Consider the following 56,374-nt stretch of genomic DNA (forward strand, 5'->3'; position numbering starts at 1 on the left):
AGGATGGACCTGCTCGAGGTGAACGCAGGGATCGTCGGGGACGTGACCCGGGCCATCGCCGCCGGTTCTCCAGATGCGGTTCTCATCGTGGTCACCAACCCGCTGGACCAGATGACCACCCTCGCCGCCGAGGTCTCCGGATTCCCCAGGAGCCGCGTGATGGGGCAGGCGGGGAACCTGGACACGGCACGCTTCATCCACTTCATCGCCGAAGCGACCGGTGCCGACGTCCTCGAAGTCGAGGCGCTCACGCTCGGCAGCCATGGCGAGACCATGGTGCCGGTGCCATCGCAGTGCTTCGTCGCCGGGAAACCGCTCACCGAAGTGCTCGAAGCAGCAGCCATCGAAGCGCTGGTGGAGCGCACCAGGGATGGTGGCGCCGAGATCGTCGCCCTGCTCAAGACCGGTTCCGCCTACTACGCACCGTCTTCGGCCGCCGCCAAGATGGTCAAGGCGGTCCTCGGGGACACCGGCGAGCAGATGCCGGTGTGCGCCTGGACCGAGGGCCAGTACGGGATCTCTGGTGTGTACCTGGGGGTTCCTGCCCGGCTCGGTGCCGAGGGCGTCATGGAGATCGTCGAGCTCCCGCTCGAGCCCGACGAGCTCGCCGCCCTGCGAGCTGCGGCCGGAGCCGTTGCGGCGAAGGTCGCCGAGCTGGACCAGATAGGGAAGGGCTGACCCGGCTGTCCCGTTCGGATCGTCCGCGAACCGGCTACGCCGATGCCAGCTGCAGCTCCGACTCCCGGGCCGCCTCCTGCTGGCGGTGGGCCCGCTCCGAAGTGGCGATCTCGTCTCGGCGCTTCGCCCAGAGCCCCACGACCCCGACGAAGGCGAGCAACCCGCCGACCCAGGCGATCAGCACACCAGAGGTGATCTGAGCGTCCCCGAACTCGACGGCCACTCCGCTCGTCTCCGCCTGCCTTTGCAGGAGGTCTACGCGAAGTGCCGATGCCATGGTGATGGCCGTGATCCAGATGGACATCGTGGCGAGCATGAGCAGACGCCATCCGGCCAGGGCCGACGGGTGGCGCAAGATCGCCTGGGCGGCGAGGATCCCGAACAGCACCAGGAAGATCAGCCACACCGGACGCTCCTTGCCGCCGAAGATCGGGTTGAGCACGCCGAACAGCAGCAGGGCGAATGCCGCCAACCAGGCGCCGAAGCGGATCGCACCCTTGAAGGAGTTCCGGGCGCGTTCACCGATGCTGGAAGCAGCGAGGTTGGTGACCAGACCGGCCCCGATCATGGCGATCAACGCCATCCCGAGGAAGGAGAGCGTGCGATCCCCGGTGTCGGCCACCAGGGCGATGCCGACCGACCAGCCGACCAGGCCAGCCGCCACGATCATGGACCCGAAGCGGGTCCGTCCGATACGACCGAAGGCCAGCAGCAGGGTGATCACCAGCAGGACGGCGGCGGTGGCGGCGATCACCTTCCCCTGCATGGTCTCGTATCCGCGCAGCGACCAGGGCGACACGATGTAGCGGTAGTCGCGGCGTACCCGGACGTACTCCCAGGCGGCGGACGAGCCCAGGAGCAGCAGACCGAGGGTGGTCAGTGCCAGCGGACGGTTCTTGAGGAAGGCCCTCACGCTTCTCCAGGGGTCGACGGGGCGCCACTCTACACCAGCCGGGCGAGGGCGGGTCGCCCGCAAGATGCACGCCGGGGGCCGAAAATGGTTAGAGTTACAAGGATGTCATTCCCGGAGGAGGAGTGCAGATGAACAAGCGTGAGCTTGGAGATGCGGTAGCGGCATCGCTCGGTGGCAGCAAGGCCGCCGGAGGCACCGCGGTTGACGCCGTCTTCGACGCCATCACCGCCGCACTGGCGCGAGGCGAGAAGGTGTCGATCTCCGGATTCGGCAACTTCGAGGTTCGCACCCGTTCGGCGCGTGTGGGGCGCAATCCCCGCACCGGTGAAGCGGTGCAGATCGCTGCCAGCAAGGCTGCGGCCTTCAAGGCGGCGAAGGCACTCAAGGACGCCGTCAACTGATACGTCTCGACGAGAGATGAGAAGTAGGGGCACCCCGCGGGGTGCCCCTACTTCGTGGCGGTCGGACTGGAACGGATCCGGCTCAGTACTCCACCGGCATGTCCTTGGTGGCTGCTGCGAACTGGGTGAGCATCCCCTGGTTCATCATCAGCTTGGCCATGTTTCCGCTCACCTTCAGCTTGCCGGTCATGAAGGCCATCTGCGTGTTCAGCTCTCCCCGGCTGATGGCGCTGGCGGTGGCATAGTCGTTGGTGATGGTGGCGTCGGCGTCATCGGCCTCACCCGCCCGGGCTTGCGCCGTTCCGTCGGCGACCCTCATGTAGTAGGTGCTCTCGGCGCCCTCAGGGGCGTCGGTCACGACGAACTGGAGGGTCAGGTTCACGTTGGCGACCGCCCCGGTGAATCCCTCGTGGGCGTTCACGGTTGCGGTGAGCTCATCCAGCCACTCCTGGGAGAGGAACTTGGACACGGCTTTCGGCTCCTTCTGTCGAATCCGAGCCGAGGATAGCCCCGGTGCCCGGGGACTCTCGCGTGGCGATCAGGCCAGTGCCGCCTCGGTGAGTGCCTGATCGATGGCGGCGACCTGCTCCGGCGTCGGGGGACGCAGCGGACGACGGGGGAGCCCCGGTATCAGCCCGGTGCGCATGGCGGCGTGTTTCACCGCAGGGATGCCGAACCGTTCCACGGCGGTGGCAACCGTCGTGAGCGGCGTTCCATCGCCTGCGACCGCTCGCTCCACCAAGGCCGTGGCGTAGTTGGTGCTGGCGGTGATCGCCCCGTGGGCGCCTTGCTCCACGGAGGCGGCGACCGCCGCCGAGGCTCCGGCAAAGAAGAGGAACCCGGGTTCGCAGGCGGCGGCGAGCCGGCCCAGCCGGTCGGGATCCCCTCCCGAGTCCTTCATGCCGACGATGGCGGGCAGGCCTGCCAGTCGTTCCACCGACTCGGAGGCCAGCTCGAGAGCAGTGACCCGCGGCACCGAATAGAGGAAGATCGGGACCGGCGAGGCGGTCGCGACGTCTTCGAAGAAACCCTCGATCAGATCCGGGCGGTGGCGGACCAGGGTCGTGGGCGTCGACACCAGCACCGCGTCCGCCTCGGCGCGTACCGCCTCTTCGATGGCTGCTCGGGCCATACGCAGCGACTCGGCGGTGACACCGACCATGACGAACGAGTCGGGGGCGGCGTGCCGTGCGGTGATCGCCAGGGTGTAGCGCTCACCCGGCTCCAGGTAGGGACCTTCGCCGGTGGATCCGCCGATGAGGACGCCCTCGACGCCTCGATCCCACATGGTTGCCACGTTGTGATGGTGTGCGCCGCGGTCGATGTGGCTGGCGTCGTCGAAGGGTGTGATCAGTGCCGGCATGACTCTGGGTGGGGTACGCATCGCCCCGAGGCTAGGGGATCGTCGCCACCCTCCTCGCGATGCGCGAGAATGTCTCCGTGTCCACCGACACCGAAACCGAGAGCCGCCCCGGGCGCCGCCTGCCCTGGCCGCTCTCCTTCTATCGGTCGGCCGTCGGCAAGAAGTGGGTCATGGCGGTCACCGGGCTGGTTCTCATCGGCTACGTGGTGGCGCACCTGATCGGCAACCTGAAGGTGTACCTCGGTGCAGAGGAGATCGACGCCTACGCCGAGGCCCTGCGCGACCTGGGCGGTGACCTCTTCCCGCGCACCAGCCTTTTGTGGCTGATGCGAACAGGGCTGCTGGTGGCGTTCCTGCTCCATGTGCACGCCGCCTACTCGCTCACCTACACCAACTGGAAGGCTCGCTCCGGGCGTTACCGGGAGCGTGACTACCAAGTTGCCACCTACGCCTCGCGCACCATGCGGCTCACCGGGACGATCGTCCTGCTCTTCGTCGGATTCCACCTTGCCGATCTCACCTGGGGGGTGGCCCCGGCGGCCAGCGACCAGTTCGTGCGCGGAGAGGTGTACGCCAATCTGATCGCCTCCTTCGAGCGCCTGCCGGTGGCGGCCGTCTACGTGATGGCCAACCTCGCCCTCGGGTTTCACCTGTTCCATGGTGTGTGGTCCCTCTTTCAGAGCCTGGGGTGGAGCCATCCCAGCTTCAACCGCTGGCGGCGCTGGGCCGCCTACGCCGTCACCGGGCTGATCGTGGCCGGCAACCTGTCGTTTCCCCTCGCCGTGCAACTGGGGGTGCTCAAGCCGTGACCGTCGAACTCGACGCCCGAATCCCGGAAGGTCCGTTGGCCGAGAAGTGGGACGCCCACCGTTTCGAGATCCCGCTGGTGGCGCCACCCAACCGTCGGCGCTTCGAGGTGATCGTTGTGGGGACCGGTCTCGCAGGCGCCGCCGCCGCCGCCACCCTCGGGGAGCTCGGCTACCGGGTGAAGGTGTTCACCTATCACGACTCCAATCGAAGGGCACACAGCATTGCCGCCCAGGGGGGCATCAACGCCGCCAAGAACTACCGCAACGACGGCGACAGCGTGCAGAGGCTGTTCTACGACACCATCAAGGGGGGGGACTATCGGGCCCGTGAGGCCAACGTCCACCGCCTCGCCCAGATCAGCACCGAGATCATCGATCAGGCCACCGCTCAGGGTGTGCCGTTCGCCCGCGAGTACGGAGGGCTGCTCGCCAACCGGTCGTTCGGCGGAGTCCAGGTGTCCCGCACCTTCTACGCCCGCGGTCAGACCGGTCAACAGCTGCTCCTCGGCGCCTATCAGGCGCTCGCTCGCCAGATCGAAGCGGGCACGGTTCGCTCCTACACCCGCTGCGAGATGCTCGACGTCGTCATGGTCGAGGGCGAAGCGGCCGGGATCGTCGTACGAGACCTGGTGAGCGGTGAGGTGACTGCCCATTCGGCACACGCCGTGGTGCTGGCGACCGGCGGGTACAGCAACGTCTACTTCCTCTCGACCAATGCCAAGGCATGCAACGTGACCGCCATCTGGCGTGCCCACCGCAAGGGGGCGCTGTTCGCCAATCCGTGCTTCACCCAGATCCACCCCACGTGCATCCCGGCGAGCGACGAGTTCCAGTCGAAACTCACCCTCATGTCCGAGTCGCTGCGCAACGACGGGCGCATCTGGGTGCCTGCCGGGGATGGAGACGGGCGCCCCGCCGCCGACATCCCCGAGCACCAGCGCGACTACTTCCTCGAGCGCCGGTATCCGGCGTTCGGCAACCTGGTGCCCCGCGACGTCGCCTCGCGCGCCGCCAAGCGGGAGGTCGACGGCGGCAAGGGCGTCGGGCCGCTGCGCAACGGGGTGTACCTCGACTTCGCCGGAGCCGTCGGTCGCCTGGGGCGGGAGGCCATCGAGGAGCGGTACGGCAACCTGTTCGAGATGTACGAGCGCATAACCGGCGAGGACCCGTACTCGACTCCGATGAGGATCTACCCGGCCCCTCACTACACGATGGGCGGCCTGTGGGTCGATTACGACCTCATGACATCGGTGCCCGGCCTGTACGCCCTGGGCGAGGCGAATTTCTCGGATCACGGAGCCAACCGGCTCGGTGCCAGCGCACTGATGCAGGGCCTCGCCGATGGCTACTTCATCCTGCCGAACACGATCGCCGGTCATCTCGCCCCGCGCCTCGGGACGGCGGCACCGTCCACGGATCATCCCGCGTTCGCCGAGGCGATCGCCGGCGCCAGAGACCGCATCGGCCGCCTGATGGCGGTCAAGGGGAAGCGCACCGTCGACTGGTTCCACCGCGAGTTGGGAAAGATCGTGTGGGATCACTGCGGCATGGAGCGCAGCGCCGACGGCCTGCGTCGGGCTCTCACCGACCTCCCTGCGCTCGAGGAGGAGTTCTGGTCCGACGTCACGGTCCTCGGCGGCGACGACGGGCTCAACCAGACCCTGGAGAAGGCAGGGCGCGTCGCCGACTTCTTCGAGCTTGCGGCGCTCATGTGCCGCGATGCCCTGCATCGCGAGGAGTCGTGCGGTGGCCACTTCCGGGTGGAGCATCAGACGGCCGAGGGGGAGGCTCTCCGCGACGACGAGAACTTCGCCCATGTGGCCGCCTGGGGGTTTGCCGGCCCGGACGAGGAGCCCACGCTGGTGAAGGAGCCCCTGGAGTTTGAGGACGTCGAGGTGAAGACGAGGAGCTACAAGTAATGGACCTCACGCTTCGGGTATGGCGGCAGGAGGGCCCGGACCGGCCTGGTGGGTTCGAGGAGTATCGGGCACGCGACATCTCAGCCGACGCCTCCTTCCTCGAGATGCTCGACGTGGTCAACGACCGCCTCACCGTCGAGGGCCGCGAGCCGATCGCCTTCGAGCACGACTGCCGGGAAGGCATCTGCGGATCGTGCGGCGTGATGATCGATGGGCGGCCGCATGGTCCGCAGGGTGGGACCGCCACCTGCCAGCTCCACATGCGGCACTTCACCGACGGGGACGTGATCGTGGTCGAGCCCTGGCGGGCTGGTGGCTTTCCGGTGCTCAAGGATCTGGTCGTGGACAGGTCGGCACTCGACCGCATCATCGAGGCCGGTGGCTTCATATCGGTCGACACCGGCAGCGCTCCGGAGGCCAACCTGACGCCGGTCCCGAAAGCGGTCGCCGACCGCGCCATGGATGCCGCCGCCTGTATCGGTTGCGGTGCCTGCGTCGCCGCCTGTCCCAACAACGCGGCCCAACTCTTCACCGCCGCAAAGGTCGCCCATCTCAACCTGCTGCCCCAGGGTCAGCCGGAGCGCTTCATGAGGGTGCGGTCGATGGTGGAGACCATGGAGCGCTTCTTCGGGTCCTGCACCAACCACGGGGAGTGCGAGGCTGCCTGTCCCAAGTCGATCTCGATCGACTTCATCGCCCTGCTCAACAGGGACTTCGTTCGGTCGCAGTGGCGCGCCCCCACGACCACGGGTCGCTGAGCGGGTAACCGCCCTCGTGCGCGCGCTCCGCGCGAAGTGCCTTTCTAACTTGCAGCGCCAGTGGCGAAACCCGTTGTTGAATAAGCCCTTGCATGCGCGCGCTGCGCGCGCAATAATGACACTGGTGTAATTCCAAGGAGTTCCATGCTCGACGATCTCAGAGAAGTGATCGAGGTCGGGGATCTGTCGTGGCAGGCCGGTGCCAACTGCACCGGCGCCAACGCCGACCTGTTCTTCCCGGAACGAGGGGCGTCGACCCGGGTGGCGAAGTCGATCTGCCGGGAGTGCTCGGTCAAGGAGGCGTGCCTCGAGTTCGCCATCACGACCGGCGAGAAGTTCGGGATCTGGGGCGGCATGTCGGAGCGCGAGCGCCGGCGGGTGCGGCGCGAACGCCACATCGCCGCCCGCAGGGCCAGCTGAGGAGACCCCCGGCCTGCGGCGCCTGGCCGCCTTCTCCACCGCCGAGGGGTCGCTCCGGCTCCCGTACAATGCGGTGGAATCGAGCAAGGGAGTAGCAAGTGGCCGTCGTCATCGCCGTCGGGGTGCTCGCTGTGATCCTGGCGGCGACCCTGATCGTCCTGAATCGCCGCCGAGGCGGTTCCGGGGAAGCGGCCGCCGGCGTGGTCTCGGCCGACATGGGCCGCCCCCGTCCGACGGTGGCGGAGTTCCACGTGCAGGACGGAACCGCCCGGGTGCACTTCGAAGTCCCCCTCCCCGCGTCGGGTGCCGACGAGGTGCTGGCTGAGCTGCTCGGGCGTGAGGCGGTGGAGGTCGTGCGCGAGAAGCGACACAGCCTCCCCATCGGCGACGTGACCCGGGTGACCGCCCTGGGTAGGTTCGGGGCCGACTGGCTGGAGGTGACGAGCATCGGTCTCGACACGCCTGGCGAGCTCCCCCCGCCGATGCTTCCCGAGTTGCTCCCCCACGCCGGCCGTGGCGACTTCGACCCATTCGAGCACATCTCGGGGTTGCCCGAGCACGCTCCGGGACTGGCCGAGGGGCGCCGTGGCGAAGACCTGGAGCCGATGCGGCTCAGGCTCCCCGCCACGGCTTCCGCAGGGCTGCGCGCTCAGGGGGTCGATCCGGATGGCAGCGATGCCATCGACCTGGTGCTCGGCCTGATGCGCGCCGCCGGATACTCCATCTCCTCGACCGGTGACGACACCTTCATGGCGGTCCTCGGCGGTGGACGGACCATGTTGCGGGTGATCCCGCACGAGGCAGGGTCGCATCCCGAGGTGGACGAGACGGCGATCAGAAGGTTTGTGGTCGATTTCGGTGCTTCGGGTGCCGACCGTGGAATCCTGCTCAGCGAGAAGTGGTCGCCGTTCGAGATCTACGACCGGGAGCGCCGCGACCGGCGCATTCGTTTCGTGACCCGGGAGCGGCTGCAGGCGTTCGTCGACGCCCTGGCACTCGGTTGAGGCCGACAGCACTCCCTGTCCTTCTCCCGGAACCAGATCGCTCCGGGTTTCGTTACCGGTGATGGTGGATGCCTGAGCATCCAGCCCCGTCATGGGAAGAGGTGGCCCGGGTCCATGGGCGCAAGATCTACAACTTCGCCTACCGACTCTCGGGGAATGCCGACGACGCCCAGGACATCGCCCAGGAGGTGCTCCTCCGAGTGCGGCGTGGGCTGGAGCGTTACACGCCCGGGTCTTTCGACGGCTGGCTGTGGCGGATCACCCGCAACGTCTTCCTCGACGAGGTGCGCCGCCACCGGCGTCGTCCCACGGTGCCCCTTCCCGACGACGAGCGTCCCTTCGGAGAGGCCGCCGCTCCGCCCGACGAGGTACTGGAGTCGACCACGCTCTCGGACGAGGTCCAGGCTGCCCTCCTCGACCTCCCATTCGAGTTTCGTGAAGCGGTCGTGCTCTGCGACGTGGTCGGTCTGGCGTACCACGAGATCGCCGAAGTGGTCGGGGTACCGGTGGGCACCGTCCGCAGCCGGATCCACAGGGGGCGCAAGATGCTGAAGGGGCAACTGTCGTGAGCCACCTCGCCGAGGTCATCTCCGCTCTTCTCGACGGGGAGCTGGAAGCGCCCGAGGCCGCCGCCGCCGAGCAGCACCTGGCCGATTGCGCTGCCTGCCGTATCGAGTACGAGGAGGTGCGAGCCGGGCGTGAGGCGGTTCGCTCTCTCCCCGAGAGGGAACCGGCGGCTCCGTTGATCCCCGGGTCCACCGTGGGGAGGCGGCCCCGCTGGGCCTGGGCGTCGGCGGCTGCGGTCGGCCTGGTTCTGGGCTCGGGGCTGCTCATCGGTCCCGGGGAGCCGGGTGTGGCCTTCGACACCGCTGCGCTCGCCGGGCAGCACACGGCCGCCTTGACGCCGTCGGGCGCTGCAGATCCCGACGCCCCCTCCACGGTGACCGGCGGGTCCTCCCTCGACCCCGGCGCCAGGGGTCGGCTGCCCGAAGCCGTGGCCGGGTACGCTCGGAGAGACGCTCGCCTCACCCCCGGAGGCGTCTCGCACGGGGTCTACACCGACGGTGCCGCCACCTTCTCGGTGTTCGAGGCCGATCGAGGTGCCACTCCCGAACCGTTTCCAGCCGCCGACCGTTGGAGTTTCGATGGGCACGAGTACCTGGCGGTGGGATCGGCGGCAGAGGTACTGATCCATTGGAACGCTCCGGACAGCAGCTTCCTGGTGGTGGGCCCCCTAACCCGTGACCAGGCGCGTCTCGTGCTGGCCGACCTTCCCCGCCCTGGTGATCGCAGCCTGCTGGTGCGGATCTGGCGGCGCCTGTTTGGCTGAACGGAGTAGGAGCCGCCCGGCACCTACCCTTTCGGGGATCACCACGACCGGGAGGAGCCCTGATGGCCGTCGAGATCGGATCACCTGCTCCGGAGTTCTCGCTTCGCGACACCGAGGGAGACCTCGTGACCCTGGATGCCCTGAAGGGACGCAAGAGCTTGGTCGTCTTCATTCCCTTCCCGTTCACCGGGACCTGCGAGGGCGAGCTGTGCGCCATTCGTGACCGGCTCTCCGAGCTGAACGACATCGATGCCGGCGTGGTGGCCATCACCTGTGACACACTCTTCGCCAACAAGGAGTGGGCGAAGCAGAACGGATTCGGCTTCCCCGTCCTCTCCGACTTCTGGCCGCACGGAGCGGTGACCGACGCCTTCGGCGCATTCGACGCGGAGGTCGGGGCCGCCAATCGGTGGACCTTCGTGCTCGACGCCGATGGCGTGGTTCGCTCGATTGTGTCCACCGAGAGCCGCAGGTTCGCGCGCCAGTTCGACGACTACGTGGCCGCCCTGGCCGCCATCGACTGATCCGACCGAAGTCAGGGCCTGCGAGCCCGAGTGTCGGTCATCCGCTGATGCGGTACCCGACGCCCCTCACGGTCTCGATCGTCGGCGCCGAGGGGTGTTCCTCGAGCCGCCGCCGCAGCCGGCGGATGTGCTGATCGAGGGTTCGGGTGTCGCCGAACCAGGTGTACCCCCAGACCTTGTCCAGGAACTCCTCTCTCGGCACGACTCGCTCCGGCTGTTCCATGAGGAGGGCGAGGACCTCGAACTCCTTGCGCGGAAGGTCGATGCTCTCGTCTCCGATGTGCAGCCGGTAGGCATCGCGGTCCAGCGTGGCCGCGCCGACGGCCAAGGCCGGCCCCGATGTGGCTCCAAGGCGGCGGGTCGCCGCCCGCACCCGAGCCAGCAGCTCGCGGATCGAGTAGGGCTTGGTGACGTAGTCGTCGGCTCCGAGCTCCAGGGCGGCCACGACGTCGGCCTCGGCATCCTTCGCCGAGACGACGATGATCGGCACGTCGGAGTCCTGACGAACCGCCCGCAGCACGTCGAGACCACCGATGCCGGGGAGCATCAGGTCGAGCAGCACCAGGTCGGGCCGCACCTCGCGGAAGCGGTCGAGGCCCGCTCGGCCGTCGGGCGCCGCATCGACGGTGTAACCCTCGCGCTCAAAGGAGAGCCGGATCGCTTCGACGAAGGAGGCCTCGTCCTCGATCACCAGGATTCGGGTCACGGCCGGCTCCAGACGGGCAGGCTGATCCTGAAGGTGGACCCTTCACCCTCGACGCTGCTCACGGTGACGTCGCCGCGATGGTTGCGAGCGATGTGACGGGCGATCGACAGGCCGAGCCCGGTTCCGCCGGTCTCCCGACTCCGGGCCCGGTCGACCCGGTAGAACCGTTCGAATATCCGATCGAGGTGGCCTTCGGGGATCCCTATCCCCTGATCCGACACTTCGATCGTCACCCATCCGTTGGCGACCGCGGTTTCGATCGTCACCCTGGGCGGCGGCTCGCCCGGCTCGGGGAACGAGTACTTGACGGCGTTCTCGACCAGGTTGGAGATCATCGACCGCAGCTGGCGGGAGTCGCCGACGACGCGCGCCTCGGGCGGTGTCGGCGAGAACTCGATCGTCACTCCTCGCCCCCGAGCGATCTCCGCCATCTCGGCGGCCACCGCCTCCAGCACGTGGGGTATCGACACCGGTTCATCGTGCCCCGAGAGGGCCTCCGCCTGGGAGAGGTCGAGGATGTCACCCACCAGTCGGGCGAGGCGGCCGGCTTCGTGTCGCAGCCGTTCGGCGAGCCCGGAGGCGGCGGGGTCGTCGGTGACCGCTCCGGCCAGGGCCTCGGCCAATGCCGCCAGCGCCGCCAGGGGAGTCTTCAGCTCGTGGCTGACGTTGGCGATGAAGTCGCGCCTCATGGCGGCAACCCGCCTGCTCTCGGTGACGTCCTCGATGAACGCCACCGCTCCGATGCTCTCGATCCCGAAGTCGAGCGGGATCGCCGACACCTCGAGCACCGCTCTCACCGGGGTGTAGAGCTCGATCTCCGCTCCCACCGAGTTGCGGTCGAGGACCGCCTTCTCGATGGCTTCCCTGATCCGTACCTGTGCCACCGCCTCGCCGAGGCGTGTTCCTAGATGGCGTTCCGCTGCAGGGTTCACGGAGAGCACGACGCCGCGATCATCGGTGAGCAGGATGCCGAGGGGAGCGGCCTGCATGGCGCCGGCGAGGCGGGAGCGCTCTCGCTGGGCCTGTGCCGAGGATCTCTCCAGGCGCTGCAGTGCGGCGTCGAGGGCAGCCACGCGATGACGCCCGCTCGAGGGCACTCCACCACCGATCCGTTCCAGGGCTGCGTCCACTGCACGGGCATGGCGCCGGTTTCGCCACCAGAAGAAGACCGCAACCAGTGCGAAGGCGGCAGCGACCGAGGCCGTGACCAGGGTTGGGTCCACGGGGCGAGCATAGGTGCCCGCCATTCACTTACCGGGGTGCATGGTCGAGTTCACACCGGGTTCAAGTTGGGGCCGCGTGCGATTCATGCGGCCTCCGTACGGTCCCCTCGGCATGGACGGGCCCGTGTCCGCTCGTGCCGAACCTACAAGGAGGAAATCCGAATGATTCGCAAGACCGGGCGCCTAATGGCGACCCTGCTTGCCCTGTCGCTGGTGGTGGCGGCGTGCGGCGACGATGACGCCGCGACGACCACCACCGGGGGGACCACCGCCACCACGGCGGCTCCGTCCACGACGACACAGCCGAACACCGGTGTAGACCTGGGCTTGCCTGATGTCGATCCGTTGGATGTTCCCGCTGGGGACATCGCGATCGCTGGTTCGTCGACGGTGTTTCCGTTGTCGACGGCGGTGTTGACGCGTTGGATCGATGAGGGTGGTCCGGAGTACTCGATCGACTCGGTCGGTTCGGGTGGCGGTTTCGAGCGCTTCTGCGTCGAGGGTGTCTCTGACATCTCGAATGCGAGCCGTCCCATCAAGGACTCCGAGGTGGATGCGTGCCGTTCGATCGGGCGTGAGCCCATCGAGATCCGGGTCGGGACCGACGCCTTGTCGGTCGTGATCAGCAACGGCAACTACTTCGCCAAGACGATGACCCTCGAGGAGCTCAACACGCTGTTCTCTGCGCAGCCCGGTGACACCTGGGACATGGTGAACCCGTCGTTCCCGGCTCATCCCATCGCCTTGTACTCGCCTGGTGCCGACTCGGGCACCTTCGACTACTTCAACGAAGAGGTCCAGGGTGAGGCCGACCCGTCGCCGATCCTGGCCAATGGCCTGGCCGAGATCGTCGGTGAGGACGACAACCTCACGGTGCGTGGTGTCGCCGACGATGGCTGCACCGAGGGTGATCTGACTTCGACGTGTGCTGCGGGCTACTTCGGATATGCGTTCTTCCAGCAGAACGCCGGGGAGCTCCAGGTCGTCGACGTCGACGGTGTGACGCCGAACGACGATTCGGTCAACGCCGGGACCTACCCGCTGGCACGTCCGCTGTTCATGTACACCGATGCCGGTGTCATCGCCGACAAGCCACAGGTTGGTCTGTTCATCGCCTACTACCTCAACGTCGTCAACGAGGTCATCGGAGACGTCGGGTACTTCCCGGCACCGATGGCCGCCCTGCAGGAGGCAGCCGACGCCATCGCGGCGGCAGCAGGCTTCTAGGTCCCTCCCACCGCCGAGGAGCGGGTCCCGGCCGGTCCCGAGCCGGTCGGGACCCCACCTCGGGTAAGTTCCCTTCCGCAAGTCACCGAGAGGTAGCGCAAGTGATCGCAGGCACTCGATCGACCCCGCCCAGCCTCAAGGGTCGTCGTCGTCCAGTGGAGCGAGGCATCGTCGTCGCCCTCTTCCTGGCCGGGGCGGTTTCGATAGCGATAACCATCGGGATCCTCTGGGAGCTGGGCAAGGAGTCGCTCCTCTTCTTCCAGGACGAGCGGGTGTCGTTCTGGGACTTCATCACCAAGACCGAGTGGCTGCCGCAGGCCGGCTCCTTCGGGATCTGGCCCCTCGTGCTGGGCACGATGCTCATCACCATCATCGCCCTCTTCGTGGCGGTTCCGGTCGGTCTGGCGAGCGCCATCTACCTCTCCGAGTACGCCAGCCGCCGCACCCGCGGCATACTGAAACCGATCCTCGAGATCCTCGTGGGCATCCCGACCGTCGTCTTCGGGTTCTTCGCCGTCACCTTCATGACGCCGCTGCTGCGAACCATCTTCGGTGCCAGCAGGGTGGGCTTCTTCAACGTGCTCTCGGCAGGGATCGTCGTCGGTTTTCTCATCGTTCCCCTGATCAGTTCGCTCGCCGAGGACGCCATGGCCGCCGTTCCCGATTCGCTTCGCCAGGCCGCCTACGGGCTGGGGGCGTCCCGGTTGGAGGTGTCGCTGCGGGTGGTGTTCCCGGCGGCCCTCTCCGGCATCGCCGCCGGGGTGGTGGTCGCCATGTCGCGCGCGGTGGGCGAGACGATGGTTGTCACGCTGGCCGCCGGGGCCTCGCCGCGCAACTTCTCCTGGACCGATCCCGCCGCCATGTTCGACCCCTTCACCGGCGCCCAGACCATGACCGGCTATGTGGCCATCACCGCCAACGGCGACCTCTCCTACAACACGATCGACTACAACTCGATCTTCGCCATCGGGCTCACCCTCTTCGTCATCACGCTGGTCCTCAACTCGCTGAGCCGCAGGATCGTCCGGCGCTTCCGGCAGGAGTACGAATGAGCGACATCGCAGGGGAACGGTTGGGAGACGGGTTTCCGACCGACGCCGAGTACCGGGCGATGCTCGACAGGCGGACCAGGAGGGGGCGTTTCGCCCAAGCCGGGTTCCTGGCCTTGCTGATCTTCGCCGTGCTCGCCCTGGCCAGCCTTCTCATCACGATCATCGACGACTCTTTCGGCCTGGTGGCGGTCGTCAACCAGCAGGAACCCGAGGCGGTGGTCGCCTCGCTCGGGTACGACCCGGCCGAGGTGTCCCTGGACGATCTCTCGAAGGACGAGTTGTTCGGCATTCTCGAGGCGGCGATCAACACCAACGTGGGGCGGCGCCTGGAGAGGGATCAACGGTTCTTCGAGGACCGTCTCGTCTTCGAGTCTCAGGAGAAGTGGGACGAGCTGTGCTCATCGCAGGACGCCCCCACCGGATGCTCGCTCGAGGCGCGCGGCCGCCAGAACCTGATGCTCCTCGTCGAGGAGCGGGTCATCAAGCCCGACATCATCGCCTCGAACGGGTTCTTTTCGTCGGTGCTCGACGGGGACGGGTTCGAAGAGTCCATCACCAGGGCCTTCGTGGAGACCCCCGAGAGGTTCCCCGACTACACGATCGATCAGGTTCAGTTCGAGTGGCGGGCATGGCTCAACCGGTCCTTCCTCACCAGCCCGTCGAGTTCGATCCCGGAGCTTGCCGGTATCAGGACCGCCATCCTCGGTTCGGCCTGGCTGGTCCTGTTCACCGTTCTCTTCTCCGTCCCGGTGGGGGTCGCCGCCGCCATCTACCTGGAGGAGTTCGCCAAGAAGAACAGGATCAACGACCTGATCCAGACCAACATCAACAACCTCGCCGGCGTGCCGTCGATCGTCTGGGGAATGCTGGGCCTGGCCGTCTTCGTCCGCGTGTTCGAGCCGCTGACGCAGGGGAGGACGGTGATCTCGGCCGGGTTGACGCTGGGTCTGCTCACGCTTCCGGTGGTGATCATCTCGTCGCAGGAGGCCATCAGGGCGGTCCCCAACTCGCTGCGTCAGGCGGGCTTGGCCTTGGGTGCGACCAAGTGGCAGACGGTACGCAGCCAGATCCTGCCGGTGGCGATCCCGGGCATCCTCACCGGGACGATTCTCGCCATCGCCCGGGCGATCGGTGAGACGGCGCCCCTCATCCTGGTGGGGGCCGCCAGCTTCATCACCGTCGATCCTTCTGGCCCGTTCTCCAAGTTCACGGCCCTTCCCATCCAGATCTTCCAGTGGACGGCCCTGCCTCAGCCCGAGTTCCGCAACCTGGCGGCGGCCGCCAGCCTGGCGCTGCTCGTGATGCTGCTCGTGCTCAACGCTGCCGCAGTGATTCTTCGCAATCGATACTCCAGGAGGATGACGTGACGACACAGAACCGGCAGGTCCTGCGGGCCGCACCCGAGGTGGGAGGTCCGTTCCCCTCGACGACGACGGGTGAGGCAGTGCTCGAGACCAAGGGCATGAACGTCTATTACGGGGAGTTCAAGGCCGTCGCCGACGTTTCGATGCGCTTCGAAGCCAACCGGATCAGCGCCCTCATCGGACCTTCGGGCTGCGGCAAGTCGACCGTGCTGCGGTCGCTCAACCGGATGAACGACCTCATCCCGACCGCCAGGGTGGAGGGCGATGTCGAGTATCACGGGGCGAACATCTACGCCGACGGTGTGGACCCGGTCGAGATCAGGCGGCGGATCGGAATGGTGTTCCAGAAGCCGAACCCGTTTCCGAAATCCATATACGACAACGTCGCCTGGGGGGTCAAGATCAACGGGTTCAAGGGGGCGAAGTCGACCCTGGACGACATCGTGATGCGCGCCCTGGAGCAGGCTGCGCTGTGGGACGAGGTCAAGGACAAGCTGAGGGAGTCCGGCCTTTCGCTGTCGGGCGGCCAGCAGCAGCGCCTGTGCATCGCCCGGGCGATCGCCACCCAGCCCGATGTGATCCTCATGGACGAGCCCTGCTCGGCGCTGGACCCCATCGCTACGATGCGGATCGAGGAGTTGATGCTGCAGTTCAAGTCCGACTACTCGATCATCATCGTCACCCACAACATGCAGCAGGCGGCACGGGTGTCGGATCGGACGGCGTTCTTCAACGTCGAGCTGAACGAGAAGGGCCAGCGCACGGGGCGCCTCGTCGAGTTCAGCGACACCGCCATGCTGTTCACCAAACCGTCGCAACAGGCGACCGAGGACTACATCACCGGCCGATTCGGCTGAGAGAGGGACAAGAGATGCCGATTCCGCAGTCCGAATCCCGCCACAACTTCACCGAGAGCCTCGACGAGGTCCATCGTGGCATGACCGAGCTCGGCGCCCTGGTGTTGGAGAACAGCAGGCGGATGAGCGAGGCGATCCTGGAGAATCGCCTCGATCTGGCCCGTGCCGTCGTGGCTGGCGACGAGGAGATCGATCGGCGCTACTCCGCCCTGGAACATCGCGTGTTCGAGATCATGGCTCGCCAGCAGCCAGTGGCCGGCGACCTTCGCTTTCTGGTCTCGGCGACGAGGATCCTCTATGAGATCGAACGGTCCGGCGACCTTGCGGTGAACGCCGCCAAGGGCCTTCTCCGCCGCGACGGGTACACCTTGCCTCCGGGGGTGCAGTCCCTCGTCGCCCGCATCTCCCGGGCCTCCACCGACCTGTTCGCCGACGGCCTCGAGGTGCTGGCTGCTCTGGATCCCTCAGGGGCGGTGCGCATCGAGGCCGGCGACGACGAGGTGGACAACCTCACCGGCGAGGTGTACGCCGCCATCGCCAGGAACGCCGACGACATGGGATTCGATCTGGCCATCGAGCTGTCGCGTGTCGGGCGCTACCTGGAGCGGATCGCCGACCACGCGGTGAACATCGCCGAGCACGTGGTGTTCATCGCCACCGGCGAGTTCCCCGAAGACGGCGATCCGGTGGCGGTGCGCGACGAGGCGTGACCTGATCGCAGGGTCGGCCGGAGCTGCCGCCTCTCGAGGCGTCGCGGTGATGCCCCGGGTGTGAGGAGAACCCCGATCCCGGGCGATCGTGACCCGTTGACCGTCAAGGATGGCCCCCGGCGATCCGATGCACATCGGGTGAGGAAGGGCACGATTCTTCGTCGTTCGTCGGGAGGCGGCGCGCCGCCACCCGAGACGGCCGCGCTCGTGGCCAGGTGGGTGAGGGCGAGCGTGGGGATGTCGGCGGTGGCGTGGGTCGGACTGGGCATCGCCGCCGCCCTCGGAGTGCCCGAGCTGTGGCCGGCGCTGGTGGTCTCGCCCGGCATCTGGGCGGCGGCTCTGTTGTCCGGGGTGGGCGACCCGCGAACTCCGGCGCGACTGGTGCTCGCCGTGGCCATCGTCACCCCGATCCTCGGGGGCGTCGTCCCCGATCACATCTCGGTCGGGTTGCTCGCCGGGACCCTCACCGCCGGCCCGGTGGTCTTCGGGGTGTTCGAGGAGCGGCGCCGAATCCCGGTGATGGTCGCAGCGTTGACCGTCTGCGGCATCATCGTCCTGCGCCAGATCGCATCCGACTCCGTCCTGGTGTTCTTCGCCATCTCGTACACGAGCGGGGCGTTGATCGGTTCCTGGCTGGTGGTGTCGCTGCGCCAGGGCCTCCAGCGCCAGGCCGTGGAGATCGCCGGCGGAGATCGCCGGTTCCGCGACCTCTTCGACCGGGTACCTGTGGGCCTGTACCGCACCAGCGTGTCCGGGGAACTGCTCGACGCCAACCAGGCTCTGGCCGACATCCTGGGAGTACCGCTCGACTCGGTCCTGGGCAGACAAGTGCAGCCTTTCATGCTCGATCCGGCCGACCTCCACCGGCTTCGAGAGAGGCTGGCCACCGAGGGGAGCCCACTGGTGTCCGATCTTCGCTTCCGGCGTGCCGACGGTCGGATCATCTGGGTGCGGGATCGCACCCACATGGTTCGCGACGAGAGCGGTGAGGTGGTGTGCTTCGAGGGTGAGCTCCAGGACATCACATCGGAGGTCGAGCACATGGACCGGCTGCGCGAGCTGGTCCAGTCCAAGTCGGAGCTGATCGCCGCCGTCAGCCACGAGCTGAGGACACCGTTGACCGCCGTGGTCGGGTGTCTCGATCTCCTGGTGACCGGTGTCGGCGACGAGGCCGAGGATCTTCTCGCCCTTGCCGCCGAGCAGGCTCATGACCTGGCGACCATCGTGGAGGATCTGCTCACCGCCGCCCGTCTCGACAACCAGGAGCTGGTGGTCCACGACGAGGTCGTCGACATCTTCGGAGCGGCCGAGGCCACCGTCCGCTCCATGGACTGGGTGGGCGTCTCCCTGGGCGTCCCTCCAGGGGCCGTTGGACGCGGCGACGGGTCGAGGGTTCGACAGATCCTGCGCAACCTGGTGAGCAACGCCTCCAAGTACGGGAAACCTCCGGTCTCGGTGCACCTCGAGGTCGGCGAAGGCACGGTGGGAATCGTCGTCGCCGATCACGGAGACCCGATCTCACCCGACGTGCGTCGCGCAATGTTCGAGTCGTTCTACACGACGGGCAGCCAGGGGACCCAGCCGGGCTCGATCGGGCTCGGCCTGGCGATCTCGCGTCGTCTCGCCCAGCGAATGGGCGGCGACCTGCACCATGACCGGGTCGGGGAGCAGAACCGCTTCGTGCTCACCCTGCCCGCCGTCGAAGCCGATCTCGCCGGCGACTCAGAGGAGGACTCGCGCCGCCCATCCGACGGGGTCGGCGACCTCGACGGCGTCGGGCAGGGCGCCGGGCTCCTGCCAGACTCGCTCTAGGGCCTCGTCGCCCCATCGCCTGGAGACCTCGGCGCAGAATGCGGTCCCCGTCCGATACCCGGGACGCTTCAGGTCGAGCCCGATCATCCGGGCGAGCATGACCTCGTCCGGTGAGGCGGTGCTGCGCGACCGATCGACCGCCTCCCGGATCGCCTCCGACTGCGGAACCAGCCCGGGAAGGGCACGGTCCACCAGGTGCTCGCCGTAACCGTCGATCAACGCCATCACTGCGCGCATCCCCTCCAGGGATTCGAGGGCGGCGGGCCCGGGAGCGAGCCCGGCGGTGATCCCACCCTCCTCGACGAGACGCTGCAGGGCTTCGGGGTCCTGGAGCGCCGCCAGGCGGTCTCCGAGGGCATCGGCGTCGGTCTCGAGGCCTTCGACGAAGGCGGCGAGGGTTCGCCTCGCCTGTTCGCCAACCCATGGCACGGCGAGTGCTGCGTGGTGGGATACCTCCCGCGTGACCGCCCACAGGCGCACCTGGAGCGGATCGAGGCCGTGTGCCAGGGCGAACCCTTCCACGTTGGGAACAACGAGGGCCGGCGGCGCCCCGGCGCCGGGCAGGCCCAGGTCGAAACCACCCAGGACGTGATGCGAGGCGGCGCCGACGAGGCCCCCGACCTGCAGCCCCACCATGGCGGGGCCCAGCGCCTGGAGCATCTCGGGCCCGGTGTCCGCCCCGAGGCGGGCGGCCAGGGGCACCGCCAGCGGCGCAAGGTCCTCGACGCGGCCGCTTGCCCACCCGCGGCGATCGAACACCTCGAGCCGTGCCGCCAGGGGTACCGGGTCGAACGACGAGACCGCCGCCACGTGGTTCGCCGCCGTGGCGGCCAGCTCGCGAAACTCCTCGGCCAGCCACGGGTCGACCGGCTCTGCCTGCCCCGCCGATGATTCTGCGATCTCGCGCGCCAGCCGCCAGTTGACCGGGCCCGCAGACCGCAGCAGGTCGGCGAGCCGGTCGAAGAGATTGTCGGTCACACGCCCTCCGGTCGCTCCATCAGCGTCACGTCGGCCTGGATCTCGGCGCCGTCGCGAATCAGCGTGACCGTCACCTGGTCGTCGACGCGGTAGAGCCTGATCCGAACCACGAGCTGCTCCATCGTGGACAGCTTCTCGCCTTCGACAGCCACGATCAGGTCGCCCACATGGAGACCGGCGGCCTCGGCGGCGGTGCCCGCCATGACCTCGGCCACCTCGACCCCTGCAGGGATCGTCGATCCGTCACCCTGTTCTTCGAAGTGGGTGGTACCCCCGATCCCCAGGAAGGCGTGGTGCACCGCTCCGTCGGCGATGATCTCGTCGGTGATGCGCTGCACCATCTCCACCGGAATGGCGAAGCCGAGCCCTTCGGCGCCCACGTCGCTGATCCCGATCGCCGAGGTGATCCCGATGAGCCGTCCCCCGGCATCGACCAGTGCACCGCCGCTGGAGCCGCGGGTGATCGGGGCGTCGGTCTGGAGCATCCCGAACAGCTCGCTTCCGGGCGTACTCACCCTCCTGTCGAACGCCGATACCACCCCGACGGTCACCGACGGACCGCCCTCGAGGCCGAGCGGGCTGCCCACGGCGACGGCGACGTCACCGATGGCCATCGCCTGGGATGAGCCGATGACTATCGGGGTGAGCCCGGTGGCCCCGATCTGGACCACCGCCAGGTCGGTGAGGGCATCTGCCCCGAGCACCGTCGCCGGGTAGGAGCGCCCGTCGGAGAACACGACGCGCACCTCGATGGCACCGTCCACGACATGCTGGTTGGTGACGATCGTGCCATCGGCGGAGAACACCACGCCCGAACCCGACGAGGTGGCGAAGAACTCCTCGTCGTCGGTGTCGTCCACCTCGACGGTGACGATCGAGGGCAGCACCGCGGCGGCGACCTCGGCGGCGCTGCCGGTGGCGATGGGCGCCGGAGGCGCCGTTGTCTCGTCGGCCGCCATAAGGACTGCGGTGGCGGCCCCGGCCCCGATCAGGGCGGACAATGCGGCCAGGCCCACGGCGGCCAGCCAGCGCGGCGGGCTGCGCCTGCTGGATTCGGTCGCGACCGGTCTCGCCAGCTCGGGAAAGAGGGCGATCTCGACCGGCTCGCCGGGAAGGGCGCCCTCCTGAGTAGTGTCGGCCACGTGGTGATTGTATGAGTGGCCCGCGGGTACCCGGAGGCGACCAGGTGGCGGTCTCGGACGCCGTCATCGAGCCCGCTCGTCTCCTCGATCACGTCGCCGACCCCGCTGCCGGCGCCTCGGTGCTGTTCCTGGGAACGGTTCGCGACCACTCGGTCGGCCGCCAGGGCGTGACCCGCCTCGAGTACGAGGCGTATCCCGAGGTGGTGGAGCGCCACATCTCGGACCTGATCTCCTCGGTCAGGGAGCGCTGGACGCTGGTGCGGGTGGCCGTCGTGCACCGAACCGGCTCGCTGGATGTGGGGGATGTGGCCGTGGGCGTGGCCGTATCGGCAGCCCACCGGAGCGACGCCTTCTCCGCCGGCGCCGCCCTCATCGACGAGCTCAAGGCGTCGGCACCGATCTGGAAGAAGGAGCACTGGCCCGGGGGGGCGGAGTGGGTGGCCGGCGGCTGAGTGCGCCGTCCGTCGTCCTGGTGCCGCCGCCGGCCTCGAGGGTTCGGGCCGAGCAGCCCGGGGCCGGGTTGTGTAACCTCCCGCACGAGCCAGGAGGTTCGGGCGCGTCATGCTGGCCCTCAAGAACGTAGAAGTCGTATACAGCGACGTCATCCTGGTGCTGCGCGGCGTCTCCTTCCAGGTGCCGGAGGGGTCGATCATCGCCCTCCTCGGCGCCAACGGCGCCGGAAAGACCACCGCCCTGCGGGCGATCGGCGGCCTCCTCGATGTGCACCGGGGTGACATCACCAAGGGTCAGATCAGCCTCGACGGCGAGCGGATCGACCATCTTCCCCCGGCTCGCCTGGTCCGGATGGGGATCAGCCAGGTGCTCGAAGGGAGGCGAATACTCGCCGAGCTCACCGTCGAGGAGAACCTGCACCTGGGTGCCCACACCTCCCGCAAGAACTTGAAGGCCAACCTGGAACGGGTCTACTCGCTGTTCCCCCAGCTGTCGGAGCGGCCCCGGTTCACCGCCGGCTACCTGAGCGGCGGACAGCAGCAGATGCTGGCGATCGGCCGGGCACTGATGTCCAGCCCTCGCTACCTTCTGCTCGACGAGCCCAGCCTGGGTCTGGCCCCACTGCTGGTGCAGCAGATCCGGGACATCATCGTGGAGATCAACCGACAGGGGACCGGCGTGCTGCTGGTCGAGCAGAACGCCTCGATGGCTCTCTCCATCGCATCTCATGGCTACATCATGGAGACCGGCAAGATCGTGATGGACCGACCTTCCGCCGAGCTGCTCGAGGACGAGGACGTGCGCGAGTTCTACCTGGGCCTCTCCGCCGAGGGGGTCAAGTCGTTCGCCGACGTCAAGCACTACCGGCGCAAGAAGCGGTGGCTGTCGTGAGGGCGTTACTGCTCTCGGAGATCCTCCCTGCGGCCCCTGCCGACGGCGAGCGGTTGCTCGAGGTCGACGGGATCCACCTCGCCTTCGCCGGGCTCAAGGCGATCGATGGCGTCTCGTTCACCGTCCATCGCGGCGAGCTGTTCGCCGTGATCGGCCCCAACGGAGCCGGCAAGACCTCGATCTTCAACTGCATCAGCGGCGTGTACCACCCCCAGGAGGGCTCGATACGCTTCGAAGGCCGGGACCTGATCGGGATGCGGCCGGATCGCATCGCCGACCTGGGCATCGCCCGCACCTTCCAGAACATCGAGCTGTTCCCCCAGCTGACGGTGGTGGACAACCTGATGCTCGGCCGTCACCAGCACCTCCGCTACGGGACCCCCTCGGCGATGCTGCGCATCGGACGCGCCGCCCGGGAAGAGGCTCGCAACCGGGAGGTGGTGGAGGGGATCGTCGAGTTCCTCGGCATCGAACAGCACCGCAAGTCCTACGTTGCCATGCTTCCCTATGGGATCCAGAAGCGCGTCGAGCTGGGTCGGGCGCTGGCGATGGCCCCCAGGTTGCTGCTGCTGGACGAGCCTGCGGCAGGGATGAACCTGGAGGAGACCGAGGACATGGCCCGCTACATAAGCGACGTGAAGCGAGAGCTGGGGATCGGGATCATCCTCGTCGACCACGACATGAGGCTGGTGATGGACCTGGCGGACACGGTGCTGGCGATCGACTTCGGCCGGCCGATCGCCGTGGGGCCACCTGCCGAGATCCAAGGCAACCGTGAGGTGATCGCCGCCTACCTGGGCCAGGAGCACGGGACTGCAGAAGGAGGAGCAGCATGACCACCGTTTCTTCACGGGTTGGTGTCGCCAGCCCGGCGAGCCGGCTGCGCGACCTCGCCGGGCACATGCCCGACCGAATCGCCCTGCGGGCGAAGAGCCGCGGCATCTGGAAGGAGATCACCTGGGCCGAGTTCTGGGACCACGCCTCGGCGTTCGCCCATGCCCTGCTCGCCGCCGGGATCGAGCACGGCGACCGGGTGGCGATCCACTCCGACAACCGCCCCGAGTGGTTGTACACCGATCTCGGCTGCCTGACTGCGGGTGCGGTCTGCATGGGCCTGTATCCGACCAACCCGACCTCCGAGGTCGAGTACCTGCTGAAGGACTCGGGGTCACGCCTCCTCGTGGTGGAGGATCAGGAGCAGGCCGACAAGGTTCTGGCCATCGATCCTTCACACCTCCCCGGCCTGGAGAGGATCATCTACATCGAGCACCGGGGAGTCGACACACTCGACGACCCGAGGCTGATCTCGTGGGACGAGTTCCTGGAGTCGGGCCGCGCCCACCGTCAGGCGCACCCCGAGGCGCTGGACGAGGTGATGGCGAGGGCGTCGCTGGACGACCTCGCCTACCTGGTGTACACGTCGGGGACCACCGGCCCGCCCAAGGGGGTGATGCTCACCCTGCGCAACCTCGACTACGCCAACGAAGAGATCGGGGGCGACCACGGGATCGTCAGCCCACCGGCCGGGCCCGACGACCTCATCGTCTCCTACCTGCCGTTGTGCCACATCTACGAGAAGCTCTTCTCGGTGGTGTTCAGCACCGGCCGGGGCGTCCCCATCCACTTCGGGGAGTCGCTCGACACCCTGGTCGCCGACATGCGCGACGTCCAGCCGACGGTGGTCCAGGGGGTGCCCCGGATCTGGGAGCGGATCCACGCCGCCATCAACGTGCGTCTGGCGTCGGCGTCGCGGCTGAAGCGGATCAACGCCGCCGTTTGGCTGGCGGTGGGCCGGTACGTCGGGCGCAGGCTCGTGGAGCGCGAGGGCAGGCATTCGTTGATGACCAGGGTGTTGAGCCGCCTCGGCGACGTCTTCCTCTTCCGCTCGCTGCGGGAGCGTGTCGGCCTGCGCCGGGTGCGTTTCGCCGTGTCGGCTGCGGCTCCGATCGCCCCGGAGATCCTCGAGTTCTTCATGGGGATCGGGGTGCCCCTGTACGAGGCCTACGGGATGACCGAGAACTCCGGGGTCGCCACCGTCAACCGGCCGGGCCGGGCCAAGCTGGGGACCGTCGGTGAGCCGTATCCGGGGTGCGATCTGAAGCTGGACCCGGAGACCGGGGAGATCCTCACCCGCCATCCGGCGGTGTTCGCCGGGTACTGGAACATGCCTGAGGCCACGGCGGCTGCCATCGATGCCGGAGGCTGGCTCCACACCGGCGACGTGGGGGAGTGGGTGGACGGCACCCACATCCGCATCATCGACCGGATCAAGGACATCATCATCACCAGCGGCGGGAAGAACGTGTCGCCCTCGGAGATCGAGAACACGATCAAGGCCTCGCCGTTCATCAAGGAGGCGATCGTCATCGGTGACCGCCGCAAGTACCTGACGGCTCTCATCGGTATCGACTACGAGGTCACCTCCGAATGGGCTCAGAAGCACCGCATCCCCCACACCACCTACCGGGACCTCTCCGAGAAGCCCGAGGTGGAGAAGCTGGTGCAGAAGGCGATCGACGCTGCCAATGAGAAGTTCGCCCGGGTCGAGCAGGTCAAGGCGTTTCGCCTGATCACCAAGGAGCTCGACCACGAGGACGGAGAGCTGACCGCCACCCAGAAGGTGAAGCGGTCGGTGATCGAGGAGCGGTTCGCCGATCTGATCGAGTCGATGTACCGATGACCCAGTTCCTCCAGGCCCTGTTCAACGGGGTGGCGCTCGCCTCCATCTACGCCCTGATCGCCCTCGGGTTCGTGATCATCTACAAGTCGACCCAGGTGCTCAACTTTGCCCAGCCGGCGTTGCTGCTGCTCGGTGCGTACTGGGTGGTGTACTTCGCCACGGTCCTCGAGTGGAGCTTCTGGCTGGCCCTCCTGGCGGCCGCCCTGCTCGCCGCCGCCACCGGCGTCGTCGTGGAGCGCGTCGCCCTGCGGCCGATGGTGGGCAAGCCGGTGTTCTCGGTGGCGATCATGACCATCGGACTCAACACGGTGCTCACCATCGTCGCCCTCGACCTTATGGGGGTCGAGATCCGCCCTGTGGGCGATCCCTGGGGGATCCAGGTGGTGAAGGTCGGTTCCGTGGTCCTGGCCCACCGCCAGATCGCGGCAGTGGTTGCCACGATCGTGGTGGTGGCGGTTCTCATCACCTTCTTCAAGCGGTCCCGGATGGGGCTGGCGATGCGGGCCACGGCGTTCGACCAGGAGGTCGCACTCACCCAGGGGGTTTCGGTGAGCACCGTCTTCGCCCTCTCCTGGGCGCTGGGGGCGGCGTTGGCGATGCTGGGTGGAGTGTTCATCGGGTCCGGGATCGGCCTCGACCGGTCGGCGAGCGTGATGGCTCTGAAGGCGCTGCCGGTCGTCGTGGTCGGGGGGCTCGATTCGATCGCGGGGGCCATCGTCGGCGCCCTGGTGATCGGGATCGCCGAGAGCCTCTCCGGAACCTACCAACCCCAGTACGCCGAGTTCCTGGGAAGACAGTTCTCCCAGGTGGTTCCGTACCTGGTGATGTTCGTCGTGCTCCTGGTCCGCCCCTACGGCCTGTTCGGGACCAAGGAGGTGGAGCGGGTATGAGGCGCCGCCCCGGCCTGGTGGCCGACTACCGCTCCGACGCCGCCATCTTCCGCACCAACGTGCAGCGGTTCTGGCTGGCGGTGCTCCTGGTGGCGGTGGTGGTCCTCGGCCTGGGCGGCACCCTGCCGCTCATCCCCGGACTGCTCAGGTTCTCGCTCGCCGGCGACCTTCTCTTGCTGGGCACCACTGCAATGTTCGCCTCGATCGGGGCGATCGGCCTCAACATCGCCACCGGGTACGCCGGCCAGGTCTCCCTGGGGCACGCCTTCTTCCTCGGGATCGGGGCGTTCACCGGGGCGGTGCTCGGTGGTGCCGAGGTCACGCGCACCGTGATCGACCCCGCCACCGGCGAGGCCGGGGAGATCGTGCTCCTCGTCGGCTACGGGCTCGACATGATCATCTGGCTCCCCGCAGCCGGGCTGGTGGCCGCCCTACTCGGGTTCCTGGTCGCTCCCATCTCGTCAAAGCTGCGCGGGCTGTATCTGGCTTTCGTCACCCTCGGTCTCGTCATCCTGGGCGGGCACTTCTTTCGCGAGGCCGAGACCTACACCGGCGGGGTGGGCATCGGACGCGAGACCGGTGCGCCTTCGCTGCTCGGGTTCCGCTTCGACCAGGACGGCGAGGTGTTCGGGCTGTTCCTCAGCAGGACGCAGAAGCTGTACTTCCTCGGCCTCGCCCTGCTTATCGTCCTCGGCCTCACCGCCCGCAACCTGGCCAGGTCGCGGGTGGGACGGGCACTGGCCGCGGTGCGCGATCGCGACATCGCCGCCGAGATGATGGGGATCTCTCTCTCCCGCTACAAGATGATCGCCTTCGTGGTCTCTTCGTTCTACGCCGGGATCGCCGGGGCGCTGCTGTACGCCGCCATCGGACGGCTGCAGCCCGAGTCGTTCAGCCTGCTGCTCTCGATCGAGTACATCGCCATGGTCCTGATCGGCGGGGTGGCCACGGTGTCGGGGTCGATCATGGGGGCGGTGTTCATCACCTTCCTCCCCCGGATCGTCCAGTGGATGGCCCAGTTCTGGATCTTCGGGTTCATCTCGGAGTCGTCGGTGGGGGGATTCGTCACCGCCGCCCAGTTCGAGCAGATCCTGTTCGGCGGGTTGATCGTCGGATTCCTCATCTTCGAGCCCCTGGGCCTTTACGGGATCTGGATCAGGGTGCGAAACTATTGGAGGGCTTGGCCGTTCAGTTACTGAGCGGTCGGATAGTGTGGGGGCGGGCCGGTCTCCGGCCCCGCGCTTCACAGCGACAAACCAGGGAGGAATAGGACATGAAGAGACGATGGCTCGCGACGCTGGGCCTCGTGATGGCCCTGGCGCTGGTGGCCACGGCCTGCGGCGACGACGACGCCGGCACGACCACCACCGCCGCCGAAACCACAACGACCGCCGGGGGCGAGGAGACGACCACCACGGCAGGTGAGACCACGACCACGGCGGCGGCGCTCGCCTACGACACCGGGGTCACCCCGGCGCCGTGTTCCGACGCCGTGAACGAGGGCAACGGCTGCATCTACCTCGGGGTGATCTCGGACCTGACCGACGGTCCGTTCGCCCCGCTGGCGGTGCCGCTCACCCAGGCCCAGGAGGACTTCTGGACCACGATCAACGCCGGGGGTGGCCTCGACGGGTTCGACGTGATCATCTCGCCCGAGAACACCTTCGACGCCCACTACCGCGGAGAGGACACCGTCCAGGGCTACCTGGGGATGCGTGACCGGGTGCTGGCCATGGCCCAGGTCCTGGGAACTCCCCAGACCCAGGCGGCGCTGCCCGACATCGCCGCCGACGAGACCGTGGTCATGCCCGCCACCTGGTGGTCGGGCTGGGCCTTCAGCGACGTCGATGGCGGCCTGATCCTCGAGTCGGGCGCCTCGTACTGCATCGAGGGCATGAACGGGATGTCGTACGTGGCCGACACCATGGGCACCGAGATCTCGTGGGCGCTCGTGGCGTTCCCCGGCGACTACGGCGGCGACTACGCTGCCGGCGCCAAGATCGCCGCCGCTGCACTTGGCTTCGCCGACCCGCTGGAGATCCTGCAGATCCCCCAGTCGGCCGGCGGTGACTACACCGAGACGATTCCTGTTCTGCTGGCTGCACAGCCGGATCTGATCGTGTTCGTCACCGGTCCCACCGAGATGGCGACGGTGATCGGCGGGCTGGCCCAGGCCGGCTACATGACCTTCAAGGCCATGGGCGCCGGGCCCACCTGGAACGTGGCCCTGACCCAGAGCCCGGTGTTCCCGGTGCTGGAAGCCGTGTTCTTCCAGACCGTCCCGTGGGGCGGGTGGGGGTACGACAGCGACGGCCACGCCGCACTGCGAGCGGCCGCCGAGGCGAGCGGCCAGTCCCCCAACGGCGGATACATCGCCGGCTGGACCTGGCAGTACCCGATGCTTGCCGTTCTGCAGCAGGCCATCGCCGACAACGACCTGACCAGGGCCAACCTGGCTGCGATCGCCAGGTCGCTGGAGGGCGTCGACTACGCCGGAATGCTGCCCGACCGGTCCTACACCGGGTCGGCGAACGACAACATCGAGCGCAACACGATCATCAACGTGCCCGATGCGGAGTCGCCCGACGGGTCGAGTGCCGTGACCGAGTTCTTCGTCAGCGAGGTGGCTGCGGAGTACGACATGTCGGCTCCGTGCTACGCACCGAGCAGCTGATCGACGACGCCTGATCGGATGATGAAGGGGGGAGCGGCCTTAGGGCCGCTCCCCCCTTCTCGATTCCGCTCGCCGATCACGCCCTGCTGACCACTCCCAGGCCGACCACGTCGTTGAGGGTGTCCAGCGCCGTGCTCAGCGGAAGGCCGGCCCGGCCTTCGAGGTCGGCCCGGACCACCGCCCACCCGGCCTCGAACAGGACCTCGGCGGCCGCCTCCGGGTCGAGCCCGGGACGGATCGAGCCCTCCCGCCGGCCCTGGGCGAGCACCTCGGCCATCAACCCCCGGATGCGGGCTCGCTGCAGTTCGGCCGCCCGTTCCGCCACCGGACCGTCCACCAGGTGATCCTCGCCCATCAGGGAGGAGCGGAGCAGCTCGTCCTCTCCGTAGTGGGTGGCGGCGACGGCCACCAGGGCGCCGAGCCGGTCGGGTGCAGTGCCCGGTCCCCGCAGGGCCGCCTCCGCCCTGGCCACGAACCGCTCCAGCGAGTTCTCGACGACCTCGAAGTAGGCGGCCTCCTTGGAGGGGAAGTGCAGGTAGAAGGATCCCTTCCCCACCTCGGCGGTGCGGGTCATCTCGTCGACGGTGGCCCTTCGATACCCGAACCGCCGGAAGTGGTGCTCGGCGGCGGCGATCAGGCGATCACGGACCTCGGATGGGGCGGTGGACAACGGGCGGCTCCTGTTGCGAACGACTGACCGGAATCCTAGTCTGGTCAGAACTCACCACGGGGGAGACCTTGCAGTACCCGCGTCAGCCTTCCCGCTACCTCGACGAGGACCTCGACCAGTTCCGAACGGTGGTCGCGTCCTTCGTCGATCGGGAGATCCGCCCCAACGCCGACGAGTGGGAGGCGGCCGGGTCCATCCCCATCGACCTGTACCGCAAGGCCTCGGCGGCCGGGCTGATCGGGCTGCGTTACGACCCCAGGTGGGGCGGGGGCGGGGGCGGCTACCTGGCCACCTGCGTCCTCTGCGAAGAACTGGTCAAGGGGGACAGCGTGGGAACCGCCGTCGGTCTCATGGCCCAGTCCGAGTTCGCCATCTCGGTGCTCGCCGACGAGGCCACCGACGACATCAAGGAGCGGTTCCTGGCGCCCGCCATTCGCGGCGAGCTGATCGGCGCCATCGGGGTGAGCGAGCCCGACGCCGGCTCCGACGTGGCCGCCATCACCACCCGGGCCCGACGCGACGGCGACCACTTCGTCATCTCCGGCCAGAAGACCTACATCACCAACGGGACCCGTGCCGACTTCATCACCCTGGCGGTGCGCACCGGTGGCGAGGGGAGCGCCGGCATCTCCCTGGTGGCCTTCCCCACCGACACCCCCGGGTTCTCGGTGGGCCGCAACCTCCCCAAGTTGGGATCCCGCGCCTCGGACACCGGCGAGCTCTTCTTCGACGAGTGCCGGGTGCCGGTCGCCAACCTGGTCGGGGAGGAGGGCCGCGGCATGCGCTACATCCTGTCCCACTTCGCCGGCGAGCGGCTGGTGATCGCCGCCTTCGCCGTGGGGATCATGGAGCGGCTCATCGAGCTCGGGGTGGAGTACTCCTCCCAGCGCCGGACCTTCGGCCGTCCCATCGCCTCCTATCAGACCTGGCGGCATCGCTTCGCCGAGATGGCCACCCGTCTGGAGACGACCCGCCTGCTCGCCTACCAGTCGGCCGACCTGCTCGACCGGGGAGAGCCGACCGGGGAGATGGCGGTGGCGATGGCCAAGGCCCACGCCGCATCCTCGGTTCAGTTCGTCGCCGCCGAGATCCTGCAGCTCCATGGCGGGTTCGGGCAGATGGAGGAGTCCCCGATCCCGCGCTACTACCGCGACGTGGCCGGTTTCTCCATCGGGGCCGGCACCACCGAGATCCAGCGGGAGATCATCTCCCGCCACCTGATGCGAGGAGAGGAGGCTCCATGAGCGAGCGAGTGGGTGCGATCGATGCCTGGATGTCCATCATGTCGCCGGAGACCGCCGAGCGCTGGCCCGACTCCTTCTGGCACATCTTCGGGAAGTACGGCGTCGAGGATCGCTTCCGGCAGGGGTTCACCCTCGATCAGGTGCTCGCCGAGATGGACCACGCCGGCGTGGACATAGGTGTGGCTTCGTCGTTCAAGTTCCTCGACACCTGGGTGGTCACCAACGACGAGACCGCCGCCTATGTGACCGAGGCGCCCGACCGCCTGGTGGGGTGCTTCACCGTCGACATCAGGGACCCGATGCCGGCGATGCGGGAGTTCCGCCGCTGCGTCGAGGAACTGGGGATGCGGATGTTCCGCCTGGAGCCGTACCAGTTCGGCGATGGCCGCACCTGGGCGTTCCCTCCTACCCATCGCATGTACTGGCCGTTCTACGTCGCCTGCGTGGAGTACGGGATCCCGATCGCGCTCCAGGTGGGGCACACCGGGCCCCTGCTCCCCTCCGAGTGCGGCCGTCCCATCCACCTGGACGAGGTGGCGCTCACCTTCCCCGAGCTGGTCATCCTGGGCACCCATGTGGGCAACCCGTGGGAGGAGGAGATGATGGTGCTCGCCTGGAAGCATCCCAACGTCTACGTGGAGACCTCGGCGCGACCCGCCCGCCACTGGCCGCAGCGGTTGAAGGAGTTCGCCGGGGGGTACGGTCAGGACAAGGTGATCTGGGCAACCGACTACCCGCTGCTCCCCTTCGACCGCACCGTGCAGGACGTTTACGACTGCGGGTTCTCGCCCGAGGCGACCACCAAGATCCTGCGGGGCAACACCGCCCGCATCCTCGGAATCGAGGCCTGATCGTGCGCGCCCTGGTGCTGCACGGCCCCGGCAACCTGGAGGTGACCAGGGTTCCCGAACCGGTGCCGGAACCGGGCGAGGTGCTCATCTCGGTGCGGGCGGCCGGGATCTGCGGCACCGATCGTCACATCGTCGCCGGCGACCTACCGGTGCCGCCCGGGACCATCCCCGGGCACGAGGTGGCCGGCGTCATCGTGAAAGGCGTGGGGGAGTGGGAGCCCGGCCGGCGGGTCCTCTCCTACGGCCAGGTGGTGTGCGGTGAGTGCCGATCGTGCCGGGATGGGGCCTCCCATCGCTGCCGCCGCCCCCAGGTGCTGGGGATGAGCCGCCCGGGCGGCTTCGCCGAGGCCATCGCCGTGCCGGCGTCGCTCCTGGTGGCGGTACCCGACAAGGTCCCCGACGAGATCGCCGCCGTCACCCCCGATGCCCTGGCGACCCCGTATCACGCCCTCGTGGCGGTGGGGAGGATCACCGCCGGCGAGGCGGTGGTGATCGTGGGCACCGGCGGGGTCGGCCTGCAGGCGGTGGCGTTGGCCAAACATCTGGGGGCGGGGACCATCGTGGCGGTGGACCCATCGGCCCCGGCGCGTCAGGCTGCCCTCGCCGCCGGCGCCGACCATGCCGTGGACCCGGCGGACGGTGATGCACCGAAGGCGATTCACGCCGCCACCGGCGGGGCCGATCTGGCGCTGGAGTGTGTCGGCCGGGCCGAGTCGGTGGAACTGGCCATGGGGACGTTGGCCCCCGGAGGCCGGCTGGTGGTGGTGGGCGTCGGCCACGACCGGCCGCGGCTCCCCCCGCTGCTCCGTTTCGTCGCCGGTGAGTACGCCGTGCTCGGCTCCTTCGGGTCCACCATCGCCGAGATCGAGCACCTGCTGGCGACGATGGCCTCTGGTGGCCTGGACGTGCCCCACGCCGTCTCGCGCACCGTCGATCTCGACGACGCCTCGGCAGTGTTCCGTGAGCCGCCGACACCCGGCCGCACAGTGATCCGAATCCCCGAGTGAGGTGATCCAGATGGAAGACGATGTCCTCTTCGACGAGACCGACGGGATCGCCACCGTCACCCTCAACCGGCCCGACCGGCTCAACACACTTGCCATCCCGACCGTCGACCTGCTGATGGAGGCGCTCGGCGAGGCCGCCGCCTCTCCTGCCCGGGTGGTGGTGCTCGCCGGGAACGGGAGGGTGTTCTGCGCCGGCGCCGACCAGGGCGAGATGGTGCCCCGGTCATCGGCGGAATGGGAGGCGATCGTGCGCCACTACCTGGACCCGATCCGGGCGCTGGTGGGCATGGACAAGCCGGTGATCGCATCGCTCCACGGCGACACCGTCGGTGGCGGCCTCGGCCTGGCCATGGCCTGCGACATCCGGATCGCCGCCACCGGGATCCGCCTCGGGGCCCCATTCACCAAGATCGGCCTCGCCGGATGCGACATGTCGGCCGGGTGGTTCCTGCCTCGCCTGATCGGGTTGGGTGCCGCCGCCGAGCTGATGTTCACCGGCCGCCTGGTGGATGCCGAGGAGGCGCTGGCGATCGGACTGGTCCATCGGGTGGTGGCCGCCGACGACCACGCCGCCGAGGTGCGGCGCTGGGCGGAGCGCATGGCGGCCGGGCCGCCGATCGCCCACGCCTGGACCAAGCGGGCCCTGCATCGCTCGCTGGGCACCGACATGGACGGCGAGTTCGAGTTCGAGATCTTCGCCCAGGTGCAGTGCCTGCAGACCGAGGATCACCGCGAGGGGGTGGCCGCCTTCCAGGAGCGGCGCCCGCCGGAGTTCCGCAATGCGTGACACGCCCGAGCGCTCCCGGTTCCGGGAGGAGGTGGCACGATTCGCCGCCGCCGAGGTGGCGCCGAACCTTCGGGAGTGGGATGAGTCCGACGCCTACCCGCAGCACCTGTTCCCGCGCCTCGGGGCCTTGGGCTGGCTGGGTGTCGGGATTCCCGAGGAGGTGGGCGGGTCCGGGGGAGGCCCGTTGGATCGCTGCGCCTTGTTCGAGGAGCTGGCGGCGGTGTCGCCCGGTGTCGCCCTGGGCATCTACGTGCACGCCGTCCTCGCCTCGGGCGCTCTGGCGACCGTCGCCTCACCCGACCTTCGGCAACGGTTCCTACCCGGTCTGCTCGCCGGCGAGGTGACCGGGGCCTGGGCGTACGCCGAGCCCGAGGCAGGCGCCGACGTGACCCGGGTCCGGCTGGCGGCCCGTCGCCACGGGTCCGGCTTCGTGCTCGAGGGGACCAAGCTCTACATCACCAACGGCACCTTCGCCGACCTGATCCTGGTCGTCGCCCGAACCTCGGGAGAGCCGGGGTCGCTGCGCGGGCTGACCGTGTTCGCCGTCGACGGGGAGTCGCCCGGCCTGTCCCGACGCCCGATGGCCAAGCTGGGCATGCACCCGTCTGAGCTGGCGGAGCTCCACTTCGACGGCGTGGAGGTCGCCGCCGACCGGGTGCTCGGTGACGACGAGGGAGGCTTCCGGGCCTGCCTGCCGGTGCTCTCCCAGGGTCGCATCTTCGGCGGGGTCATGGCGGTCGGCCTCGGCCGGGGCGCCCTCGGCGCCGCCGTGGCCCACGTCGCCGCCCGGGAGCAGTTCGGCGGACCGCTCCACAGGCAGCAGGTGGTGCGCTTCACGATCGCCGACATGGCGGCACGCCTCGCCGCCGCCCGTGCCCTGGTGTACGGCGCCGCCGCCGACCTCGAGGCGGGACGGCCGTACGACACGGCGGCGTCGGTGGCCAAGCTGGCCGCCTCCGAGACCGCCACCTGGATGGCGGAGCGGGCCATGCATCTTCACGGCGCCGCCGGCTACGTCGCCGGAAGTCCGGTGCAGCGGTTCTACCGCGACTGCAAGATCATCGAGTACGGCGAGGGTGCCAACGAGGTGCAGCGGGAGATGATCTTCGAGGCGGCTGCCAAGGGATGGCGGCCCTGACGGGGGTTCATACGACGCCGCGCCGGCGCAGGTCGGCCACCTCTGCACGCGAGTAGCCGACCTCGGTGAGCACCTCATCTGTGTGCTCGCCGATCGTCGGGGGTCGTCTCCTCGGACGGGGGATCGAACCGTCGAAGGAGAGGGGGAGTGCCGCCACCGGGACCTCGCCGGCTCCGGGGATGGTCATCTCCTCGAAGATGTCGAGGGCCGACACCTGGGGATGGGTGAGCGCCTGTCGCGGCGTCAGCACAGGGCCCGCCGGGATCCCGGCCTCGGCGAGGTCGTCGAGAGCTGCGGCGGTGCTGCGCTCCTGGCACCACTCGGCCATGCGGCCGCACAGCAGGTCGGCGTGATCGCCCCTTCCGGCGTCGTCGCCGAACCTGGGGTCCTCGGACCACGCCGTCTCTTCGACGAGCGCCGCCCAGCGGCGGAACTGGGCGTTCCCCACCACCTGGACGACGATCCAGCCGTCCCGAGTGGCGAAGACGTCGGCGGGGGCGGCCACCTGGGCGCGGTTCCCGGTGGGGACCCGATCGCATCCGAGCACGGCCTGTTCGGCGAGCACCGGGGCGGCGATGGCCAGGGCGGTACCCAGGAGGCTCCCCTCGACGGTGCCACCTCTCCCGGTCCGCTCTCGATCCCAGAGGGCGGCCACGGTGCCGAGTGCCGCCATCGTCGCCGAGGCGAAGTCGACCCACTGCACGTATGACTTGACCGGCGCGCCGGGTCCGCCCGACAGGTGCGCCGCTCCCGACATCACCTGGCCGACGGCGTCGAACCCGGGTCGTTCCGCCCAGGGGCCGGCATCGCCGAAGGCGCTGACTGTTGTGAGCACGATGCGGGGGTCGATCGCCTCGAGGGAGGCGGCATCGATCCCCATCCTCCGCAGTGCACCGTCCGGGAGGTTGGCCACCACGACGTCGACGGTGGCCAACAGCCGCCGCAGCACCGCGGCTCCCGCCTCGCCGGTGGGGTCCAGGGTGATCCCTCGCTTGTTGCGGTTCACTTCGAGGAACATCGCCCCGTTGCCTTCGCCCCCGAGGGGCATCAGGTGACGATCCTCGCTGCCGCCCACCCGGTCGACCCGGATCACGTCGGCGCCGAGGTCACCGAGCATGGCGGCGCACAGCGGGCCGGCCACGTAGCGACCGAAGTCGAGGACCCGGAACCCGTCGAGGGGCCGGGGAGCCGTCACGGGGCGAGCGCCCTGGTGAGCAGGGCCAGGGCGGACTCGAGGTCGTCGGCATCGGGATGCTGCGGCGCCCCCAGGTGGGCCCGCCCCTCGCGCAGCACCATCATCCCGAGGAACGCCGACCACAGGAGGTCGGCCGCCACCCTGGGCTCGGCCACACCCAGGGCCGCCATCAGATCGGAGAGGCGTCGGAAGTTCTCGCCGGTCCTTCGGATCAGGTCGGTGGCCACCTCGGGGGCCACCTGCTCCGGGCGGGGATGGGCCAGGTAGGTGGAGACGTGCACGTACTCGGGGTGTCGCTCCTGCACCTCACCGAAGAACCGCCACAGCCGGTCAAGCTTCTCGGCGGGATCGCCTCCGGCGTCGAGGATGGTGTCGAGGCCTTCGGCCCAGAACTGCGACGCCTCGCCCAGCAGCGAGATCATGATCTCGTCCTTGCTGGAGAAGTAGATGAACAGGGTCGCCTCCGAGAGCTCGCATCGCTCGGCGATCTGACGGGTGGTGGTCCCGGCGAACCCATGGCGGCGCACCAGGTGGCGGGTGGCGTCGAGGATCGCCCGCCTCCGCTCCTGGCGTTCCCGCTGCCGCCGTTCCTGGGTGCCCATCAGGCCCTTCTGCCCAAGGCGAGCATCTGGCGCGCCTCGGTGGGGGAGGCCGGCTCGACTCCCAGCTCACCCATGATGCGCACCGCCTTCTCCACTATCTGGCCGTTGGAGGAGGCGAGCTCGCCGGGGCCGATGTAGACGTTGTCCTCCATGCCCACCCGCACCTGGCCGCCCATGGCCAGCACGGCCCCGAGCATGCGGAAGTGGTTGCGGGCCCCTATCGCCGACACCTGCCACACCGCACCGTCGGGGAGTCCGTCGACCAGGAACACCAGGTTCTTCACCGTCGCCTCGGTGATCTCCCCCGGGATCCCCATGACGAAGTTGATCAGCATCGGATGCTCCAGCACCTCCCGGGCGATCAGGTCGCGCACGTTGTTGAGCATCCCGGCGTGATACACCTCCAGCTCGGGTCGCACCCCGTTGTCGCGAAACTCCCTGGCCACCCGCTCCAACTCGCCGTGTGATGAGAACAGGGGCACGAAGCGGTCGTTCACCCAGGCCCCGGCGGCAGGGTCGTACCGTCCCAACAACGCCCCGCCCCCGACGCTGAAGGAGGCGATCTCGGGTCTCAGCTCGGGGACGACCCGGATCCGCTCCTCCAGGGGGATCCCGGCGACGGCGCCCCCGGTGGTCAGGTTGAGCACGGCGTCGCAGCCCGCCGCTCGGATCCCGTCGACGATGGTTCGGAAGGTCTCGACGTCCGAGGTGGCCTTCCCGGCGGCATCGCGGGCGTGGATGTGGAGGATCGCCGCCCCGGCGTTCCATGCCTCCATCGCCTGGGCGACGATCTCCTCGGGCTGTTCCGGCAGGGCGGGATTGGCCTCCTTGCCCTGTTGGGCGCCGGTGAGGGCGCAGGTGACGATGGTCCGGTTCACTTCTCGCCTCCCTCGAACTCGGCGGGCCGCTTCTCCAGGAACGAGCCCATCCCCTCCTTCTGCTCCCTGGTGAGCCAGTTGAGCACCACGGTGTTGATCGAGAAGTCGATCGCCGCCTCCAGGTCGGTGGTCATCCACTTGTGGATGATCTCCTTCTGGGTGGCCAGGGCTGGTGCCGGTTTGGAGCCCAGCAGGTCCACCCATCGCTCCACCTCCGTGCCCAGATCTGCCTGCGGGACGGCGGCGTGGATCAGCCCCCGTGCCAGGGCCTTGGCGGCATCCCAGCGTGCTCCGGTGTACGCCAGCTCGCGTGCCCCCTGGATCCCGACCGCCAGGGGCAGGATCGCCGCCTCGACGATGGCGGGGATCCCTCGATCGATGTTGGGCAGCCCGAAGGTGGAGCGATCGGAGGCGATCATGAAGTCGCAGGAGAGTGCCAGTTCCAGCCCGGCGCCCAGGCACAGCCCGTCGATGGCCGCGACGATCGGCTTCTCGGTGGTGCGCAGCGCCAGGAAGGTACGGTGCAGCTCCCGGCCCACCTCGCGCACCTCGGGTCCCGACATGTCCCGCACCCAGGCGACGTCGATCCCGGCGCTGAACGCCCGGTCCGAAGCCGAGTCGATCAGGATCACGCCCACCTCGGGATCGGCGGCAGCCTCCTCCAGGGCGTGTCGGATCTCGGTGAGCATCGTCGCGTCGATGGCGTTGAGCACCTCCGGACGAGCGAGCGTCATGTGGTAGGTGCGTCGCTGGCGCCTGCAGGCGATGGTCGTGGTCATCTCATCTCCCCTCGAATCTGGGTGGTCGCTTCTCCTTGAAGGCGGCGAGGCCCTCCTGGACGTCTTCGGTCTGGCGCAGCGGCTCGGCGATCAGCTGCTCGAATCGGAGGCCGTCGGCCAGGGGGAGGTGGCGTCCACCGCGCACGGCGGTGAGGACCGCCTCGATGGAGAGCGGGGCGTTGGCGGCGATCCGTTCGGCCACACGAATGGCCTCCGGGAGCAGGTCCCCGGCGGCGACCACCCGGCTCACCAGCCCGCAACGCAGGGCGGTGGCGGCGTCGATGGGGTCGCCGGTGAGCAGCATCTCCATCGCCACCGCCGCCGGGATCGCCCTGGGGAGCCGCTGGGTGCCGCCCGCCCCCGGCATCAGGCCCCAGCGCACCTCGGGGAGCCCGAAGGTGGCGTTCTCCGCGGCGAGGCGCAGATCGCAGGCCAGCGCCATCTCCAGCCCTCCGGCGAGGCAGGCGCCGTTCACGGCGGCGATGATCGGCTTGGCCACCTCAAGGTTGCGGGTGATGCCGCCCAACCCCGGTTCGGTCTCGGCGTGGCGCCGCCGCTCCATCGGGGTCATCGAGCGGTACCAGTCGCCAACGTGCTTGAGGTCGGCTCCGGCGCAGAAGGCGCGGTCCCCGGCGCCGGTGAGGACTGCCACCCGCAGGGCGGGATCGGCGGCGAAGCGGCGCCACGCCTCGACGAGATGCCACCCGGTCTCCGGGTCGATGGCGTTGCGCGCCTCCGGCCGGTCGATGGTGATCACCAGCACGGCATCGTGCCGATCCTCCCTGATGCTCATGGTGTCGCCTCCGTTGGCTCGAATCCGTCGATGTCGGTGATGCTGCCGCGGCGTTCGGCGGCGAAGCGGGGGCGAAGGCGGGCGCTGTGACGCCACGACGAGGGTTCGCCGAGCAGGCGGTGAAGCATGTCGGTTCCGGCACCGTCGAGCCGGATCAGGCCGAAACCGCCGCGCACCGGATCGAAGGTGCGGGCGACGAGCACGCCTTCCGGCCCGACCGGAACCAGGTCGCCGGTGCGTTCGCCGCACCGCGGGCAGAAAGAACGAGCCGGTGTGACCACGAGGTCGCAGCCGGGGCACCGCGCACCCAGGATCTCGGCACGATCCTGCAGTGCGGCCAGGAACGCCGATGTCGCCGGGCCTGCGGCGTAGGTGAAGGTCAGGTGGATCGACCCTTCGTGGATCATCGGATCACCTCGAAGTGGAGTATGTCGTCCATCGCCCCTCGCCGCTCGGGCCGCCACACCGCCTGCACCCTGTCGCCGATCCGCGGCTCGACACCGTCCGGCAGCTGGAGGTAGTGGTTGAGGGTGGTGTCGGCGCCGTCGAGCCGGATCAGCCCCATGCCGTAGGGTGAGGGGCGCATCTCGCCGGATCGCCCGTCGCGGATGGGCAGGTGAACCAGGGTCCACGCCTCCAGGACGCCCCGGTCCGTCACCGGCACCCACTCCGTGATCGCCAGCCGGCATCGCCCGCAGAACGGGCGCGGCGGCAGGTAGCGCCTCCCACAGCCGGTGCAGCGCCCCGCCTCCAGGCGGCCCTCGGCCACACCTTCGAGGAACCGCCGCATGGGTGCGGAGGCGGCGTAGCGCCAGGTGAGGTCCATCTCGGCCGAGACCGACCCGGTCATGGCTCCTCCGATCTCATCACGATCACATCGCTCCAGGCGTACACCCCGTACCCGGTGGCGAGGGCGGTGGCCGCCCCGGGAACCTGATGCTCTCCGGCGCGGCCCATCAGCTGCGCCGCCGCCTCGGCGACCCGGATCACCCCGGAGGCGCCGACCGGATTGGTGGAGAGCACCCCGCCTGACGGGTTCACCGGAAGCGTGCCCTCCATCGAGGTGATGCCCTCGTCGATGAGCCTTCCCGCTTCGCCCTCCGGGCAGAAGCCGAGGGCCTCGTACCACGCCAGCTCGGCGTAGGTGACCGGCTCGTAGATCTCGGCCACATCGATGTCGGACAGGGGATCGCCGATGGCGGCCTTGGAGTACGCCTCGGCGGCGGCGGAGCGCAGCGCCTCCATGGTGGCCATGCGACGGTCCAGGTCGCCCAGGTAGGGCTGGTCGTGGCGGGTCGAGGCGGCGTGTACCCAGGCGGCAGGGGTGGCCATGTCGCGGGTGGCGCCGGCCGAGGCGACGACGATGGCGGCGGCGCCGTCCGACTGCGGGCACATGTCGAGCATCCGCAGCGGGTGGGCCAGCATGCGCGACTCGAGGACCTGCTCCACGGTGAGATCGGGCATCTGCAGGTGGGCGTGGGGGTTGCGGGCGGCGTTGTGGCGCGCCTTCACCGCCACCTGGGCCGCCTGGCGTTCGGTGACGCCCCGCGCCGCCATGTACTGCGATATGGAGAGGGCGAAGTTGCCCACGGCACCCGACGCCACGGCCCGGTCCCAGAACGGGTCGGTCAGAGCCATTCCGGTTTGGGTGTGACCTTCGGAGTGTTTCTCGAATCCGACCACCAGCACCAGGTCGAAGGCACCCGAGCCCGCCTGGTGGAACCCGGCGATGCAGGCGCTGGTGCCCGAGGTGCCGCCGGTGGCGACCTTGAGGCAGGGCCTGCCCGTGGCGTATGCCGCCTCGCCCACCCACAGCTCGGGATGGAGCCTTCCCTCGAACAGCTCCATGTTGGAGATGATCACGGCGTCGAGGTCGTCGGGTCGCAGCCCGGCATCGGTGAGGGCGGCGGAGGCGGCCTCTCGCACCAGGTCGGCCTGCGAGGCGTCGTCGCGGGCGCGGGTGTGCCGGGTCTGACCGGTGCCGATCACCGCCACCGGGTTCATCGTCCCTCCACCACTGCCACCGCCTGGCCCTGGCCCGCCGGCCCCCAGGTCCCGTGGGCCAGGGCCCGTGTATTGGCTCTTCCACCGACAGCTCGTGCCGCCGCCAGCAGCCGGGAGAGCCCGGCAACCAGAGGCATCGCCCCGGCGAAGAGCCCGCCGCCGGGCACGAGGGAAGTTCCGGGGCCGACTCCGGTGGCGGCGACGAAGAGGTCCTCCTCGTGCGGGAACCGGCATGAGGGGGCGACCAGGGCGATGGCGGTGGCGGGGTCGTCGACTCCGGCCTGGCGGTAGGCGCGTTCGCAGGCGCGGGCCAGTCCGTCCCAGCGCACCAACGACCTGTCGGGGTGGTGGGCGGCGAGGTCGTGCCCGACCCCGGTGATCACCGGAGTCGCGTCGTCGGCCGCCCCGTCGAGGATGACGGCGCACGCTCCGTCGGCGAGGGGTGCCCCGATGGCGGCGGTGATCGGTTCGGCCAGGGGCTCGGCCTCCAGGATCGCCGCCGGGGATCTGCGCACTCCTGCAGTGGCGAATCTGCGGGCGGCGACGCCGGCCCAGCGGCGCATGGCTGCCTCGGGGTCGTCGCCGGCCACGAGGTCGGCCTGGAGCCCGGAGACGATGGCGAAGTCGACACCGAGCGGCTGCAGCAGGATCGGGTCCATCGCCCACGGCGTGAGGTCGCGGTGCGGCGCCATCGACGGCTTGCAGTGGGCCACCACCAACACTCGCCGGTAGGCGCCGGAACGGATCTGGTGCACGGCGTGAATGGCCGCAGCCAGGCCGTCTGCGGCGATCCGGGTCTCCGGGGCCATGACCCCGCCCACAACTTCGGTGACGGCGATGTTCGATGCGGTGAGGCCGTCGTAGAGATCGGCGGAGGCGGTGACGGTGGCGTCGAGGTCGTCCCATCCGCAGCCGGCATCGTCGAGGGCGCCGAGCACCGCCTCGAGGACCATCTCCGGGATGGAGCGGGGGTCCTCGACGACCGGGCCCACCTCGTGACCGCCGAGGACGCCCACCGGTGCTGCCTGGGGCATGGGGGAAGGATAGCGTTTGGTGATGAACGGCGCTCAGTAGATGAGTGACGTTCAGTATGTGAGAGACGGGGAATGGAGGGTGTGGCGCGTCTCCTCCCCCGCAGGGGGAGGAGACGCGCCACGTGACAGAGGTTTCGTAGGGTCTGCCCCCTCCCGGCTTCGCCGTGCTTTCCCTGCGGGGGGGAGGAAAGCCCGACTCGAACGCACAGGGTGCGACAAGGTGTGTGACGCGTCCCCGCCCCCGACCCGGAGGAGATGGTCGCTGCTCGCTACCCTCGGACCATGACCACCGCACCAGGCGTCATCGCCGTCCGCATCATTCCCAGGACCCAGATCGCCACCGCCGTCGTCGGGTTCGCTCTGCTCACCGCGGCCGCAGCCCAGGTGACCTTCCCCCTGTGGTTCACGCCGGTCCCGATCACGGGGCAGACCTTCGTGGTCCTGCTCGCCGGGGCCACCCTCGGGGTGCGCGCCGGCGCCGCCTCCCAGGGGCTGTATGTGATGCTGGGCGCAATCGGACTTCCGTTCTACGCCGGCGGAGAGGGTGGTTGGTCGGCGGCGACCGGTGCCACCGGCGGGTATCTGGTCGGTTTCGTCATGGCGGCGGCGCTCGTCGGGGCGCTCGCCGAGAGGGGCCACGACCGCAACCCGCTGACCGCCATTCCCGCCTTCCTCGCCGGGACGGCCGTGATCTACCTGGTCGGTGTCGCCTGGCTGGCCCGCGTTCTCCAGGTCGGCGCCACCGAGGCCATGGAGCTGGGCATGGTGCCGTTCGTCCTGGGCGATCTGGTCAAGGTGGCGCTGGCCGGGCTGGCCCTTCCGGCGGTGTGGCGGATGGTGGGGGAGATCCCGAAGGGTTGACGGGCCGGGTGCCGCCTACTTGGCGGTGAACGCCCGTGCCATCGCCCCCGCGCCGAAGCCCGTCGGATCCTGCCCGACGGCGTAGCGGTACAGGGCGGTCTGGAAGATCCCGTTGAGGGTGGCCATCACCAGGCTCACCAGCAGGATCCAACCGATCCCGACGAGCATCAGGATCACCAGGATCGCCCCGCCGGCGGCGACCCCGATGGCGATGGCTGCGGCTGCGGGCAGGGCGGCGAGGAACCCGAGAAGTCCGAACCCCACCTGGGCGGCCACGTTCTCGCCCCAGGTGCGCTTGAACATCGCCCCGGAGCGGCGGACAGCCTCGCCGACACCGACGTCCTCGACGACCAGGACCGGGATCACCAGGAAGGTGACCAGCGCCCAGGCGACTCCGGCGATGGCCGACACCACCTTGCCGAGCATCCCGGCTCTCTCCTCGATGGCACGCAGGATCAGCGACACCGTGGCGGAGACGATCGCCCAGGGAAGGATGCGGTGCACACGCCCGACCGCCCCCCGTAACGCCGAACCGAGGGTCGGGTCGCCTCCGGACATCCGTTCGTGGGCCGCATGGACCAGGGCTGCGTTGAAGAAGATGGTGATGAAGGCCAGTGCCAGGTACATGACGCCGAGCAGCACGTAGTCGGGTGTGCCCAGGGTGCACTCGGCTTCCAGGTCGCAGCCCGACAGCACGGGGACCAGGAAGGTTGCCGCCACCGCCAGCGTCGCCAGTAGCGACATCGCCGGCAGCAGGAGCAGCTCCTTGTCCGACTTGAGCACCCGCCAGGATGCGCCCGCCAGTTCGATCGTGTTGGAGATGCGGCTCATGATGACGACTGTACCCGGGACCTCGTTACGATCCCTGGAGCCTTGATCGATCCCGTGGAACCCGTCGAACCGGTGGAAGTCGCCACCCGCCGCCTCCCCCGGTGGCCCTGGGTGATGCTTGCCTCTTTCCTGCTCACCGGGCTCGCCGTGTTCCTTCTCTGGCCGGTGAAACTGCCCTATTACGCCATGTCCCCTGGGCCGGTGGAGGACGTGGCCGATCTGATCACCGTGACCGACGCCGCGGTGTACGAATCGGAGGGCACCATCTACCTGCTCACCGTCGGCCTGCGCGAGGTGAACGCCTTCGAGTGGTTCGAGGCAAAATTCATCGACGACCGGGTCGACCTCCTGGATCGCGACGTGGTCCGGCCGCCCGGCGTGTCGCAGGAGCAGGTGACCCGCACCAACCTGGAGGCGATGAACGAGTCGATCGACACCGCCGTGTACGTGGCTTTGAGCCGGCTCGGGTACGAGGTGGGCTTCTCCGGTGACGGCGTGGAGGTGCTCCAGGTCGTGGAGGGGGCGCCTGCCGACGGCGTGATCGAGGTCGGGGACCGCTTCCAGGTGGTCGCCGGCCAGAACGTCTCCACGGCGGAGGAGGCCGCGGCGCTGATCCGCACCTATGCGATCGGCGACACCATCTCCCTCACCGGCACCCGGGGCGACCAGCCTCTCACCGTGTCGGTGACGCTCGGCGCTCATCCCGACATCGAGGGGGCTCCCCTGGTGGGGGTGGTGTTCGACACCGTCGGCCTCGAACTCGTGCTGCCGGTGGACGTCGAGGTCGACTCTCGCAACATCGGCGGTCCCTCGGCCGGCATGACCTACGCCTTGACGATCATCGACCTGCTCACCCCGGGAGACCTCACCGGTGGCCACGTCATCGCCGGCACCGGCACGATTCGTTTCGACGAGACCGTGGGTGCGATCGGCGGGGTGCGCCAGAAGGTGTTCGCCGCCCGGGCCGTCGGCGCCGAGGTGGTGTTCGTCCCCACCGCCAACTACGAGGATGCTCTCACCGCAGAGGGTGACGGCATCGAAATCGTCCCCGTGGAGACCCTTCAGGACGCCCTCGACTACCTGGCGCTGTTGGAACCGGCCACGGTCGAGGCCGCATCGGGCTGAGATCCCCGACTTCCCCGGGTATCGTGCCGGGGATGGGCGACGACGACCTCGGACCCGAGGGTTTCGGGACACGCGGCATTCCCTCCGCCAGGCGTGGATACGACAAGCGCGTCGTCGACACCCTGGTGTCGGAAGCGGTGGAACGCTGGGGTGAGTTGAAGCGCCTCTACGACGAGCTGCGTCAGGCGGTGGATGCGTCCGGCGGGCTGGAGAACCTGCAGCGGGACGTCTCGGCGGTCGGCGAGGAGGTGAACCGCATCCTCGAGGCTGCCCGCGATGCCGGCGAGGGGATGCGGCTCCGGGCTCTCGCCGACTCGGAACAGCTCGGTCACGAGGCGACCGCCGCCGCCGCCGAGATGATCGCCGAGGCCGAGGCACAGGCCTTCGAACTGCGCCGCGAAGCCTGGGAGACCGGCACGGAGCTGCTCGACCTGGTGAGGCAGCTGGCCGGTGAGATCCTTGCGGAGGCCGCCGACGAGGCCGCATTGATACGCGCCGAGGCCGAGAAGGAGGCGCACCGTCGCCTCGCCCTGGCCCGCAAGGAGCAGGACGAGATGATTCGCTCGACGCGTTTCGAGATCGATCGTCATGTGGCGCAGGCCCGCGACCTCGCCGCCGAGATGCTCTCTGGCGAGTCGACCGAGGAGACCATGCTGTCGGCGGAGACGTCGTCGGAGGAGCGTCGGCGCCGGCTCATGTCCGAGATCGATCGGCTGCGGGCGGCGAAGGGGATCGAGGGCGTGAAGGTGCTCTCGGCCACACCGCCGCCCGAAGACGACGAGATCCTGTTTGGGGAGCTCGACCCGCAGGCTCCGGGCCTGAGCGAGGCGCTCGCCGCCGAGGTGGAGCGCCTCTCGGGAGAGCGGCCCGACACACGCCCCGTGTCGCCCCCATCGCCCTCCGGGCCGGCGGCGAGACCGGCTCCAGCCACTGGCGACGACCTGGGGACGCTCTTCGAGGCGTTGCGAACCCCGGTTCAGGGGTCGCTGCAGATGGACGAGCCCAGCGACGCCGTGAGCCTGCGGGAGCGCGTGCTGTTGCCGCTGCACAACGTGGGGGTGAGGGAGATCAAGCGGCGCGTGGTCGACCTGCAGAACGCCGCCCTGGCCGGACTGCGCCAGGGATCCTGGGTTCCGGACCCCGCCGAGTTCGCCGACGACCTGCACCCCGCCCTGGAGCCGGCGATCACCAAGGCTGCTGCCGCCGGGCTCGACGCCGCCCGGGTCCTGGCCGGTGTCGAGGGCGCCCGGCCCGGTAGGCCTCGTCGGGCGCACGACCTGGTGGTGGCGATGACCCAGGAGCTGGCCTCGCAGCTGCGGGCCGGAATCGCCGGAAACGGCGGCGACCCGTCGTCGCAGGTGAGCCGTGTCTTCCGGGCCTGGCGGACCGACGAGGCCGAGCGATGGGTGCGCGCCGTCGTCGATGCCGCCTATCACGATCAGCTGCTCGAGGCCCTCGCCGGTGCCGGATTCACCTCGGTTCGGGCGGTGGCGCCCGGCGCCACCTGCACCGAGTGCCCGGCGGCGGGGGAGATCACCTGGGACCCTGCGGGTGCACCGCCGGACGGTTACCGTCTCCCCCCGGCACACCCCGGATGCACCTGCACGATCACACCCGCCTGACCCACCCCGCATCCGCTCTCGCCCACCCCCTTATGATGGGGCGCCAATGATCTCTCGCGACCCCTCACCCGTCCCGTTCCGTCGTCGCTCTGTCTCGCGCGGGAGGCGGATGCTCATCGTGATCGGTGTGCTCGCCCTGATCCTGCTTCTCTCCCTGCGCGGGCTGGCCACCTTCTGGACCGACTACCTCTGGTTCGACTCGGTGGGACTGGGTTCGGTGTGGACAACGCTGATCTTGAGCCGGGTGATGCTGGTCCTGGTGGGCACCGCCGCTGCCTTCGGGCTCATGTTCCTCAACCTGGTGCTCGCCGACCGGCTGGCGCCGCGCACCCCTCTGCTGGCCGGCAGCCCCGACGAGGAGCTGGTCGAGCGGTACCAGGAGTGGGTCACCCCGAGGGTTCTCAAGTTCCGGCTGGCCGTGTCGGGCGTCTTTGGACTCCTCATCGGACTCGGCGCCGGGGGCTGGTGGGAGAACTGGCTGCTCTACTCGAACCGGCAGGCGTTCGGCATCACCGATCCGGTTTTCGGCAACGACGTCGGCTTCTACGTCTTCCAGGTGCCGCTGTATCGAGACGTATTCGGGTGGGCGTTCCAGTTCTTCCTGATCGCCACGATCGTCGTCGCCGCCCTCCACTACCTGAACGGCGGGATCCAGTTCACGCCGAGGCGGCCGCTGGTGGCTGCCGGGGTAAAGGTCCACCTCTCGGTGCTGCTGGCGATCATGGCGATCCTCAAGGCCGGTGGCTACTGGCTGGACCGCTTCGACCTGCTCCACAGCTCGCGTGGCGCCGCCTACGGGGCCACCTACACCGACGTCAACGCCCAGCTTCCGGCGCTCAACCTGCTGATCGGGATCTCCCTGGTGGCGGCGGTCCTGTTGCTGGTCAACATCCGGTTCCGGGGCTGGACCCTGCCCGCCGTCGCCTTCGGGCTGTGGTTGGTGACCTCGGTCGCCCTGGGCGGGATCTGGCCGGCGATGGTGCAGCGCTTCTCGGTCCAGCCCGACGAGATCAACAAGGAGCTGCCGTTCGTGGAGCGCAACATCGCCTTCACCCGCGAGGCCTACGGGCTGGACGCAGTGGAGGTGCGCGACTTCGCCGCCGACGCTTCCCTGGGCGGTGAGGACCTGGCCGCCAACGGTGACACCATCGACAACATCCGGCTGTGGGATCCGACCGTTCTGCTCACCACCTATCGCCAGCTCCAGGAGCTGCGGCCCTTCTATCAGATCAAGGACATCGACGTCGACCGCTACGACATCGACGGACTGTTGACCCAGGTGATGCTGGCTTCGCGTGAGCTCGACGACTCCGGGCTCCCCGACAGCGGGTGGGTCAACAAGCACCTGGTGTTCACCCACGGATACGGGGCGGTGGTCAGCCCGGCCAACACCGTCACTTCGGAGGGCCAGCCCGCCTTCCTGGTCAAGGACATCGGCGTCGGCAGCTCGGCGTCGGCTTCGCTCGCCATCGACCAGCCGCGCATCTACTTCGGGGAAGGCGTCGAGCCGGGCTCCTATGTGATCGTGGGCACCAAGGAGCAGGAAGTGGACTTCCCGCTCGAGTCGGGCGAGGACACGGTCGCCTTCAACTCATACGACGGCGCCGGGGGGATCGAGGTGGGCTCGATATTCCGTCGCGCCGCCTTCGCCCTCCGCTTCGCCGACGTCAACACGCTGATCTCGGGTCAGATCACCTCGGACAGCCGCGTCCTCATGGTGCGCAACATCCGGGAGATCGTGACCAAGGCGGCGCCGTTCCTCTACCCGGATTCCGATCCCTACCTGGTGGTGGCCGACGAGCGCCTGGTCTGGATCCAGGACCTGTACACGGTCACCGACCGCTACCCGTACTCGACTCCGGCGGGCGACGACACATCCACCGCCCAGGAGCGCCCCGCCACCGGCCGACTGAGCGCAGCCAACGCCGCTCTCCCATCCGACTTCAACTACATCCGCAACTCGGTGAAGGCGACCATCGACGCCTTCGACGGGACCCTGCGGTTCTACGTCGTTGACGAGACCGACCCGATGGTTCGCACCTACCGGTCGATCTTCCCCGACCTGTTCTCTGCGTTCGCCGAGATGCCGGCCAGCCTGCAGGAGCACCTGCGCTACCCGGAGGACCTGTTCCGCGTGCAGAGCGACGTCTACACCCGGTATCACGTCACCGACTCCCGGGTGTTCTTCAACAACAGCGATCCGTGGCAGATCGCACGCGATCCGTCCACGACGCCCCGTGAGGACCTGCGCGTCGCCTTCACCGCCGACAACAGGCCGATGGTCCCCTACTACCTCCTGATGCGGCTCCCCGGCGAGGAGGACCAGTCCTACCTGGCCCTGCAGGCGTTCACCGCCGCCACCAGGCCGAACATGGTCTCCTTCCTCGTGGCCAAGTCGGACGTGGCCGAGTACGGCGATCTCATCGACTTCGAGCTGCCCCGCGACTCGTTCGTGGATGGGCCCGGCCAGATCGGTGCCCGCATCAACCAGGACCCGGACATCTCGCGCGAGTTCACCCTGCTCGGGCAGGAGGGCTCGGAGGTGATCCAGGGCAACATGCTGGTGGTGCCCATCGAGCAGTCGATCCTCTATGTGCAGCCGATCTACCTGAGTGCCCGAACCAACGGCGGTTCCGAGCTCGTCGCCCTTCCCGAGTTCAAGCGGGCCATCGTCGTGTTCGGCGACAGCATCGAGATGCGCGACACCCTCGCCGAGGCACTGGCCGCGGTGTTCGGGGACACCCCGGGGGTCGAACCCGATCCCGACGATCCCAGCCTTCCCGACGAGGTGACCGAGGCGGTCGCCGAGCTCCTCGCCCGGGCCGACGAGGCTTTCGCCCGGGCCGACGTGGCTCTGCGCGGCGCTGATCTGGCCACATTCCAGTCGGAGGTGGCCGAGGCGCAGCGGCTGATCGCCCAGGCTCAGGTGCTCCTCGAAGAGGCCCTGGCCGAGGGCTGAGTCCCTCGATCCGCCTGTCCTAGGCCTGCCCTTCCGAGCCGCGGGTCAACCGTGTCGCCAGCACGATGGGGATGAAGGTGATCGCCACCACCGCCAGGGCCACCACGTTGGTGATCGGGCGCTGCCGCGGCCGCACCAGCGAGGAGAACATCCAGATCGGCAGGGTCTGCTGGTTCCCGGCGGTGAAGGTGGTGACGATGATCTCGTCGAAGGAGAGGGCGAAGGCCAGCATCCCCCCGGCGATCAGGGCGGGGCGGATCTGGGGGAGCAGCACGTGGCGGAAGGTCTGCCAGCCGTTGGCCCCCAGGTCGGCCGATGCCTCCAGCAGCGAGGTGGAGGTGCGCCGCATCCGGGCCACCACGTTGTTGTAGGCGATGGCCACGGCGAAGGTGGCGTGCCCGATGACGATCGTCCAGAACGAGAAGGGGATCCCCCCGATGGAGATCGCCGAACGCAGGGCGATCCCGGTGACGATGCCGGGGAGGGCGATGGGGAGCACGATGAACAGCGAAACCGCCTCCCGGCCGAAGAACCTGCGTCGCCACACCGCCGCCGCCGCCATCGAGCCCATCACCAGGGCGATGGCGGTGGCGGTGGCCGCCACCCGCATCGACAGCCACATGGCGTCGCGGACGTCGCCGTTGTTCCATGCCACTCCGAACCAGTCCAGGGTGAATCCGGGGGGCGGGAAGGTGAACGCCGACGACTCGGTGGTGAAGGCGTAGAGGAAGACGATCAGGATCGGGATGTGCAGGAAACCGATCACCGCCCAGGTGGAGACCTGCAACCCGAGGTGGCGACGCTCCGACATCACAGTGCCTCGAAGGCGCCGGCGCGCCTGGCGATGTAGAGGTAGATGCCCATGATCACGATCGGGAAGAAGGTGAACGCCGCCGCCAGCGGCAGGTTCCCGGCGACGCCCTGGTAGGAGTAGATGGCGAGCCCGACGAACGGCGACGAGTCGCCGATGATGGTCGGGATGATGTAGTCCCCCAGGGTGAGCGAGAAGGTGAAGATCGACCCGGCGGCGATCCCGGGGATCGCCAGCGGCCAGGTGACGGTGCGGAAGGTCTGGATGGGCCGGGCTCCGAGATCGGCAGAAGCCTCCAGGTAGGAGCGGGGCACGCGGTCCAGGGCGGCGTGGATCGGCAGGATCATGTAGGGCAGCCAGATGTAGACGAAGACGATGAACTGGCCGAGCGCCGATGCGGAGAGCGACGGGCCTCCGATGACCGGTGTCGCCAGGGCGGCGTCGAGCAGGACGTTGAGGTGCAGCTTGTCGATGAACCAGAAGAGGATCCCCTCCCGGGCCAGGATCAGCTTCCAGGAGTACACGCGCACCAGGTACGAAGACCACAGGGGGATGAGGATCAGCACGAAGAACAGCGCCCGCAGCCGCTTCCCGGCGTAGCGCACCGCGTAGTAGGCGATGGGGAAGGCGATGATCGCCGACCCGATGGTGACCGCCGTGGCCATCAGCGTGGTGCGGATGGCGATGGAGATGTTGGAGTCGGTGAACAGGTCGCCCCAGGTGTCCAGGGTGAGGGTGTGGTCGACGGTCCCGGAGAAGTCGTCGAGGCTGAAGAACGACTGGGAGAGCAGGGCGATCAGCGACCCGCCGTACACGCCCACCACCCACAGCATCGGCAGGCCGAGCAGCAGGGCGAGCCGCAGCCGGGGCCGCCGGTGGAGGGCCACCGAGATGCGCGTGGTGAGTCGGGTGGCCCGGGCGTCGGTGGTCATGGGAGGAGGGTGCCGGGGGCCCGAAGGCCCCCGGCACGATCCGCATGCGTCATCTGCCGCCGATCACGGCGACCGATGCGGTCACCCACTCGTGATAGGGGACGCACTCCCCTCCGAGGCCGAAGCAGTCCGCCTGAGGCGTCTTCCAGAAGTGGATCTGGTCGAAGTTCCCCAGGCCGTTGGTCTCGCAACCCCCTTCGCCGAGGAGCTCGTTGCCGGTGCATGCCTCGAGGTTCGAGGGCACCGAGCCGAACCACGCCGCCAGGTCACCCTGGAGGTTCGGGTTCAGCGACCATTCCAGCCACATGTAGGCGCAGTTCGGGTGCTGGGCGTTGGCGTGCATCATCGTGGTGTCGGCCCAGCCGGTCGCCCCCTCCTCGGGGAGGACGCTGGCGACCGGGACCCCGGTGAACTGCCCGTAGTTGACCTGGAACGGCCACGAAGTGGCTGCGGCCACGCCCTCGTTGGCGAAGTCGTCCAGCTGCACGAATGCGTCGTGCCAGTACCGGAACACCAGCTCGCGTTGCTGGCGCATCAGATCGAGGGCGGCGTTGAACTGGTCACGGTTCAGGGCGTAGGGGTCGGTGATCCCCAGCTCCGGCTGGTGATGCATCAGGTAGAGGGCGGCGTCGGCGATGTAGATCGGGCCGTCATAGGCCTCGATCCGGCCCTTGTTGCTCTCACCGTCGGGCAGCGTCTGCTCCTCCCAGACCACGTTCCACGAGGTCGGCGGGGTGTCGCCGAAGACGTCGGTGCGGTACATCAGCACGTTGGAGCCCCACTGGTAGGGGACGCCGTAGTGCTTGTCGTCGACGAAGTGCCACGGCGCCTCCTTGAGGCGGTCGTCCACCTTGCTCCACGACTCGATGAGGTCGGTGTTGATCTCCTGCACCGTGCCGCCGGCGATGAGCCGGAGGCTGGCGTCTCCCGAGGCGGTCACCAGGTCGTACTCGTTGGAGCCCTGCATCAGGGCCACCATCTCGTCCGAGGTGGCGGCCACCTTGACCTCGACGGCGCATCCGGTCTCCTCCTCGAATCCGGTCACCCAGTCGAATGCGGGGTCGGTCTCGCCCCGCTCGATGTAGCCGGCCCAGGCGACGATCACGACCTTGCCCTCGCCGTCGCCGATCTCGGTCATCGGGCCGCCAGGGTCACCGGCGTCGTCGTCCCCACACGCCGCTGCCACCAGGGCCAGCAGCGTCACGAGCGCCCACCATCGGCGCTTGGTCATGGCATACCTCCTTGTTGTCCCTCCGTGTCCGCACCGAGGCGCCGGCACGAGCTCGAAGCCCATTGCAGGTGGACCGGGGCTCCGAGGAGCCCCCGTTCCCTATGGGGGGCGTCGAGGTTCTGCCGCACCACCTCGAGCGTGGTGTCGTGTCCCACCTCGACGGCATATCTGGTGAACATGCCGAGGTAGACCACGTCGACCACCGTTCCGCCGACGTCACAGGTGGAAGCGTCCGCAGGCGGCGCCTCTCCGGTGTGCAGCGAGATCTTCTCCGGGCGAACCGTGAACGCCGCGGCGGTCCCGGTGAGCGCCTCGGCCAGGGGTGCCGGCACGATGTTGGAGATCCCGACGAACCCGGCGACGAACTCGCTTCGGGGCGCCTCGTACACCTCCTGGGGTGGTCCCACCTGCTCCACCCGGCCCTGGTTGAACACGGCGAGGCGGTCGCTCATGTTGAGCGCCTCCTCCTGGTCGTGGGTGACGTAGATGAATGTGATCCCCACGTCGCGCTGGATCGACTTCAGCTCCACCTGCATGGCGTGGCGCAGCTTGAGGTCGAGGGCGCCCAGGGGCTCGTCGAGGAGAACCACCCGGGGGCGGTTGATGAGTGCCCGGGCCAGGGCCACCCGCTGCCGCTGGCCGCCGGAGAGCTGACCCGGCTTGCGATCCCCGAACCCGGCGAGGTGGACCAGGTCCAGGGCCTCGTCGACCCGCCGTTCCAGTTCGGGTCGAGGGGTGCCCTTCACCATCAGCCCGTAGCCGACGTTGTGGCGCACCGTCAGGTGGGGGAAGAGGGCGTAGTCCTGGAACACGGTGTTGACGTCGCGCTGGTAGGGGGCGAGGCCGGTGACGTCCTCGCCGTGGAGGAGCACTCGGCCTGCGGTCGGTGTCTCGAACCCGGCGATCATCCGCAGGCAGGTGGTCTTGCCCGAGCCGGAAGGGCCGAGGAGGGAGAAGAACTCGCCGTCGGCGATCTCCAGATCGATGTGGTCGACGGCGACCACCCGGTCGAAATGCTTGGAGATCCCGGAGAGGGTCACGGCGGCCGTGGTCAAGCCGGCCCTCCGAGGCGGACATCATCGAGGCGACCGGAGTCGCAAGTCTTCCTGTGGTGCCAGCCGAACACGGTCATGGCCAACCCTGCCAGAGAGCCCCCTCCCCGAGACCGGCAACGCTAGCGGGGCGCCCCCGGGCCGCGCCTTCCAAACCGAGCGGGGATTTCGCCGGGTTCCGGCATCCAGCCGCAGGTGGGAAGATGGGTGTGACCGCGATACGGGAGGTCCCCTTGGACATCGTCGATCCGTCCGCCATCGACTCGCTGGTCACCGCCACCGAGTCGCCCGCCGTCTCCATATACATGCCCGCCCATCGTGCCGGGCCCGGGATCCAGCAGGATCCGATCCGCCTGAAGAATCTGACCGCCGAGGCCGAGGCGGCGCTGGTGGAGCGGGGGATGAGAGCGCCAGACGTCGCTGACCTCTTGGCACCGGTGAGGGAACTGGTGGACGACGCCGGGTTCTGGCAGCACCAGGAGGATGGGCTGGCCGTGTTCCGCTCCCCGGAGCGGTTCGCCCACTATCGGGTGCCGCTCTCGTTCCAGCCGCTGGCGGTGGTGGAGGATGCGTTCTTCGTGTCGCCGCTGCTGCCGGTGATGAGCCGGGGGGAGCGCTTCCATGTGCTCGCCCTCAGCGAGAACCAGGTGCGGCTGCTGTGGGGGAGCAGGTTCCGGGTGGGGGAGGTGGATCTCGGCGACGACGTCCCGGCAAGCCTGGCCGAGGCGCTGTGGTTCGAGGACCCGGAGCGGCAGTTGCAGTTCTTCCAGGCGGGCCGGGTGGGGGCGGGACGGATGACCGCCACCTTCTTCGGTCACGGCGGGGGGAAGGAGGACACCCAGGACCGGCTGGAGAGGTTCTACCGGGCGGTGGACAAGGGACTGCAGAGCCTGATCCCCAACGGCTCGCCGGTGGTGCTCGCCGGGGTGGAGCGGATGATCGCCGGCTACCGGGCGATCACCCGGTTGGAGGGGGTGCTGCCGGTGGGGGTGGAGGGGAACCCGGAGCACGCCACCGCCGAGTGGCTGCACCAGCAGGCTTGGCCCCTGGTGGAGCCCGTGTTCGCCGCCGACAGGGGAGCAGCCGCCGAGGACTTCCTGGCGGCACGCCACCCGGTGACCGCCGACGTGGACGAGACGGTGCGGATGGCCGAGGAGGGTCGGGTGGCGGCGGCGTTCATCCCCAGGGGATTGCCCGCCGCCGATCACCGGCTGGACCGGGCGGCCGCCGCCATCTGGCGCACCAAGGGGGATGTCTGGATCGTGTCCCCCGAGGAGGTCCCGGGTGGCGGTCCGGTGGCGGCGGTGCTGCGCTACTGAGGAACCGCAGGTTCGCCCAATCCGTCGAAGGGGTATGAGGTCGCGTCTGCTCCCGGTGTTGCTGGTGGTCGCCGCCTGTGGCGGGACGGCCACGGCCACCACCACGGTGCCTGGCGGCCTCTCCGGTTCGATCCGGGTGAGCGGCGGGATCGCCGGGATCGACGAGACCTGGGGTTTGGCATCCGACGGGATGGTGAACGGGCCGCTCGGGAGGTCGGGGAGCCTCACCCCCGACCAGGTCGAGGAGTTGGCCGATGCCGTGGTCGACGCCGGGTTCTTCGACCTCGATCCCGAGTACCTGCCCGAGGATCGGTGCTGTGACAGGTTCACCTACGAGTTGACCATCACCCAGGGCGGGCGCACCCACACCGTGACCACCATCGACGCCGCCGACGCCCCCGATGGGCTGTTCGCCCTGATCGGGTCATGGCTGGACGCAATGCGGGGGTCGGTGGGCTGACCCCGGCATTGCGCAGCCGCCGGGCCTCCCGTACACTCGGGGTCCAACGACGCGGGGTGGAGCAGTCTGGTAGCTCGTCGGGCTCATAACCCGAAGGTCGCGGGTTCAAATCCCGCCCCCGCTACCACCGAAAAACCCTTGCACCGCAAGGGTTTTTCGCTTGTCAGGCCCCTGTCTCAACCTGGCTCTTGAGGGCTCCATCGCACATCCATCGCACACGCCGATCACAACGAGACGTGCCAAGGCGCAGCGGGTGGGCTCCTTAGAGAGGTCTGTAACTCGGAGGTTGTGAGGGCTCCCAAGGTCCTCAGTGGGGAGGGTGGCTACCCTTGGCACGTGACTGGATCACTTCTTCGGACTCTTGCCACGCAGCGTGAGCCGTCCGAACCGATCAGCGTTCGGTACGACGAGGCGATGAAGATCAGCCTCGTCTACGAGGACGACCGGTGGGTACCGAGCTGGGAGTCACGGAAGGTCCAGAACACCAAGAAGTGCGACCACGAGACGGGTGAGGACCAGAAGGGCGCTTGAGGACATCCACGGCTGCCATCCTCACGAACGAACGGGACTTCGCTGCCGATGTCGTTGTCCATCGGCTCCACGAGCTCGGAGTTGAGGTTCACCGAATCAATTACGAGGCTGCACGCACAAGCGAAGTCCCACCCTGGAGCCCATCGACGTCGGATCGCGACGGCGAGCCCATGCCGAGCGTCGTGTGGTGGCGGCAGTTCGAGACCGATGAGAGCCCAGAAACCTTGCAGGACGTGGACGATCTCTTGGTCGAGCGGACTCAGTGGCGGGCATGGGTTGCCACGCTTGCATCACCGAACAGCACCTGGATGAACGACCTCTGGGCTGCCCGGCGTGCCGAGAACAAGGTCGAACAGCTCCGCGTGGCGAAGTCGGTGGGGTTCAATGTCCCGCCGACTCTCATCACGAACGATCGGTTCAGGGCGATTGAATTCGAACAAGCCGTCGGCCCAGCGGTGGTCAAGACACTCTCCGCCGCCTATTTCTCGTTCTCTGACAAGTCGTTCGTATTCACCGAGCGCCTCGATCAAGCCACCGCCCTGCCAGCCGAAGCCTGGCATGCCGCGCCGGTCGTCATCCAACAGCTCATCGAAGGCGGACTCGACGCAAGGGTCGTGTCTCTCGCTGGCCGCTGCTTCGCAGGCCGGTGCCGGAGCCGCGGACTTGACTGGCGGAAGACACCCTTCGATCCGGAGCTCTGGGAGCCATGGAATGCGCCTGAGCAGATTGTGCATGCGTGCGAGTCCTATCGCGCAAGGCTTGGCCTGGAGTTCGCCGCCTTCGATTTCATGATCACCTCGGAGTCCATCTTCTTCTTGGAGGCCAATCAAGCTGGAGAGTGGCTGTTCCTCGACAGGGCACTCGACCTCGGCGTCGGCCT

Annotated in this window: 58 protein-coding genes and 1 tRNA gene (2 of these 59 cut by a window edge); 37 read left to right on the top strand and 22 right to left on the bottom strand. The window is 68.7% G+C overall.

The window, feature by feature from the left end; translation table 11 throughout:
* Positions 1–678, top strand: partial view of a malate dehydrogenase gene (gene mdh, locus QY307_09110; protein ID WKZ83785.1) — the 3' portion only. 264 nt of this gene lie to the left of the window's left edge; 678 of the gene's 942 nt are visible here — the last part of the coding sequence; its start codon lies off the left edge, out of view; the stop codon is at positions 676–678.
* A gap of 34 nt (positions 679–712) precedes the next feature.
* Here mdh and QY307_09115 read toward each other — a convergent pair whose 3' ends face one another.
* The gene (locus QY307_09115; GenBank protein WKZ82232.1) at positions 713–1,591 is read right to left on the bottom strand and encodes a hypothetical protein; all 879 of its coding nucleotides are present in this window, start codon (positions 1,589–1,591) and stop codon (positions 713–715) included.
* Positions 1,592–1,719: 128 nt separating this feature from the next.
* Here QY307_09115 and QY307_09120 point away from each other — a divergent pair, with 128 nt between their 5' ends.
* Complete coding sequence (locus QY307_09120) at positions 1,720–1,992, top strand: HU family DNA-binding protein (protein WKZ82233.1); 273 nt, start codon at positions 1,720–1,722, stop codon at positions 1,990–1,992.
* Between the two features lie 82 nt (positions 1,993–2,074).
* On the opposite strand, the gene QY307_09125 is transcribed toward QY307_09120, so the two are convergent.
* Positions 2,075–2,461: an SCP2 sterol-binding domain-containing protein gene (locus tag QY307_09125; protein WKZ82234.1), complete on the bottom strand. Its 387-nt coding sequence runs from the start codon at positions 2,459–2,461 to the stop codon at positions 2,075–2,077.
* 69 nt (positions 2,462–2,530) lie between these two features.
* Positions 2,531–3,376: a dihydrodipicolinate synthase family protein gene (locus QY307_09130; GenBank protein WKZ82235.1), complete on the bottom strand. Its 846-nt coding sequence runs from the start codon at positions 3,374–3,376 to the stop codon at positions 2,531–2,533.
* Positions 3,377–3,414: 38 nt separating this feature from the next.
* On the opposite strand from QY307_09130, the gene QY307_09135 reads away from it, so the two are divergent.
* The 8 genes from QY307_09135 (at position 3,415) to QY307_09170 (ending at position 10,119) form a co-directional block, all read left to right on the top strand.
* Complete coding sequence (locus tag QY307_09135) at positions 3,415–4,164, top strand: succinate dehydrogenase cytochrome b subunit (protein ID WKZ82236.1); 750 nt, start codon at positions 3,415–3,417, stop codon at positions 4,162–4,164.
* Positions 4,161–6,083, top strand: coding sequence for a fumarate reductase/succinate dehydrogenase flavoprotein subunit (locus tag QY307_09140; protein ID WKZ82237.1), 1,923 nt, complete (start codon positions 4,161–4,163; stop codon positions 6,081–6,083). The genes QY307_09135 and QY307_09140 overlap by 4 nt, the downstream gene beginning before the upstream one ends.
* The gene (locus tag QY307_09145; protein WKZ82238.1) at positions 6,083–6,841 is read left to right on the top strand and encodes a succinate dehydrogenase/fumarate reductase iron-sulfur subunit; all 759 of its coding nucleotides are present in this window, start codon (positions 6,083–6,085) and stop codon (positions 6,839–6,841) included. Before QY307_09140 ends, QY307_09145 begins: the two co-directional genes overlap by 1 nt.
* Positions 6,842–6,985: 144 nt before the next feature.
* Positions 6,986–7,261: a WhiB family transcriptional regulator gene (locus QY307_09150; protein WKZ82239.1), complete on the top strand. Its 276-nt coding sequence runs from the start codon at positions 6,986–6,988 to the stop codon at positions 7,259–7,261.
* Positions 7,262–7,359: 98 nt separating this feature from the next.
* Positions 7,360–8,265, top strand: a complete 906-nt coding sequence (locus tag QY307_09155) for a hypothetical protein (GenBank protein WKZ82240.1) — start codon at positions 7,360–7,362, stop codon at positions 8,263–8,265.
* 68 nt (positions 8,266–8,333) lie between these two features.
* Positions 8,334–8,834 carry a sigma-70 family RNA polymerase sigma factor gene (locus tag QY307_09160; GenBank protein WKZ82241.1) on the top strand — a complete coding sequence of 167 codons (501 nt, stop codon included), beginning with the start codon at positions 8,334–8,336 and terminating at the stop codon, positions 8,832–8,834.
* On the top strand, positions 8,831–9,595 hold the full coding sequence (locus tag QY307_09165; protein WKZ82242.1) for a zf-HC2 domain-containing protein: 765 nt from the start codon (positions 8,831–8,833) through the stop codon (positions 9,593–9,595). Before QY307_09160 ends, QY307_09165 begins: the two co-directional genes overlap by 4 nt.
* Before the next feature lie 62 nt (positions 9,596–9,657).
* Positions 9,658–10,119 carry a redoxin domain-containing protein gene (locus tag QY307_09170; protein ID WKZ82243.1) on the top strand — a complete coding sequence of 154 codons (462 nt, stop codon included), beginning with the start codon at positions 9,658–9,660 and terminating at the stop codon, positions 10,117–10,119.
* Positions 10,120–10,156: 37 nt separating this feature from the next.
* Here QY307_09170 and QY307_09175 read toward each other — a convergent pair whose 3' ends face one another.
* Positions 10,157–10,825: a response regulator transcription factor gene (locus QY307_09175; GenBank protein WKZ82244.1), complete on the bottom strand. Its 669-nt coding sequence runs from the start codon at positions 10,823–10,825 to the stop codon at positions 10,157–10,159.
* Positions 10,822–12,048: an ATP-binding protein gene (locus QY307_09180; GenBank protein ID WKZ82245.1), complete on the bottom strand. Its 1,227-nt coding sequence runs from the start codon at positions 12,046–12,048 to the stop codon at positions 10,822–10,824. Before QY307_09180 ends, QY307_09175 begins: the two co-directional genes overlap by 4 nt.
* Positions 12,049–12,210: 162 nt before the next feature.
* Here QY307_09180 and QY307_09185 point away from each other — a divergent pair, with 162 nt between their 5' ends.
* The 6 genes from QY307_09185 (at position 12,211) to QY307_09210 (ending at position 19,070) form a co-directional block, all read left to right on the top strand.
* Complete coding sequence (locus QY307_09185; protein WKZ82246.1) at positions 12,211–13,275, top strand: substrate-binding domain-containing protein; 1,065 nt, start codon at positions 12,211–12,213, stop codon at positions 13,273–13,275.
* Positions 13,276–13,376: 101 nt separating this feature from the next.
* Positions 13,377–14,327: a phosphate ABC transporter permease subunit PstC gene (gene pstC, locus QY307_09190; GenBank protein WKZ82247.1), complete on the top strand. Its 951-nt coding sequence runs from the start codon at positions 13,377–13,379 to the stop codon at positions 14,325–14,327.
* Entirely contained in the window at positions 14,324–15,694 is a 1,371-nt protein-coding gene (gene pstA / locus QY307_09195; GenBank protein ID WKZ82248.1) for a phosphate ABC transporter permease PstA, read from the top strand. Before pstC ends, pstA begins: the two co-directional genes overlap by 4 nt.
* 95 nt (positions 15,695–15,789) lie before the next feature.
* On the top strand, positions 15,790–16,548 hold the full coding sequence (gene pstB / locus QY307_09200; GenBank protein WKZ83786.1) for a phosphate ABC transporter ATP-binding protein PstB: 759 nt from the start codon (positions 15,790–15,792) through the stop codon (positions 16,546–16,548).
* 14 nt (positions 16,549–16,562) lie between these two features.
* The gene (gene phoU, locus QY307_09205) at positions 16,563–17,258 is read left to right on the top strand and encodes a phosphate signaling complex protein PhoU (protein WKZ82249.1); all 696 of its coding nucleotides are present in this window, start codon (positions 16,563–16,565) and stop codon (positions 17,256–17,258) included.
* Between the two features lie 219 nt (positions 17,259–17,477).
* Positions 17,478–19,070: a PAS domain-containing sensor histidine kinase gene (locus QY307_09210; protein WKZ82250.1), complete on the top strand. Its 1,593-nt coding sequence runs from the start codon at positions 17,478–17,480 to the stop codon at positions 19,068–19,070.
* Here QY307_09210 and QY307_09215 read toward each other — a convergent pair.
* Together QY307_09215 and QY307_09220 are read right to left on the bottom strand one after the other, a co-directional pair.
* A complete protein-coding gene (locus QY307_09215; GenBank protein WKZ82251.1) occupies positions 18,981–20,048 on the bottom strand; it encodes a zinc-dependent metalloprotease in 1,068 nt (355 codons plus the stop codon). The genes QY307_09210 and QY307_09215 overlap by 90 nt on opposite strands.
* Complete coding sequence (locus QY307_09220) at positions 20,045–21,190, bottom strand: trypsin-like peptidase domain-containing protein (GenBank protein WKZ82252.1); 1,146 nt, start codon at positions 21,188–21,190, stop codon at positions 20,045–20,047. The genes QY307_09215 and QY307_09220 overlap by 4 nt, the downstream gene beginning before the upstream one ends.
* 11 nt (positions 21,191–21,201) lie before the next feature.
* Here QY307_09220 and QY307_09225 point away from each other — a divergent pair, with 11 nt between their 5' ends.
* From QY307_09225 to QY307_09255, 7 genes are all read left to right on the top strand, one after another.
* The gene (locus QY307_09225) at positions 21,202–21,642 is read left to right on the top strand and encodes a molybdenum cofactor biosynthesis protein MoaE (GenBank protein ID WKZ82253.1); all 441 of its coding nucleotides are present in this window, start codon (positions 21,202–21,204) and stop codon (positions 21,640–21,642) included.
* A 109-nt stretch (positions 21,643–21,751) separates the two neighbouring features.
* Positions 21,752–22,534, top strand: a complete 783-nt coding sequence (locus QY307_09230; protein ID WKZ82254.1) for an ABC transporter ATP-binding protein — start codon at positions 21,752–21,754, stop codon at positions 22,532–22,534.
* Entirely contained in the window at positions 22,531–23,370 is an 840-nt protein-coding gene (locus QY307_09235) for an ABC transporter ATP-binding protein (GenBank protein WKZ83787.1), read from the top strand. Before QY307_09230 ends, QY307_09235 begins: the two co-directional genes overlap by 4 nt.
* A complete protein-coding gene (locus QY307_09240) occupies positions 23,367–25,214 on the top strand; it encodes an AMP-binding protein (GenBank protein ID WKZ82255.1) in 1,848 nt (615 codons plus the stop codon). Before QY307_09235 ends, QY307_09240 begins: the two co-directional genes overlap by 4 nt.
* Positions 25,211–26,104 (top strand): branched-chain amino acid ABC transporter permease, encoded by an 894-nt coding sequence (locus QY307_09245; GenBank protein WKZ82256.1) that lies wholly within the window; start codon positions 25,211–25,213, stop codon positions 26,102–26,104. Before QY307_09240 ends, QY307_09245 begins: the two co-directional genes overlap by 4 nt.
* Positions 26,101–27,303, top strand: a complete 1,203-nt coding sequence (locus QY307_09250) for a branched-chain amino acid ABC transporter permease (protein ID WKZ82257.1) — start codon at positions 26,101–26,103, stop codon at positions 27,301–27,303. The genes QY307_09245 and QY307_09250 overlap by 4 nt, the downstream gene beginning before the upstream one ends.
* A 74-nt stretch (positions 27,304–27,377) precedes the next feature.
* Positions 27,378–28,778: an ABC transporter substrate-binding protein gene (locus QY307_09255; GenBank protein WKZ82258.1), complete on the top strand. Its 1,401-nt coding sequence runs from the start codon at positions 27,378–27,380 to the stop codon at positions 28,776–28,778.
* 76 nt (positions 28,779–28,854) lie between these two features.
* Here QY307_09255 and QY307_09260 read toward each other — a convergent pair whose 3' ends face one another.
* Positions 28,855–29,448 (bottom strand): TetR/AcrR family transcriptional regulator, encoded by a 594-nt coding sequence (locus QY307_09260; protein WKZ82259.1) that lies wholly within the window; start codon positions 29,446–29,448, stop codon positions 28,855–28,857.
* A gap of 68 nt (positions 29,449–29,516) precedes the next feature.
* Between QY307_09260 and QY307_09265 the strand changes: the two genes are divergently transcribed.
* From QY307_09265 to QY307_09285, 5 genes are read left to right on the top strand one after another with little or no spacing between them, the layout of a single operon-like run.
* Positions 29,517–30,692 carry an acyl-CoA dehydrogenase family protein gene (locus tag QY307_09265; protein WKZ82260.1) on the top strand — a complete coding sequence of 392 codons (1,176 nt, stop codon included), beginning with the start codon at positions 29,517–29,519 and terminating at the stop codon, positions 30,690–30,692.
* Positions 30,689–31,543, top strand: coding sequence for an amidohydrolase family protein (locus QY307_09270; protein ID WKZ82261.1), 855 nt, complete (start codon positions 30,689–30,691; stop codon positions 31,541–31,543). The genes QY307_09265 and QY307_09270 overlap by 4 nt, the downstream gene beginning before the upstream one ends.
* Before the next feature lie 2 nt (positions 31,544–31,545).
* Entirely contained in the window at positions 31,546–32,550 is a 1,005-nt protein-coding gene (locus QY307_09275; protein ID WKZ82262.1) for an alcohol dehydrogenase catalytic domain-containing protein, read from the top strand.
* A 10-nt stretch (positions 32,551–32,560) separates the two neighbouring features.
* Positions 32,561–33,337, top strand: a complete 777-nt coding sequence (locus QY307_09280) for an enoyl-CoA hydratase-related protein (GenBank protein ID WKZ82263.1) — start codon at positions 32,561–32,563, stop codon at positions 33,335–33,337.
* On the top strand, positions 33,330–34,475 hold the full coding sequence (locus QY307_09285) for an acyl-CoA dehydrogenase family protein (protein ID WKZ82264.1): 1,146 nt from the start codon (positions 33,330–33,332) through the stop codon (positions 34,473–34,475). Before QY307_09280 ends, QY307_09285 begins: the two co-directional genes overlap by 8 nt.
* Before the next feature lie 7 nt (positions 34,476–34,482).
* Here QY307_09285 and QY307_09290 read toward each other — a convergent pair whose 3' ends face one another.
* The 9 genes from QY307_09290 to QY307_09330 are packed head-to-tail and all read right to left on the bottom strand — an operon-like array spanning position 34,483 to position 41,760.
* Positions 34,483–35,670, bottom strand: coding sequence for a CoA transferase (locus tag QY307_09290; GenBank protein ID WKZ82265.1), 1,188 nt, complete (start codon positions 35,668–35,670; stop codon positions 34,483–34,485).
* Positions 35,667–36,272, bottom strand: coding sequence for a helix-turn-helix domain-containing protein (locus QY307_09295; protein WKZ82266.1), 606 nt, complete (start codon positions 36,270–36,272; stop codon positions 35,667–35,669). The genes QY307_09290 and QY307_09295 overlap by 4 nt, the downstream gene beginning before the upstream one ends.
* A complete protein-coding gene (locus QY307_09300) occupies positions 36,272–37,150 on the bottom strand; it encodes a 3-keto-5-aminohexanoate cleavage protein (protein WKZ82267.1) in 879 nt (292 codons plus the stop codon). Before QY307_09300 ends, QY307_09295 begins: the two co-directional genes overlap by 1 nt.
* Positions 37,147–37,929 carry an enoyl-CoA hydratase/isomerase family protein gene (locus QY307_09305; GenBank protein WKZ82268.1) on the bottom strand — a complete coding sequence of 261 codons (783 nt, stop codon included), beginning with the start codon at positions 37,927–37,929 and terminating at the stop codon, positions 37,147–37,149. The genes QY307_09300 and QY307_09305 overlap by 4 nt, the downstream gene beginning before the upstream one ends.
* 1 nt (position 37,930) lies before the next feature.
* A complete protein-coding gene (locus QY307_09310; protein ID WKZ82269.1) occupies positions 37,931–38,722 on the bottom strand; it encodes an enoyl-CoA hydratase-related protein in 792 nt (263 codons plus the stop codon).
* Positions 38,719–39,129: a zinc ribbon domain-containing protein gene (locus QY307_09315; protein WKZ82270.1), complete on the bottom strand. Its 411-nt coding sequence runs from the start codon at positions 39,127–39,129 to the stop codon at positions 38,719–38,721. The genes QY307_09310 and QY307_09315 overlap by 4 nt, the downstream gene beginning before the upstream one ends.
* On the bottom strand, positions 39,126–39,572 hold the full coding sequence (locus QY307_09320) for a Zn-ribbon domain-containing OB-fold protein (GenBank protein ID WKZ82271.1): 447 nt from the start codon (positions 39,570–39,572) through the stop codon (positions 39,126–39,128). Before QY307_09320 ends, QY307_09315 begins: the two co-directional genes overlap by 4 nt.
* Positions 39,569–40,726 (bottom strand): thiolase family protein, encoded by a 1,158-nt coding sequence (locus QY307_09325; protein WKZ82272.1) that lies wholly within the window; start codon positions 40,724–40,726, stop codon positions 39,569–39,571. The genes QY307_09320 and QY307_09325 overlap by 4 nt, the downstream gene beginning before the upstream one ends.
* Entirely contained in the window at positions 40,723–41,760 is a 1,038-nt protein-coding gene (locus QY307_09330; protein ID WKZ82273.1) for a hypothetical protein, read from the bottom strand. Before QY307_09330 ends, QY307_09325 begins: the two co-directional genes overlap by 4 nt.
* Positions 41,761–42,042: 282 nt before the next feature.
* On the opposite strand from QY307_09330, the gene QY307_09335 reads away from it, so the two are divergent.
* Positions 42,043–42,621, top strand: coding sequence for a biotin transporter BioY (locus tag QY307_09335; GenBank protein ID WKZ82274.1), 579 nt, complete (start codon positions 42,043–42,045; stop codon positions 42,619–42,621).
* A gap of 15 nt (positions 42,622–42,636) precedes the next feature.
* On the opposite strand, the gene QY307_09340 is transcribed toward QY307_09335, so the two are convergent.
* Positions 42,637–43,452 carry a DUF6159 family protein gene (locus QY307_09340; GenBank protein WKZ82275.1) on the bottom strand — a complete coding sequence of 272 codons (816 nt, stop codon included), beginning with the start codon at positions 43,450–43,452 and terminating at the stop codon, positions 42,637–42,639.
* A 42-nt stretch (positions 43,453–43,494) separates the two neighbouring features.
* Here QY307_09340 and QY307_09345 point away from each other — a divergent pair, with 42 nt between their 5' ends.
* The 3 genes from QY307_09345 to QY307_09355 all read left to right on the top strand — a co-directional run bounded on the left by QY307_09345 (position 43,495) and on the right by QY307_09355 (position 49,158).
* Positions 43,495–44,577: a S16 family serine protease gene (locus QY307_09345; protein ID WKZ82276.1), complete on the top strand. Its 1,083-nt coding sequence runs from the start codon at positions 43,495–43,497 to the stop codon at positions 44,575–44,577.
* A gap of 32 nt (positions 44,578–44,609) precedes the next feature.
* Positions 44,610–46,199, top strand: coding sequence for a hypothetical protein (locus tag QY307_09350; protein WKZ82277.1), 1,590 nt, complete (start codon positions 44,610–44,612; stop codon positions 46,197–46,199).
* 109 nt (positions 46,200–46,308) lie between these two features.
* A complete protein-coding gene (locus tag QY307_09355; protein ID WKZ82278.1) occupies positions 46,309–49,158 on the top strand; it encodes a UPF0182 family protein in 2,850 nt (949 codons plus the stop codon).
* Positions 49,159–49,177: 19 nt separating this feature from the next.
* Here the strand turns inward: QY307_09355 and QY307_09360 are convergent, their stop codons facing one another.
* The 4 genes from QY307_09360 to QY307_09375 all read right to left on the bottom strand — a co-directional run bounded on the left by QY307_09360 (position 49,178) and on the right by QY307_09375 (position 53,187).
* A complete protein-coding gene (locus QY307_09360) occupies positions 49,178–49,969 on the bottom strand; it encodes an ABC transporter permease (protein WKZ82279.1) in 792 nt (263 codons plus the stop codon).
* A complete protein-coding gene (locus tag QY307_09365) occupies positions 49,969–50,901 on the bottom strand; it encodes an ABC transporter permease (protein WKZ82280.1) in 933 nt (310 codons plus the stop codon). The genes QY307_09360 and QY307_09365 overlap by 1 nt, the downstream gene beginning before the upstream one ends.
* A gap of 49 nt (positions 50,902–50,950) precedes the next feature.
* Positions 50,951–52,039 carry an ABC transporter substrate-binding protein gene (locus QY307_09370; GenBank protein WKZ83788.1) on the bottom strand — a complete coding sequence of 363 codons (1,089 nt, stop codon included), beginning with the start codon at positions 52,037–52,039 and terminating at the stop codon, positions 50,951–50,953.
* Between the two features lie 89 nt (positions 52,040–52,128).
* Entirely contained in the window at positions 52,129–53,187 is a 1,059-nt protein-coding gene (locus QY307_09375; protein WKZ82281.1) for an ABC transporter ATP-binding protein, read from the bottom strand.
* 200 nt (positions 53,188–53,387) lie between these two features.
* On the opposite strand from QY307_09375, the gene QY307_09380 reads away from it, so the two are divergent.
* The 5 genes from QY307_09380 to QY307_09400 form a co-directional block, all read left to right on the top strand.
* Positions 53,388–54,503, top strand: a complete 1,116-nt coding sequence (locus QY307_09380) for a hypothetical protein (GenBank protein ID WKZ82282.1) — start codon at positions 53,388–53,390, stop codon at positions 54,501–54,503.
* 34 nt (positions 54,504–54,537) lie between these two features.
* Complete coding sequence (locus tag QY307_09385; protein WKZ82283.1) at positions 54,538–54,963, top strand: hypothetical protein; 426 nt, start codon at positions 54,538–54,540, stop codon at positions 54,961–54,963.
* 50 nt (positions 54,964–55,013) lie between these two features.
* Positions 55,014–55,090 (top strand) — tRNA-Met (locus QY307_09390).
* Between the two features lie 209 nt (positions 55,091–55,299).
* Positions 55,300–55,494, top strand: a complete 195-nt coding sequence (locus QY307_09395) for a hypothetical protein (protein WKZ82284.1) — start codon at positions 55,300–55,302, stop codon at positions 55,492–55,494.
* A gap of 170 nt (positions 55,495–55,664) precedes the next feature.
* A protein-coding gene (locus QY307_09400; GenBank protein WKZ82285.1) for a hypothetical protein crosses the window boundary here: on the top strand, positions 55,665–56,374 show its 5' portion. Its footprint extends 46 nt past the window's final position; only the first 710 of its 756 coding nucleotides appear in the window; the start codon lies at positions 55,665–55,667; its stop codon lies off the right edge, out of view.

The sequence above is a fragment of the Acidimicrobiia bacterium genome (assembly GCA_030584185.1).
GTDB lineage: Bacteria > Actinomycetota > Acidimicrobiia > Spongiisociales > UBA11373.

Coding starts and splice junctions, on each gene's coding strand:
- QY307_09120 (WKZ82233.1), top strand. CDS start 1,720: ATGAACAAGCGTGAGCTTGGAGATGCGGTAGCGGCATCGCTCGGTGGC.
- QY307_09130 (WKZ82235.1), bottom strand. CDS start 3,376: ATGCGTACCCCACCCAGAGTCATGCCGGCACTGATCACACCCTTCGAC.
- QY307_09135 (WKZ82236.1), top strand. CDS start 3,415: ATGCGCGAGAATGTCTCCGTGTCCACCGACACCGAAACCGAGAGCCGC.
- QY307_09145 (WKZ82238.1), top strand. CDS start 6,083: ATGGACCTCACGCTTCGGGTATGGCGGCAGGAGGGCCCGGACCGGCCT.
- QY307_09150 (WKZ82239.1), top strand. CDS start 6,986: ATGCTCGACGATCTCAGAGAAGTGATCGAGGTCGGGGATCTGTCGTGG.
- QY307_09160 (WKZ82241.1), top strand. CDS start 8,334: ATGCCTGAGCATCCAGCCCCGTCATGGGAAGAGGTGGCCCGGGTCCAT.
- QY307_09170 (WKZ82243.1), top strand. CDS start 9,658: ATGGCCGTCGAGATCGGATCACCTGCTCCGGAGTTCTCGCTTCGCGAC.
- QY307_09185 (WKZ82246.1), top strand. CDS start 12,211: ATGATTCGCAAGACCGGGCGCCTAATGGCGACCCTGCTTGCCCTGTCG.
- pstA (WKZ82248.1), top strand. CDS start 14,324: ATGAGCGACATCGCAGGGGAACGGTTGGGAGACGGGTTTCCGACCGAC.
- pstB (WKZ83786.1), top strand. CDS start 15,790: ATGAACGTCTATTACGGGGAGTTCAAGGCCGTCGCCGACGTTTCGATG.
- phoU (WKZ82249.1), top strand. CDS start 16,563: ATGCCGATTCCGCAGTCCGAATCCCGCCACAACTTCACCGAGAGCCTC.
- QY307_09225 (WKZ82253.1), top strand. CDS start 21,202: ATGAGTGGCCCGCGGGTACCCGGAGGCGACCAGGTGGCGGTCTCGGAC.
- QY307_09230 (WKZ82254.1), top strand. CDS start 21,752: ATGCTGGCCCTCAAGAACGTAGAAGTCGTATACAGCGACGTCATCCTG.
- QY307_09240 (WKZ82255.1), top strand. CDS start 23,367: ATGACCACCGTTTCTTCACGGGTTGGTGTCGCCAGCCCGGCGAGCCGG.
- QY307_09245 (WKZ82256.1), top strand. CDS start 25,211: ATGACCCAGTTCCTCCAGGCCCTGTTCAACGGGGTGGCGCTCGCCTCC.
- QY307_09250 (WKZ82257.1), top strand. CDS start 26,101: ATGAGGCGCCGCCCCGGCCTGGTGGCCGACTACCGCTCCGACGCCGCC.
- QY307_09255 (WKZ82258.1), top strand. CDS start 27,378: ATGAAGAGACGATGGCTCGCGACGCTGGGCCTCGTGATGGCCCTGGCG.
- QY307_09270 (WKZ82261.1), top strand. CDS start 30,689: ATGAGCGAGCGAGTGGGTGCGATCGATGCCTGGATGTCCATCATGTCG.
- QY307_09280 (WKZ82263.1), top strand. CDS start 32,561: ATGGAAGACGATGTCCTCTTCGACGAGACCGACGGGATCGCCACCGTC.
- QY307_09285 (WKZ82264.1), top strand. CDS start 33,330: ATGCGTGACACGCCCGAGCGCTCCCGGTTCCGGGAGGAGGTGGCACGA.
- QY307_09295 (WKZ82266.1), bottom strand. CDS start 36,272: ATGGGCACCCAGGAACGGCGGCAGCGGGAACGCCAGGAGCGGAGGCGG.
- QY307_09305 (WKZ82268.1), bottom strand. CDS start 37,929: ATGACCACGACCATCGCCTGCAGGCGCCAGCGACGCACCTACCACATG.
- QY307_09310 (WKZ82269.1), bottom strand. CDS start 38,722: ATGAGCATCAGGGAGGATCGGCACGATGCCGTGCTGGTGATCACCATC.
- QY307_09315 (WKZ82270.1), bottom strand. CDS start 39,129: ATGATCCACGAAGGGTCGATCCACCTGACCTTCACCTACGCCGCAGGC.
- QY307_09320 (WKZ82271.1), bottom strand. CDS start 39,572: ATGACCGGGTCGGTCTCGGCCGAGATGGACCTCACCTGGCGCTACGCC.
- QY307_09325 (WKZ82272.1), bottom strand. CDS start 40,726: ATGAACCCGGTGGCGGTGATCGGCACCGGTCAGACCCGGCACACCCGC.
- QY307_09330 (WKZ82273.1), bottom strand. CDS start 41,760: ATGCCCCAGGCAGCACCGGTGGGCGTCCTCGGCGGTCACGAGGTGGGC.
- QY307_09335 (WKZ82274.1), top strand. CDS start 42,043: ATGACCACCGCACCAGGCGTCATCGCCGTCCGCATCATTCCCAGGACC.
- QY307_09340 (WKZ82275.1), bottom strand. CDS start 43,452: ATGAGCCGCATCTCCAACACGATCGAACTGGCGGGCGCATCCTGGCGG.
- QY307_09350 (WKZ82277.1), top strand. CDS start 44,610: ATGGGCGACGACGACCTCGGACCCGAGGGTTTCGGGACACGCGGCATT.
- QY307_09355 (WKZ82278.1), top strand. CDS start 46,309: ATGCTCATCGTGATCGGTGTGCTCGCCCTGATCCTGCTTCTCTCCCTG.
- QY307_09360 (WKZ82279.1), bottom strand. CDS start 49,969: ATGTCGGAGCGTCGCCACCTCGGGTTGCAGGTCTCCACCTGGGCGGTG.
- QY307_09365 (WKZ82280.1), bottom strand. CDS start 50,901: ATGACCACCGACGCCCGGGCCACCCGACTCACCACGCGCATCTCGGTG.
- QY307_09370 (WKZ83788.1), bottom strand. CDS start 52,039: ATGACCGAGATCGGCGACGGCGAGGGCAAGGTCGTGATCGTCGCCTGG.
- QY307_09380 (WKZ82282.1), top strand. CDS start 53,388: ATGGGTGTGACCGCGATACGGGAGGTCCCCTTGGACATCGTCGATCCG.
- QY307_09385 (WKZ82283.1), top strand. CDS start 54,538: ATGAGGTCGCGTCTGCTCCCGGTGTTGCTGGTGGTCGCCGCCTGTGGC.